The following is a 57671-nucleotide window of genomic DNA, read 5'->3' as shown; positions in this document are numbered from 1 at the left end:
TACCACCCCTGAGCTCAAGGTGCTCGGCGTGCGCAGTCGCGGTGCCGACGCATTGCTGCATGGCGAGAGTTTCCCCTTTGCTCTGGCCCATGCGTTGCATTTGGCCGAACAGACCGGATGCACGTTCGTTTCACCATTCGATGATCCTGACGTGATCGCCGGACAAGGCACGGTGGCAATGGAAATCCTGCGCCAGCATCAAGGCGCGCTGGACGCCATCTTCATTCCGGTCGGGGGCGGAGGTTTGATCGCCGGTATCGCGGCCTACGTCAAATACCTGCGCCCGGAAGTGCGGATCATCGGCGTCGAATCCGAACATTCGGCGTGCCTGCAAGCGGCTTTAAATGCGGACGAGCGGGTGGTTCTACCTAGCGTCGGCACCTTCGCCGACGGCGTAGCGGTTGCGCAGATTGGCGCGTATGGCTTTGAGGTTTGCCGCTTCTGCGTAGATGAAGTGATCACGGTCAGCAATGACGAACTCTGCGCCGCGATCAAGAATATCTACGACGATACCCGTTCGATCACTGAACCTTCGGGTGCGCTGGCTGTTGCGGGGATCAAGCAGTACGTGGCGCGCAGTGGGGTTCGCGATCAGACATTCGTCGCCATCGACTCCGGGGCCAACATCAACTTCGACAGCCTGCGCCATGTCGCCGAACGCGCCGCTGCTTGCGGCGTGCCGGCGTGATGTCGATCAGGGCAGCAGCGGGCGCAGAAACGTGCGCTCGTAACTGACGATGAATTTCTTCTCGACCAGATCGGCAACCAGTGCGGTGCTTTCCGGGTCTGTCATTGCAATATGTCGATAGCTTTCGTAATCGGCCAGCGATGGGAAACTGAACAGGCAATAAGCAATGTTGCTCGCGCCCTCCGAGGGGAGGAAGTAGCCGTGGTGGGTGCCGCCCAAGCGCTCAACGATGTCGAGCCACGCTTTGGCATAGGCTTCGAAAGCGGGTAACTGGTAAGGATCGATCACATATCTGACGTGGCAAGTAATCAAGGGCTGGGCTCCGGTTATTCCTGCAGGGCGGTGCCGACTTTGTCCGACGCCGACCAGATGCGATAGCGCACTTCGACGTCCGAAGGGGCGTACACCACGACTGGCAGCTTGCTGTTGTAGCGCAACATGAAGCCATCGCCGACGACCGGAACGAAAGCGCGCTTTTTCTGGCTGCCAGGCGGGCAGGCCATCATCGTGCTCATCGGGCCGATGACTTTTTCCAGGCGATAGAACGGATAGCTCCAGCCTTGCAGATTCTTTTCATCGAGCACACCGCCCAGACGCTGGCGATTGCAATCCACTTCGAGGGTTTTGCCGGCGAGAATTTCAACCTGGAAATTCTCTTCCTGCTCTTGCTTGGGCAGATGGATGACTTGTCGGGTAAACCCGGCTTCGGCTTTGGGGTACGGCGCGACGTCTTCGAGCTTGGCGGCGTGGGCGAGGGTGGAAAGGTTGGCGATCAACAGGCCGGTGATCGCGCAAACGCTTAAGGAATTCATGGAGGCCTCCGTGCGGGTTGAATTGCAATGGGAGACATTCTTGCCGTCATAGCCTTCGAAAGCAAATTTGCCCGGAGATTGCAGATTGCAGGGGACGGGTGGTCGATTCATGCAATTTGCAAATAGCAGGATACTGGCCACATTTCCAAGTGCTTGATTTTGAAGGGAGCAAAACGAACCGATCAAAGGCACGTTTTATGCGTTCTTTTGGTGAGGCGCACAGGATTTGGGCGCCTACACTCCAATGGGCATTTCGCAGTACCACCACTTGCCGCACCAGGGAAACAGCGGGGGCACACCCGTGAAGGCGCAGCAGAGGGTCAGCGTGAATACTTGATTGGCAATCGCACAGAAAGGAGAGGGTTCGCCATGTTTTTATCTGCCTTGGAATTACGCAATATCATTGAAAGCAGCTTCCTGCCGAAACGCTGCCAGTGCACGCTGACACCAGACTTGTCGATGTCCGTCAAAGTATTTGGCGACCATCGAACCGACCAAGCCGATCTCTACGTCAGTGGAATCGACGCCAGCCGCCTGAACAGCTGCCGTGAGATCAACAACCTGGTCGCTGGCCTGCGTTCCGACCTCGCGCAACAAACCACGACCCATCAAACCAGCGCTCGCTCTCGAGCCGTTTAACCCACCGTTTCACCCAGTTCGACCGTCACGCGCCGGGCCTGCACGAAACCTAGGCCCAGCGCGAACTCGACCAGCACCGCGAGCAAAATCCCGGGGCCGGCATGGCCATTGAGCCATTCGCCAAAACCCAACGCCGCCAAACCGAAACAGCCGACGATAAAACCATTGCTCAGCGCACTGCGTGCCACTGACGGCGGAGCATTGCGCAGCAAACAAAACATCACCGCCAACGCCGCAAACAGCACCGCGCTGCGCCTTGCGACTACGCCAGTGCCTTCCGAATAGCCAATACTCCAGATCGCCAGCAACACCTCCGGAAAAAATCCCCAGACCAGCGCCAGCAGAAAACACAGGATTGAAGTGAAGCTCGACAACGTGCGGAACGACAACTGCATGGCCAATCCTTGCGGCAGTAGGGAAGGCCCCGAGCATACCCGCCGAAACCACCGCACGCCTATGGCCAAGCGGAAAATCAGAAGCGTCTGTCAGTTCTGTTGACTGCATGCGTCAGATAATTTCCTGTAACTGATTTGTGCGGGCTTGCCGGTGTTGTCGATGTATTTCATGTCGGCGGTGATGACTTTGCATTCCGAGGTCGGCGGCTCGGTTAGCGAAAGCACCTTCGCCACGTGTAGTGGCATGCCGTATTGGTAGGGTGTTTGATTCGATGTGGCGGAGGTGACGTTGGCTTGGGCCAGTGCGGCGTATGAGCTGCAGGCGAGGGTGGCAGTGAGCAGGAAGGGACGAATGTTCATGAGAGGACTCCAGCGTTGCGGGTAGGCGCCCGGCACGAAGCCGGGCGAGCCTGCCGCACTGGGCGTCAGCGGGGGAAAGCTGAGGGTGTGCGGTGATATGGAGTCTCTGACTGTGGCGTTAAGGCTGAGTTAACCGATGTGAACATGAGCTGAGTTATTTACGGTTGCTTTTCCCTTGTCTCGGGCATTTGTCGTTTGCGATATGAATCATTAGGGTACAGGCTTTGACGTGCTCGAAAAAAATTAATGATAAGGCTGTGCTGCTAAATTTCAGTACCCTAACTTATCTGGAAAAAACGAGAGCGGTGGGTGAGTGGCCTTCCACGTTTTTGCGAGTTCTTTTGCTTTTTCTAGTTGCTCTTTTGACAGCTTTTTTTCTACTTCCGGCAATACGTCGTTAACGTTGTTTATTACGTTTCCACCACCATCAAGCTCCAGTAGATTCGACAATAGTGCGTATGACTTTACCGGGTCTGATTCGAATCCGTATTTTGGTTCAGCTTCGCCAATGTATGACGCGTAACCAAAAACTGCAGATGCGTAGCCTGAGGCTGCAGCTTTTTCATTCCATTTTCTAAATGATGACAAATCGGCTTTTTCAATCCTGGTAGCGGCAAATCCCATCATGGCTGGTGGATAACCATTCTCTGCAGCGGCTTTCATCCATTTTTCGATTTCATCTGATCTGCTAGAGGGTAGTAGGAACATGCCTCCCCCCTCTTGATACTTGGTCGCTAAACGAAATTGCGCTAATGCAAAACCTTTTTCTGCGGACTTTTCAAGCCATTCATCGTTTCCTGTTATCTCCCATAGTAGGTACATCGACTCAGCGTCACCATGAGATGCCTGATCTGTAGCAAGGGTTTTGGCTTTGTTCATCCAATCTTTAGGGGATTGCTCAGAGGAAGAACAATTGTTCATAGTTACGCACAAATCTTGATCCGCGCCGCCGAGCCGAATCATAGAGTAAATATTGCCTTTCTTTGCTGACTCCTCGTAAGCCTTTTGCGCTTCTTGAGTCATGTATCTATTGTTTTTTCTTATAGATTCTCCCAAATAGTAAAGTGCTTCATCATCACCGCCTTCGGCTGCTATTTGTAATGTTTCAATTGCGGAGATGGCTTTGTGTTGATTGTATAGTTCAATGCCCTTGATTTTTGCCTGAGATTGTTCGTTCGTAAGCGCGTTTGACTGGGCTGATACTAGGCTTAAAAATGTTAACGCAGTGGCCAGCAGTTTCATTGAAGTCTTTGCCTATTCAGTCGTTCATCAAGGGCAGTGGCGATAATTTATCTAGATGGAATTTGGGTGCGGACAACCTAAAAATATACTCAATTACTCAGCTTGTCGGGGAAGAAAGACAGCGGTGGGTGATTGGTTTTCCATTCTTCAGCGACGATTTTTGATTCTTCAATTTGTTCTGGTGTCATCTTTTCAGAAATTTTTTCGATCTTCCGGTCGACATAATCTTGCACGCCACCGGCGTCACCGAGTTCTTTTAACAAAGAGAAAATAGCGTAGCCTTTGACTAAATCCAAAGAGTAACCTACTTTATCTGGCGTATGTGAAATGTACGCACCATAGTTACTCATTGCAGCTTGTTCGCCTGTTGCGGCAGCCTTCTCGAGCCAATGTCGAATGCTCGCCATGTCTCCTTGCTTATAAAGCGTCTCTAGATATTGCATCATAGCTTTAGGGTTGCCACCTTCCGCAGAGAGTAGCAGCCATTTTTTGACCGACGCTTCACGTCCTCCAGGAGTAAAGAAGTAACCCTCTCCCTGCCTTTCGCTGATCGCCATCCAATATTGCGCGAGCGGATAGCCTGCATTAGCAGATTTTTCTAACCAATGGTGATCCAGCGTGATTTCGTACATCAAGTATAAAGATTCAGGATCGCCATCATTTGCCTTAGGTAACGTTATTTTTTTTGCCTCTACGAACCATTCTGCTTGAGTTTTTTTGACGACGGGCAATTTCCCATCGTTGCGCAAAGATCTTTTTTTGCTCGACCCAACTGAATCATTGCGTATATGTTTTTTTTCTCTGCTGCCGATTCATACCAAAATTGGGCTTCGGGAGTCATGTATCCATTTTTCTTTCGAAGAGCTTCGGCAAGATAATACTGTGATTCTATTACGCCGTCTTTTGCCTCTCGCTCTAGCTGTGGAATGGCCGCATCTATTTTCATCTGGTTGTAAAGAATGATTCCGCTTGGTCCACTTTGCTGAGGGACTGCGGATGCATTGGTAAAATTGGCGCTATACGGCGACACTGAAATCAAACCTAAGCTGAACATTAGAATAATCTGATTTAATTTGATTTTTATAAGTCTGTTCATTGGTAGCCTTTTAAATCGGGTGTCGCCCCACTCAGCGAGTAGGTTGGTGATGGGACATAATTTTGTTGACAATAATCAGCCAGATTTGCGCCAAGTAATTTTGCGTGCGATTTATAGTTTTTACGTACTTCAAAAATTGTATCGTCAAAGAGGCTTTGAACGCTTTCCGGCATGAAACTATCCAGTGACATGCGATTTTTGCAATACTCTTGTTCTCCCGCTTACTCCTTTATACCAAACGGAAATGGCCCCTGGTGAGGGTCGGTTCATCACCTTTGCCTTCGGCGAGCTTGTAGTCGCTGCGATGGCGTTCCAGCGCGCGTCGAGAGCAACTTGCCGCGCTCGCGAGTCGTGAAACGGCCGGGGTAATCGTAGTCTTCCAGGTCCGTGGCGAATTCGGATTTGACCGTCCCTAGCTAGATTTTTGCTCAATGCCATTATTTTATCCATCCGATTTTCAGGCATAACGGATCTTGAGTCGTCGGACAAACTTGTTGGGCTAGGATTTATACTTCATTTGGTCCATATAGTCAGGTGCCAAACCTTTTGTTTTATTTAGACTAGGGATGTCGAACTCTCGGATGCGGAAATATTTTGGTATTGGTGCGCCCGTGCCTATAGGAATTTGTTGAATCATGAATTGATCATTTATGTAATACTCAAGTAAGTCTTCAACATCGGGGCTGAGTCCCTTCGGTGATGTGACGAACCATTCATCCAAAAGAGCTTTAACAGAAGCACTGGGGAAGCTGACTTTTAACCTTTGCGCTTCTCGATCAATATCTTCAAGCCAACTCAGTTCGGCGCGAAGGGCTGCCTTGTTTTTTTGCGTTTGTTTAATGGCTCGCTCGCGTTTGGCTACCTCTACTTCGCTCTCGCTGCTAATTCCTAGTGCGCGTGCAATTGGACCATCCTTGTTCAACATAGGGCGTTGGAGGCGCTCTTCCTCATCATCATAAGCTTTATGCTGTCCCCGATATAGTTCCCATAAGTTGCGCAAGCGTTGGATATATAAGCGTCGATGAGCAAGGAATCCTTCAGTAGACAGTTTCTTATTTCCTGCTTTATTCATGTAGTTAGCGCTTGCACCGATGGCGCTGATACCATTTATATGGTCATTCAAAGTGAAAAGCTTGGCGACGCTAGTGTCGGTGCGTTTTATTTCGTCAAGAGTTGGGAACGGTACACCCGCACGGATTGCAGCTTCATACATCTCGTGGAGGCATGCTAAGTGCAGTTCAGTACTATGTGGCACATCTTGTTTACCCAAGCCACCCCCTACGTCATAAGATGTTCCAGGAACCAAGCGCTCCTCCCACCTAGGGGTTAGTGGTCCCGTACCGATCAATCTGGATCGGCGAGCATCTTGGCACTCATGTGCTGCAACGAGGTGTAAAGCTGACTTAACTGGGCCTGGAAGGCACTCTCCGTCGTCGACGACGTTTACGAACGGGATCAAATACTCCATAACAATGGAGTTTTCGCCACTACGGTCGACAGAGTCGAAAAGGCCAACGAAACTTACTTCGAGCTTCGCACCTTTAAAAATGGTCGTCGCTGGATCACATTCCTCGAATAATTTATGAGCGAAAGCGCGAGCTAGTGTGGCCCCATAGTCAAAGCCATAAACAGAAACCGAGATTTTTTTTACAAGCGCTCCGGATTCGCCTTTGATTTTAGTGAGCACGTCTTCCAAAACACTGAATGCGGCTTCTAGCCTCGTATCAACTCCCGTTTTGAAAAAGGTTGCCGTAATTTCGTTGTCGCGCGTGACTGAAAACACATCCAGGGTTGCTGGGGCTGCGGCTTTAGCCAAACTGGACAAAAGACTCCCGGGTTTTAGATTACTGTATGCGCTCTCCCACCATTTTTTTCCCGTAACGACGTCTTTTATCGCGTCAAGCGGGCTATTTTTTATCGTGTCTTCGGGAGTTTTGATAGCGCTGTCTTTGGCCCTGTTTAATGCTCCGTCTAGCCCAGTATTGCTAAGCTGCGCACTACCGCCCAAGGATTCATCAAAAGTTTTCCCTAAGCCGGAAATGTAAAATCTTCGATAGTGTGCCTCCGGCTGAGCTTCTAAGTTTTTAGTATCACCTGGATAAGCTAAAAACAAACGGGCGACATTTGTAAGGCGATTTTCTTTAAGATCTTCGACTAGGTTGCGTCCAAAGCCGTCAAAAAAGAACCCAATGTATAGCGTAGCTTCGCAAGGCAGAACAGATTTTCTCTCGGTTGCATTAAGACAAGTTTTTGCAGAAATTGATTGAGCACGATCAAGGTTTGTCGCGTTCATCATAAACCTCCTTGTTTTTCAATTGGCTGCTGATGGATTGGTATCAAAAGGACTGTCGAGGTTCGGGCTCCACATTATTTGAACAGAGTTATTTTCCAGAAAACGTACATGGAGATATCGATCAGTTCGACGCTGCTCCGGAAGAGTCAAAGTCGTTTCGTGAGTTTCTTGTTTCAAGCCCCTCTTTTCTTGCTCTTCTGTCGTGCTTAGTATCCAAGTTATCTTTACAGTAGGTCCCTTTATCGCTTGGCAGCATGTGATCCCGCCGCTACCCATCGCACTTAAGTTGCCGCCCCAAAAATCGTTCACCCAAAAACTGAAAATTGGTCTTTTCATATAGTTTTCAGAAGTCAACATCGCACCCGGCGTACGAAACTGGTTATAAAGATACGATCCAATGAAAGGCAGCAGTAAAACGAATACCCCGATGACAAGGTTGCGGCGACGCCAGGTTTTTTGCCGTTGAGTATTCATGCTTATGAACATTTACCTAAATTCCTTATCCAGCAATGTATCTTGAATATCCAGAAAGCTATAAGACAGAAAGTTCTGATCAGTATGTTCATCATGAAACTCACGCCGACAACTCTCGCATCACCACACCAAGCGGCAACTTCTCTCCAATTGCCCGTTCTTTCGCCTTCTCCCACATCGGCCAGTTCGACGGAAATTCGCGGTCCATCAATTGCAGGCTGGCAAATAGGGTGACGTCTTCCGGTTCGGTCAAGCCTTCATCGCGGCCAGCGTCCAGCGCTTCTTTCACTTGTTTCAAACGGGCACCGTGACAACTGCTGGTGAAGACCTCAGGCGCTTCTTTTTCCAGTTCAGTGGTGAGGCTGTAGGGTAGAGGATCGATCTCCATGTCCGTCCACAGCTTTCCGTCAAGAAAGATAGGCTCGTATCTTCCGGGCTTTTCAAGGTTGAGTCCCTTCAGACAGTGCCATTGATCTTCTTCTGCTGGCACCCACCACTCCTGCACTGGGCCAAACAGCCACGCATGCCAAGGCAGATCATCGCGTGCGTGCAGCATCGGCACGACTTCTGGCGCGTAGCTACGGATCATCAGGACTTCGCCAGCTTCATTTTTTGCCAGCAACGCATCACTCAGGTGAGCGGCGAGCTTGTCGGCTGGGCAGTCGGTACGAATCCAACTGGCCATCGCGGTGCAGCCGGTGAAGTGTTCGTGAGCGAGAAAGGCCTCGAATTCCATGTGGCTAACGTCGACCAGCCACGGGCCGTAGTTGCGCAGTTCGGCGAATTCCGGTTGCACCATCAACGGCCGTCGTGACGGGTCAACTCTGACGAACTGCAATCGAGCGGGTTCCGGCAACAGGCCGATCTCAACGATCGCGAATATCGACTGAGCGTTCTTTTGCGCTTCGCTCCAGGCTTTCGCTGCGTCACTCTTTGTCATCAATTGGCCCCCGATTGCAGGGCGAGTTTTTCACGCATGGCTTTTTTCAGGCATTCGACGCAGATGCCGGTAGGTGCTTTGAGTTTCGGCGTCACGGCGAGGGATTCCGCCTGCATCATCTGGTTAGCGCGCGTTTGCATCAGGCGTCCGGCGTTATCAATGGCTGCGAGTCCCGGAATGAATGGGGCGAGGATCTGAATGCCGGTGCCGGCTCCCGGACCACCACCCGAATTCACCTTCACCTCAGCGCCGCTAATCGTGACACCACCCGCATCAACCTTCACAAAACTCCCACCAGCCTTGGCGGTGAGTTCCATGCCACCCTCAACCACCACCTTGTCACCAGCGTGATAGTGAATCTCCGTCCCAGCCTCAACAAACTGCCCAGTCCCAACCTTCACATGCTGCGTCACACCCACTGTCAGGTGATCATCCGCGCGCATTTCGCTGATTCGGTCCAGATGGGTGATCCGGTGTTCTTCGACCTTGAACTCGCTCAACACGTTAGCTTCAACGGTGTCATGCCGTTCGTTGCCGACGCGGATTTTCTGGTCGTGTTCGATGTTTTCGTCCCAGTCGCGCTGGGCGTGGATGTAGATCTGTTCGGCGCCTTTTTTGTCTTCGATGCGGAATTCGTTGTAGCCCTTGCCGCCCGGGGAGCTGAGGGTTTTGAAGGTGCTGCGGGTCTTGTTGGCGGGCAGGTCGTAGGGGACGACGTTTTCCTTGTGATACAGGCAGCCAGTGACGAGGGGCTGGTCGGGGTCGCCTTCGAGGAAAGTGACGAGGACTTCCATGCCGATGCGCGGCACGGCAATGCCGCCGTAAGCTGCGCCGGCCCAGCCGCTGGCGACGCGCATCCAGCAGGTGGTTTTATCGTCGGACTGGCCGTCGCGGTCCCAGTGGAATTGCACTTTGATGCGGCCGTATTGGTCGCAGTGGATTTCTTCGCCGGGCGGGCCGGTGACGACGGCGGTCTGGCTGCCGAGGACTTTCGGTTTCGGGTGTTCGAGGGCAGGGCGGTAGTGCGCGTCCCACGGGGTGGCGAGGAAGCTGTTGCGGTAGCCCTGGTGGAAATCGCTCTTGTTATCGGTGATGTCGCTGGTGACGTTTTCGCCGAGCACTTGCGGCTGTTTGCCTTCGTGGAAGACTTCCAGCAGCAGCCACAGGTCGTTCCACTCGGCGCGCGGGTGTTCGGCGAGCGTGAGGAAATGGCCGCTGGTCAGCGTCGGTTCATCACCTTTGCCTTCGGCGAGTTTGTAGTCGCTGCGATGGCGTTCGAGGGCGCGGGTCGAGAGGAACTTGCCGCGCTCGCGGGTGGTGAAACGGCCGGGGTAATCGTAGTCTTCCAGGTCCGGGGCAAATTCGGATTTGACCGCGCCTTCGGGCAGCAGCTTGGGTTTTTCGAAATCGTAGTCGCGACGGCTGACGCGGGTGGTGCGGGTTTCCAGGCGCAGGTTGAAGCGCTTGATCACCGGTTTCTCGGCGGCCATGCCGGAGTCCTGCTGGTAGCTGACCGGCTTCAGTTTGCGGAATACGGTCTGGTCGTCGCCGAACACCAGTTTGTGGCCGCTGCTGCTGTGCTGGAAGTGGAAGTGAATGCCTTCTTCTTCGCACAGGCGCTGGATGAAATGCAGGTCGGACTCGTCGTATTGCACGCAATACTCACGCTCCGGGTACTCGGCGCCGAGCTGGAAGCTGTAGGCGTCAGAGAGAATGCCGCGATCTTCCAACACCTGGGCGATGATTTTCGGCACCGTCAGTTGCTGGAAGATCTGCTGATCATGGTTGTGCTGCAGATAGGCCAGTTGCGGCATCAGGCTGATGCTGTAGCGGGTCAGGGTCTTGCCGGAGTCGCCCTGCTCGATGCGATAGACCTGGCCGTGAATCTTGCCTTCTCCGGTGGCGCCGAACGTCAGGCACGCGCGCTTGTGCAGCAGCTCTTCGAGCTTCAGGTCGGGGCGGGCGCTGACCAGTTCGAGGTCGAAACGGAACGGTTCGTTGAGGGCTTCGCGACCGCTGAAGCTGAGGACTTGCAGGTCGGCGTTGGCGTCTTCGATCGAGAGGGTGATGTGGGTTGCATTGGCGTCCAGCATGCCTTGAATTCCGTCCGTTGAATAAGCAGGTGATGGATGTTGCAGGATTAGACGGCCTCATTCAAGGCGCAAATGGCTTATGTGTGGGGCCTTGATGCCATAGGGAAAACCCTTAGGAGGGCGGTTTGGGTCAGTGAAATCGGGCCTTTCATAGACTTTGATGGTGTTTGAGAGATTGCCATCGCGGGCAAGCCCGCTCCCACAGGTTTCTCGGGTGTACACAAAATCGGCGTTCACTAAGGTCTTGTGGGAGCGAGCCTGCTCGCGAAGGGCTTCTACAACCAATGCCAGAACCGGCTCCAGAACCCGCGATTGAGGTCTTCCTTGCAGCCGGCGTATTGCTGCGCATACAGATCCGAATGGTTCTGCACCTTGCGCGCGGTCGGCGGTAGCCAGGCCTTGCTCGCGTAGGTCTTGTTGCGGAAGCCGCCCCAGCCTTCGTGGTAGTTCAGGTACTGGTTATGGGCGTCGTATTTGTACACGCCGTTGATCGAGGTGGTCTTGTCCATGTACCAGCCGACGAAGTCGATGGCGTCGTCGAAGTCTTCGCGATCGGCCCAGTTGCGGCCGGTGCTTTTCTGGTAGTCGGCCCAGACTTCATCCTTGGCCTGCGCATAACCGGAAGCGGTTGAGACGCGGCCCCAAGGAATCACCCAGAGCAGGTATTTGCGCGGCGTCTTGGCGTCGTAGCGGTAGCCGGATTCCTGATACATGATCGCGAACGGCACCTGGATCGGCACGCCCCAGCGTTTCTGGGTGACTTGCGCAGCGTCGTACCAATCGCTTTTCTCGCGGAAGATTGCGCAGATGTCTTCCGGGGAGCGGGGCGGCGAGGTGCCGCAACCGCTCAGCAGGGTGGCCATGGTCAGGAGGGCGAGGATGTGCCTGTGATTCAAGAGCTGTTTTCCGTCGTGCGCAAAAAGGCCGACAGTCTACGCGCTCAGCTCAATTGATGACGATAGGGCAGATCCGGACCGGTTTTGCTGCAGGTCAGTGCGGCGGCTTGTACGGCGAACCTGAGCATGCCGTCGATTTGCTCTCGACTGAGCTGCTGCACGCCTTCTACCGAGTCCAGCGAATGTTCGGTCAGCCAGGTGATCAGCGCGGCCTGGAAGGTATCGCCAGCGCCAACGGTGTCGGCAATTTTCACCGGATTCGCCGGTACCGACCACGAGCCATGGGTGCGACTGAACACCGTTGCGCCGTCGCCACCGCGTGTCAGGAATACGATCTGGCAGCGATGCTCGAGCCAGCTTTCAATAACATGCTGCGGATCCTGCTCGGGATAGAGCAGGCTCAGATCCTCGTCGCTGACTTTGATCAGATCGGCCAGGCGCACCAGCGTGGCGATGCGCTCGCGCCATAGCTCGATGTTCGGCTCGGGATTGAGGCGCACGTTGGGGTCGAGGCTGATCAGGCGTTTGCCGCTTTCGCGTTGGACCAGTTTCAGCAACGTGTCGCCAATCGGCTGCACCACCAGCGAAAACGAGCCGATGTGCAGGCCGCGCACCTCGTCGCCAAGTGTCGGCAGATGCGCCTCGCTCAGTTGCCGGTCGGCACAGCCTTCGCCACGGAAGCTGTAGTGCGGTGAACCATTGGCGCCTACCGCGACCATCGCCAGGGTGGTCGGCGCGGCGAAATCCACCAGATAGTCCGGGCGCACGCCTTCGTCCTGCAGCACTTGCTGCAAACGCCGGCCGAGGTAGTCGGTGGACAGCCCACCGAAGAGCGCCGAGTCCACGCCCAAGCGGCGCAGTCCGACGGCGACGTTGAACGGCGAGCCGCCGGCAATTGCCTTGAAATTGACTTTCGAGGCCAGACCGATGGCGTCGTTTTCGCTGAAAAAATCAAACAGGGCTTCGCCACACACCAGGTACATAGTTGTTTGCTCGTTATAGGGTTGCGACATGCTGTTGATAGCGTTCGTAGGCCTGCTGGAACGCCGCGACATTGGCGGCGATCGGCAGGGTTTCACTGCGCGCGTCGAGTTTGACGCAGCGTTCGCACAGATCGGCCAGGGACACATCATCGCCGTTCGAGCGCGATGCGCACCACGCCGCTTGAATCGCCGCACCCAGTGCGGCGGCTTCGCTTTGTTCTGTGCAGATCACCGGGGCGTTCATGATGTCGGCGACGATCTGCCGCCACACCGCGCTCTTCGAACCGCCGCCGATCAGGCAGATGCGCAGGCTTTGTAAACCATTCTGGCGGAGCAAATCCAGCCCGTAGCGCAAACCGAAGGTGGTGCCTTCGACGGCCGCGCGGCACAGATTGGCCTGGGTCAGATTGTCCATCGTCAGCCCGTGCAGGCTGCCGGTGGCGTGGGGCAGGGCGGGCACGCGTTCGCCGTTGAGGAACGGCAACATGCTCACGCCTTCGGCGCCGATCGGCGACTGCGCGACCAGTTCGTTGAAGGTCGGCAGATCGAGCCTGAACAGTTCGCGAATTGCACCGGTGGCGTTGGTCAAATTCATGGTGCAGATCAACGGCAGCCAGCCGCCGCTGGAGGAACAGAACGTGGCAACCGAGGCATCGGCGCTGACGCTCGGCTCCTCCGAATAGGCGTAGACCGTGCCGGACGAACCGAGGCTCATGGTGATCGCGCCGGGCTGGATATTGCCGGTACCGATCGCGCCCATCATGTTGTCGCCGCCGCCGCTCGAGACCACGGCGTTGGGGTTGATGCCGAGTTGCTCGGCGATTGCCGGCAGAAGAGTGCCGACGGCGGCGTGCGCGTCGATCAGCTCCGGCAGCGCGGCTTGCAAACGGCCGCTGGCGTCGATGTCGCGCAGGATCTGCAAATCCCACTGACGCGTGCGCACGTTGAAGTAACCAGTGCCGGAGGCGTCGCCGTATTCGCTGCAGGCGCGGCCGGTGAGCCAGTAGTTGAGGTAGTCGTGGGGCAACAGAATGCGCGCGATGCGTGAGAACACGTCGGGATGCTGCTCTTTGGTCCAGAGCAGTTTCGACACCGTGTAGCCCGGCGCAATGACCACGCCGAGGCGTTCCAGCGAACCTTGCTCGCCGCCCATTTGCGCGAGCAAGCGCTCGTTTTCCGGCGTGGTTTCGGTGTCGCACCAGAGCTTGGCCGGGCGCAGCACTGCGCCTTGCTCATCGAGCAGGACCAAACCGTGTTGCTGGCCGGAGACGCCAACGCCGAGGATCGCCTGGCCGTCGACGTTCGCCGCTTGCAAGGCCTGGCGGGTGGCGCTGACGAACGCGTCGAGCCACTGTTGAACGTCTTGTTCGCGGCGGCCGTTGGCGCCGCTGATCATCGTGTGCGGCGCTGCGCCCAGACCGAGCACCTGGCCGCTGCCGGCGTCGAGGATGATCGCTTTGGTGCCTTGGGTGCCGCAGTCGATACCCAGGAAGAGCTTTGTTGTTGTCATGTATGGGCCTGTCAGATTGCGCTGAAGATCAAGAGCTACCCCCTCACCCCAGCCCTCTCCCCCATGGGGGCGAGGGGGAAAGGGAGCAGATTTTCATGCCTTTCACACTCTGTATTCGACTCGGAATTTCAGGTCGATGAATAACGGAAGAACCACGCGGTCGGTTCCCTCTCCCTCCGGGAGAGGGCTAGGGTGAGGGGCTTTTCAGCCGAGCACCCGTTCCAGAGTCCCCGAAACCCCAACCTCGCGCAGACTCTGGCAGCACCACTCGAATGCCGCAACAAACTCCGCCGACTTCGGTATCGCCGTGCCGAAAATCTCCTCTACGCCCAACAGGCGCTCGGTGATCAACTCATCGTCCGCCACCAATCCCTGGCAGAAAGCCGCTCGCGGATCCGGAATCGAATACGTATCGCCATTCTCATCCACGCCCTTCAAATACAACGCCCACGCCGCGACTACCAGTGCCGCGCGTTTGGTCTCGCGGCCATCGGCGATCAGCCGATTGATCGTCGGCACGGTGAACTTGGGAAACTTCGATGAGCCATCCGAACACACGCGCTCCAGCTGATCGGCAATCGCCTGATTGGAAAACCGCGCGACCAGTGTGTCCTTGTATTCGCTCAGATCAATGCCCGGCACCGGTGCCAGTTGCGGCGTGACATCCAGGTCCATGTAGGCGCGCATGTACCGCACGAACAGCGGATCGTTCATGGTCTCGTGGACGAAGCGATAACCCTTGAGAAAGCCCAGATACGTCAGCGCCAAGTGACTGCCGTTGAGCAGTTTGATTTTCATCTCTTCGTACGGCGACACATCGTCGGTGAACTGCACGCCGACCTTTTCCCATGCCGGGCGGCCGTTGACGAATTTGTCTTCCAGCACCCACTGCACAAACGGTTCGCAGACCACCGGCCAGGCATCGTCGACGCCGTGTTTGTCGGCCAGTTGCAGGCGATGCGCGGTGCTGGTCATCGGCGTGATGCGGTCGACCATGGCGTTGGGGAAGCTGACGTTCTGGTCGATCCAGTCGCGCAGATCCGGATCACGCAGGGCGGCGAAGGCCAGCAGTGCCTTGCGCGCGACCGCGCCGTTGTGCGGCAGGTTATCGCAGGACATCACAGTAAATGCCGGAACGCCCGCCGCGCGGCGTTTGGCCAACGCTGCGCAGAGGAAACCGAACACGGTGCCCGGTGCTTCGGGATGGGCGAGGTCGTGTTGAATCTGCGGCAGATGCGCCATGAATTCGCCGTTGCTGTCGTCGATGCAGTAGCCGCCCTCGGTGATGGTCAGCGAAACGATACGGATCTGCGGTTCGGCTAGTTTGTCGATCAGTGCTTGCGCGCCATCTTCGGCCAGCAGCATGTCGCGGATCGCGCCAATCACGCGCACTTCGGTGTCATCGCTGTCGCCCAGTTCAAACAGGGTGAACAGGTAATCCTGCTCGCGCAGATCATCGCGAGCACGGCGATCTTCCGGGCGCAGGCCGACGCCGCAGATTGCCCAGTTCAGCGCTTCGCCAGTGTTCATCAAGGCATCGGTGTAATAGGCCTGATGCGCACGATGGAAACCACCGACGCCGATGTGGGCGATGCCCTGACGCGTGTCAGCGAGGTCGTAGCCTGGCAGTTGCACCTGGGCGGCGAGGCGATTGAGGTTCTGTTGGTTGAGTTTCATCGGATAGTCTCGAAATCAGGCCGCAGCGCGTAGCGGACGGGTCAGCGCCACACCTTCGGCATCGAACAGATGGCAGTGAGTCGGGTCCAGGCGCAGGCTCAATTGCTCGCCGTAACGGCTGGCCAGATCGCCGCGCACGCGCATGGTCAGGGCTTCACCGGCGCTGGTGGTGACGTGGCAGAAGGTGTCGCTGCCGAGGCGTTCGCTGACGTCGGCAGTCACCTGCAACGTGCAGTCGCCGGGTTGCGCCAGTTCAAGATGTTCCGGGCGAATGCCCAGCGTGACAGCGCTGCCGACACTGAGGTTGGCGGCGTTGAACGGCAGGGTGATGCGCGTGCCGGCGTCCAGCGAAACTTCGCAGCTGGCGCCGTCGATGCGGGCAATCTTGCCTTTGAGGAAACCCATTTTCGGCGTACCGAGGAAGCCTGCGACAAACAGATTGGCCGGGTTGTGATAGAGGTCCAGCGGCGAGCCGACCTGTTCGATTCTGCCGCCATTGAGCACCACGACTTTGTCGGCCATGGTCATCGCTTCGACCTGATCGTGGGTCACATAAATCATCGTCGCTTGCAGGTCTTTATGCAGGCGCAGCAGTTCCAGCCGCATCTGCACGCGCAACGCCGCGTCGAGGTTGGACAGCGGCTCATCGAAGAGGAAAATCTTCGGGTTGCGCACGATGGCGCGGCCGATCGCCACGCGCTGACGCTGACCGCCGGACAGCTGTTTGGGTTTGCGCTCGAGCATCGGCCCGAGTTCAAGAATACGTGCCGCTTCGCCGACCTTGCGCTCGACCTCGGCTTTCGGCACGCCGGCCAGATCGAGGGCGAACGACATGTTCTTTTTCACGGTCATGTGCGGGTACAGCGCGTAGGTCTGGAACACCATCGCCAGATCGCGCTTGGCCGGGCTGACTTCGGTGATGTCGCGGCCATCGAGTTCGATGGTGCCGCCGCTGACCTCTTCAAGGCCGGCGATCAGGCGCAGCAGGGTGGATTTGCCGCAGCCCGACGGGCCGACGAAGACTACGAATTCCTTGTCGTTCACTTCCAAGTCAATGCCCTTGATGATGGAAAAGCCTTCGAAGCCTTTTTGCAGATTCTTGATTTTCAGGTTGGCCATGAGATGGGCCTCCGCAATTTATTATTGGGTTAAACCAGATCGGCTTTTCTGTGGGAGCGAGCCTGCTCGCGAAGGGGCCGTGTCAGTCGACATCAGGGTTGAATGACACTCCGCTTTCGCGAGCAGGCTCGCTCCCACAGGGGATAGGGTTGGATTCGGGATGTTCATTTCACGGCGCCGAACGAGAGGCCGCGCACCAGTTGCTTCTGGCTGATCCAGCCAAAGATCAGAATCGGCGCACAGGCCAGGGTCGATACGGCCGACAACTTGGCCCAGAACAGCCCTTCGGGACTTGAATACGAGGCGATCAGCGCGGTCAGCGGTGCGGCATTCGATGAGGTCAGGTTCAGCGACCAGAACGCCTCGTTCCAGCACAGGATCAGCGACAGCAGCACGGTCGAGGCGAGGCCGCCCTTGGCGATCGGCAGCAGCACGCGGACCATTTCCTGCCACAGCGTTGCACCGTCGAGGCGGGCGGCTTCGAGGATGTCTTTGGGGATGTCCTTGAAGTAGGTGTAAACCATCCAGACCACGATCGGCAGGTTGATCAGCGTATAGATCACGATCAGCGCGATGCGCGTGTCGAGCAGGCCGAAACTCTTGGCCAGCAGGTAGATCGGCATCAGCACGCCCACCGGCGGCAGCATTTTGGTCGAGAGCATCCACAGCAACGTGCCTTTGGTGCGCTGGGTTTCATAGAACGCCATCGAGTACGCCGCCGGTACCGCGATCAACAGACACAGGGCGGTGGCGCTGAAGGAGATCACCACCGAGTTCCAGGCGAAGCTGAAGTAGTCGCTGCGCTCGTTGATGTGCAGGTAGTTCTCCAGCGTTGGCGTGAAGATGAACTGCGGCGGCGTGGCGAAAGCGTCGATTTCGCTCTTGAAACTGGTCATCACCATCCAGAAGATCGGGAAGAAAATCACGATCGCGATGGCCCAGGCCAGGGTGCCGAGCAGCAGGCTTTGCAGGCGGCGGGATTGTTGGAGGGTCATGGCAGGCCTCACGCTTTGTCAGTCAGGTTTTTGCCGATCATCCGCACCAGAATGATCGCGGCGATGTTGGCGATGACCACGGCAATCAAACCGCCGGCCGAAGCCATGCCGACGTCGAACTGCACCAGCGCCTGGTTGTAGATCAGGTAGGCGAGGTTGGTCGAGGCGTAGCCGGGGCCACCGTTGGTGGTGGTGAAGATTTCGGCGAACACCGAGAGCAGGAAGATCGTTTCGATCATCACCACCACAGCAATCGGCCGCGCCAAATGCGGCAGGGTCAGGTGCCAGAAAATCGCGATCGGGCCGGCACCGTCCAGGCGCGCAGCTTCTTTCTGTTCCTGATCCAGCGACTGCATGGCGGTCATCAGAATCAGGATCGCGAAGGGCAGCCATTGCCACGAAACAATGATGATGATCGACAGCAGCGGGTAGTGCGCCAGCCAGTCCACCGGTTGCGCGCCGAACAGCTTCCAGATGTAGGCGAGGATCCCCGAGACCGGGTGGAAAATCAGGTTCTTCCAGATCAACGCGCCGACGGTGGGCATGATGAAGAACGGCGAGATCAGCATCACCCGTACCAGGCCGCGACCGAGGAACTCGCTGGCCTCCAGCAACGCGCTGATCAATACGCCGAAGACCACGCTGATCAGCAGCACGCTGCCGACCAGCAGCAACGTATTGGTCGCGCCGGGCATGAAGCCCGAGTCGGTGAGGAAATAGGTGAAGTTCTCCAGCCCGACGAATTCGTTTTCGCCGGGATAGAGCAAGTTGTAGCGGATCATCGAAAAGTACAGGGTCATGCCCAGCGGCACGATCATCCACAGCAGCAACAGCGCCACCGAAGGACTGACCAGAAACCAGCCGGGATTGCGCAGGCGCAGCTTGCGCTGCGTTGGCGACAGGTCGATGTGGGCTTTGGCAGTTGAAGTATTCATGGCATTCACAACCGAGTCATACAGACCTATGGAGATCCCCATGTGGGAGCGAGCCTGCTCGCGAAAGCGCTGGGTCAGTGTCATGTGTGTTGGCTGACACGACGCCTTCGCGAGCAGGCTCGCTCCCACAAGAGGCAGGAGCAAGGCATTCAGCGGTTACTTGGGATAACCAGCGCGCTTCATCTCGCGTTCCGTGGTCTGCTGCGCCGCCGCCAGCGCCTGATCCACCGTGGTCTGGCCGATCAGCGCCGCCGAGAACAGCTTGCCGACCTGGGTGCCGACTGCCTGGAATTCAGGAATGGTCACTAGTTGAATACCAATGTACGGCACCGGTTTCAGCGTCGGTTTGCTCGGGTCAGCGGCCTTCAGCGATTCCAGCGTCACTTTGGCAAACGGCGCGGCGCTCATGTAAGCATCGCTGTAGGTCGAAGCGCGGGTGCCCGGCGGCACGTTGGCGATGCCATCGGTCTTGGCAACCAGTTCGCCGTACTCTTTGGACGTGGCCCAGGCGCTGAAGGTTTTTGCTGCGTCCTTGGCCTTGGAGCTGGTCGGAATCGCCAGCGCCCACGAATACAGCCACGCCGAGCCTTTATCCGTGACTTGATGCGGAGCGAAGGTGAAACCGACGTGATCGGCGACCTTGCTCTGGGTCTTGTCGGTGACGAACGAACCAGCGACGCTGGCGTCGACCCAGATCGCGCATTTGCCGCTGTTGAACAGGGCGAGGTTTTCATTGAAACCGTTGCTGGATGCGCCCGGCGGGCCGGATTTCTTCATGGTGTTGACGTAGAAATTCAGCGCATTTTTCCATTCCGGGCCGCTGAATTCCGGTTTCCACTGCTCATCGAACCAGCGTGCGCCATAAGCATTGGCGACCGTGGTGACCAGCGCCATGTTCTCGCCCCAGCCGGCCTTGCCGCGCAGGCAGATGCCGTACTGCTCTTTGTCTTTGTGGGTGAGCTTTTCGGCAAACGCGGCGATCTCTTCCCAGGTCGGCCGCTCCGGCATGGTCAGCCCGGCTTCCTTGAACAGGTCGGTGCGGTAATAGGTGATCGAACTCTCAGCGTAAAACGGCAGCGCATACAGCGAACCCTTCACCGACAGGCCTTCGCGCACCGACGGAAAGACATCGTCGAGGGCGTAACTGGCCGGCAGGTCCTTCATCGGCTCCAGCCAACCCTTGCCGCCCCAGAGTGCGGCTTCGTACATGCCGATGGTCAACACGTCGAACTGGCCGCCCTGAGTGGCGATGTCGGTGGTCAGGCGCTGACGCAGGACGTTTTCTTCCAGCACCACCCAATTGAGCTTGATGTCCGGATGCTCGCTCTCGAAGGTTTTCGAGAGTTTCTGCATGCGGATCATGTCGCTGTTGTTGACGGTGGCGATGGTCAGGGTCTGGGCGCCAAGGCTGACGCTGCTGAGGGTCATGCAGGTGAGAGCGAGCAAAGCTTTTGCAGTGGGTTGCATCGTGCACTCCTTTTCTGACACCCGACGGGGCAGAAGGACAGTTATTGTTTTTGTGTCTTCCGAATGCAGGAAGAATCTGCGCTGATTACAGCCTTCCACGGCGGAGCTGACAAATCATCCCTAGCACTTTTGTTGATACTTTTTTGCACTGGGGTTTGGGCGGGGGAACGCAGGGAAGGGGTTTTGCGCGAGGGGGCGTTAGCGAATGCGTACAGATTTCGCCAGCCGGGGCACGGTTTTTTGTGGGAGCGAGCCTGCGCGCGAAGATGGTGTGTCAGCCACAGGATTTTTCAATGACAGACCGCTTTCGCGAGCAGGCTCGCTCCCACAGGTGGCGTGTCGTCAGAGATGGTTCTGTTCTGTCAGCCGTTGCACCGCCAGCCGTCGATAGTGCGACGGCGTCATGCCCTTGAGTTGCTGGAAGCGTCGATTGAAGTTGGAAATATTGTTGAAGCCCGACTCGAAGCACACCTCGGTCACCGGTTTGTCACCATCGGCCAGCAGCTCACAGGATTTGCTGATACGCAGGCGATTGACGAATTCGATGAAGTTGCGCCCGGTGGCCTGTTTGAATACCCGGCTGAAATAGGTCGGTGTCATGCCCAGGTGCTCGGCCACTTCTTCCAGTGAGATGTCCCGCGCGTAGTGGCTGAAGATGTAGTCGACCGCGCGGTTGGTGCGGTCGATGTTGTGTTCGTCGGCCAGTTGCGGCGTGGTGGCGCCGGACAACAACTGGAAGTCATCACTGGCCGCGAGCAATTCCATCAGGATGAAAAAATGCCCGAGGCGAGTGATGCCGGTGCTGTCGGCGATCCGCTGCATCAGTGTCATGGCCTGACGGATCGTGCGCTTGCAACGAAATTCGATGCCGTACTGCGCACGCTCAAGCAGTGGCGCCAGGGATTTCAGCTCAGCGAACACCTGGTGCCCGCTCTCGAACAATTCGTCGGTGAAGTTGACCAGCATGTCGCGCTTCTCCACCACTTCATCCTCGGCGACCTGGCTGATCCAGTTGTGCGGCAGGTTGGGACCGGTCAAAAACAAAGTCTCTGGATAGAAGTTGCCGATGTAATCGCCGATGAACACCTTGCCGGAGCTGGCCACGATCAGGTGCAACTCGTACTCTTTGTGGAAATGCCAGCGCACCAGCGGGCAGGGGAAGCCGTGCTGGCGGTAGATGATGGACAAACCGTTATGGTCGTCCATCAATTCGTAGGAAGGGTCGGTCACGCGAGCGGTTCGGGTCATGACGGGGCACTTTTTTATTATCGCTGCGCGATCATGCCTCGTTTTTTGCCATTTGTGCCACTTCCGACCGGCCGTCCTTGGTTACCGCTCAGTTGAGCTTGTCGCGTGCCTTTTGCAGGTTGGCCATTTGGCAGAAACGCACGATGTTGGAATTTTTGATGAAGTCGAAATTGATGATGTTGCACTTGCGCGCCCAATCGGATTTTTCCGGGTCGAACCACTCGTCAAGACTGTCGAGGATCCGCTGTGGGCCGCCGAGTGTGTAAGTGGTTGCCGACAGCGACCATGGGCGGAGCGTACTGACAGGTGTGCTCAGTACGTTGTCTATATAGCCATAAAGATCCGAGGTGCTGACCTGTGATTTGCCGATCCACTTGTGATTGATTGGTCTGTAGAAACGAAAGTCTTCGCTTTCCCAGGTCATCGGCGCGGCCACCATGATGCGTTGCAATGGATTGATGGCTTTGAGTTCGCCGATTGTCAGGTGCAGATTGTCGGTGGGAATAATCCGTTCCCCGAGGTGCTCCAGCAAAGCTGTTTTGAACTCCTCATGGTTGAATGGATCTGTAGCGTTGGAAAGTTCATGGAAGTCCAGAACGATAAACTCGTTCGGGCTTCTTTCATAAAACCCCTTAAGGTCCCTGATCAGGTCTTCAAGCGTTCGCGAAGAGTTGAATCCATTGTGATGGAAACGAAACTTCGCCAGTTGTTTCGCCTTGCTGTTGTAAACAAGGCGTACATCAAGTGCGCGAACGCCGCGATTCAACTGCGAATAAAACGAAACGTCCTGGCAGGCAAGCCAGTTTTTCCCGGGAATCAGGGCGTAAGACGCTTCCCAGTCACAACCGGCGTTATGCGCGCCGGGCAGGGTCATTTCAAATAACGAAAGATTATCGATTTGTGGTGAGTAAGCCATCCATTGATGGGTTGGTATATCGTCGAAGCTTTCCATGTTGCACATCCTGCGAAGTGGTTAGTAAGTTGCGCGCAGGATGTTTATAAGCATGTTCGTGTTATTGCGAAAGTTGGCTTTTAATGCAAGTCATGTAGTTGATGTAATCAGCGCTCTGTTGGATTCAACTGGTTTTTGGCTTCGATCCATTGAGCCATGTATTGAGTGCTTTTGAGTGTGTGATGTCGCAACATGGCGCCGGTGAAGTTGTCGTTTCTAAGTTGTGCCAAGTGTTGTCGGCAATCATCTATCCGGTTGATCAGGCGCGGGCCATGTACGCTGCGCTGATAACGCTGCTGCAAAAGTGCCGAAGCCTGAATATGCGCCTGCTGCCAGCGCGCTGGATCTTCGTACAGTTGCACGGCCTGTTCGGCGAAGGTGTTTGCGTCGAGGGCGACGGCTCCCGGCCACGGAGCGTCGCCGTGCATGGCTTCGGCGCCGATCGGTGTAGTCACGCTCGGCGTACCACAGAGCATGGCATCCACCAGTTTGCCCTTGATTCCCGCGCCAAAGCGCAATGGCGCAAGGCAGACTCGTGCTGCCGACATCACTTCAAGTGCATCTTCGGCCCAGTCCATGATGAGAAAGCCTTGGGCCGGGTTGTGCAGCGCCGTGGCTTTGGGCGGCGTATAGGCGCCATAGATATGCAGTTGCGCGCGAGGCAAGCGCGCGCGGATCAGCGGCCAGAGGGTGGTCTTCATCCAGAGCACGGCATCCCAGTTCGGCGCGTGACGGAAGTTGCCAATGCTGAGGAAATGCTCCCGCTCTTCGAAACCTGGCGGGGCGGTGTCCGGAAGATCAATCATCAACGGACACCAATGCAGGATTTGCCGAGGCAGGCCGAATTGCTCCACCAGCAGGTCGATCTCGACTTCGGAAATCATCAGGTTCAAGTCGCAGCGATACAGCGCAGCGATTTCCCGTTTGGCCAGATCGGTGCCGGCCATCAGCTGGAATTCTTCGTGCAATGCCGGTGCAAACAGCCCGGTGAAATCAGTCTGCTCGTCGTTGCTTTTCAGCCGGTCTTTCAGGCGCTGATGACGCGCATGCCGCAGGCTTTGCAGGTCGGAAGTTTCCAGGAGGCGCAGGGCGTCCGGGCAGTGTTTCTCCACCCGCCAGCCGAACTGTTCTTCCATCATGAACTGATCGAACAGCACGATATCTGGCGCCAACTCGCTGATGAACGTGTCGAAACTGCTGTTGTTGAGCTCGATCGATACTTCGCGAATGCCCAGCGCCGTCAGATCAGCCTTGTGTTCACCCGGGCCGGCCGGGCTGCTGAACGTGATGTCCCAGCCTTGATCGAGAAATGTCTCGAGGATCTGCATGACATGCCCGCTGGCCGCCGATGAGCGCGGTTCTGGCCAGACGTAGCCGATGACCAGAACTTTGGTGGTACGCGAATGGCTCACGACTGATCCTCTGACCCATGGAAGAAAAAAGGGCGCAATTAAACCACAGCGAAGTGATTGAAATGCACCCTGTCCACCGACCAGCCGTTTCAGCGTTTAAATGACCGGTTTGGCGAGGTTGAGCAGCAGCGGCCCTTGTAGAAACTTGCCTGCAGCGGTGTTGCGCACGGCATCGTCGATGGTCTTCACATTGAAGCTCAATATGGCCGGACGCGTTTGTGCTTGATCGAGCAGCGATACCGCAAGCATGTATGACTCAGCGTTGGCCAGCGCCGGATGGTCCTGGACCAGTTTCGGCAGACTGGTTTTTACCTGGTTGAACTCGACGAATCCCGGTCGGTGCGCCAGAGCGTGATGTGGATTGATCAGGTTGTCCGGATGCGCCTTGCGCGCGTCCCGAGCCAGTTCCAGCAGTCCGACCGCATCGAACTCCGCCTGATGCAACTCCGGGTAGACCTTGCCGTAGTACAGGTCGAGGGTGTCCGGGCCACCGTGGGACATTTCGTGAATCAGCACGTCGGCGACGCTGCCGTCGTCGTAGCGCGACAACTTGTAAAACTCATCGAGATTGTCCGGGTAGATCGACAGAAACCGGCCTGCGGACTCATCGATTTTTTCGCCGGTGCGCAGCGCTGTCTGCCAACGCTTATAGGCCGGTGGCGAAAGCGAGGCGATCACGCCGGGTTGATGCGGGCGGAACGTCACATTGCTGAAGCTGATCGACTCGAGATCCTTGCGCATCGCGCTGAGATGTTTCGACACGTGCTGTGCCACTTCATCGGAATCGTTACCGAACACATGCTTGAGCACCGCGCGAATGTCGTCGTTGGAAGACGGTTGCGACAGCGCGTTGATGGAGTTGTCCAGCTTGGTCCGGGCGCGGGGAATGGCTTTTTTCAGATAACCGCGGGTGTAACTGAATGGCTTGAAGCGGCCGAACAGGCGCTTCAACGGGGCGAAGTTACCCAGGTCGAGCAGTTTCAGGCGCGGGCCCCAGGCACCGCCGGTGCGGATGCTCAGCGCGTGCCAGTCCTGGTTGCGTTCCAGCACTGCGATGTCGATCGCCTCGCCAAGCGCGTCGGCGCCTCGCCAGGTCGCCTGACGCACATCGCCGGTGTGGGAGAGCCTGAGCCAGTCCCGACTCTCGACACCATGGATCAACCTTTTCAATTGCACGCTGGCGGTGTGCGCGGTGTCGAGCGCGGTTTCACCGGCAAAGACCACGCCGCGTTTGACCAGACGAAAACCTTTGCGGGCGAGGGTGGGCAATCCGTCGAGCGGGTTGATCAGCGACACGGCCGCTCGGGCCACGGCTTTGGCGACTTTCAGCAGTTTTAGGGTGGTCGACCCGGTCTTGGCGATGATGCTCGCTGCCGACGCGCCAAGACCGACCAGCAGGCCGATGACTGACAGGCCATCCAGAATGCAGCCACCAATGCCTTCGGCGACACGGTCGGTGCGTCCGGAACGAATGTCTTCAATGCACTGTTTGAACGGCACGATGACGTTGATTGCCAGGTTCTCGACGATCTCCCTGGTGTCGCGCCATTCTTCCAGGCCGTTGCGCACATCCAGTGCGGCATACAACTCTTCGCGGCGGGCGACAGGATGGTTGTCCAGTACGCATTGGGCGATCTCATCCAGTTGCGCAGAAAAGAACAGCGGAACCGCGCGCACATCAGTCTCTTGCAGTTGCAACTGCCAGAGCTTCTCCACCACTACTTTGGAAGTCATGCCCTGGCGTGGTTCGCTGCCTTCGCGGTAGGCGGCGTAATCGAGGGGCCACTCGCTGGCTTTGTTCTTGTCCTGAAAATCGTACTTGCTGCCAGTGTATGAAAGGGTCGGCCGTTGATGAATGAGACCGGTGTCTTGCAGCTTGAGCGCCAGATCCGGACGCTCGTAGCAGACGCCGCGCAGCGTGAACAGTTCGTAAGCACGCAGCCGATCACCGTTGTCGCAGCAAAGAATGATCCCGTAACGCCCATTGGCCTCATCTCGCTGGATTTGCGTTTCTTGCTGCGGATTCAGTGGATTGACTTCCTTCCTGACGGTGTAGAAGGTCATTTGGCCGCTGGTCAAGGCCTGACGATCATGCTCTGGCATCTGCGTGATCGCCATTTTGATCAGGGACGATAGACCCTCGCGCACGTTCCGGTAGTAACGGTCAAACGCCTGATCAAACAGTTGCGCCGGCGATGGCAGTTCGGCCAGGCGGGTGAAGGCATCGGCCGGGGGGTGGAAGTTGTCGCGGGTCTTGAATTTGTCCGAAAGTTGTCCGTCTTCAACCAGATCGCCGGAAAGATACAGATCGAGAATCGACAGGCGTAAGCGCAACAGGCCGTTGATCGCGTATTGGTTGTTGTCAGTGGCGCTGGCGAGGAAATTCCAGAACTCGGTAAGAATCCCCGCCGGATGCGCAGCCTTCAACCCTTCGAGCCAGCTACGTTCGCCGAAACTGTCCAGGTACTTTATTTCGAAGGCCGGCTGTTCGAGATAGGCGCCGGCGGGCATCACTTGCTCCAGCGCACGCAAAGCGATTTTGCGCCGGTCCGGTGGCGCGGTGGACAAGCCTGTTTCAGACTGGGCCAGAGCCTCCATGTAACGCGAGAAATACGCGCTGGCCTTGATCACCGTGGTCTTGTCGTAGTCTTTGTCGCTGCGGTAAGGGATGACTCCGTTGAGTACCGCCCAGTCCACCACCGCCGGGATCGCCGCCGCTTCGTACAACTTGTCGAGCTCACCGGAAACCGGGGTCAGCTCGGAAAACGCCTTGAGTTGTGCAAACGTCATTGCACGCGAGCTGCCAGGTGCGGCGTGCTCGACCACGGCAGCGCTCTGGCGTGCAGTTACCCAGCCTGGCTTGTCCAGCGTGAGCCCGGGCGGGATCTGGTCGATCAGCAACTCCGGTGCTGCACCCGCGATCAATAGATGCGCTGCCAGTGGCGCGTTGTGCGCTTCGCTCAGGCCCAGATCAACCAGATGCTGTTCGAACAGGACGCGTACTTCGGCAGCGCTGAGTGTGGAATTCGCCGGTTGATAGAAGTCATAGCCGGCGACAAGAGGCTGATCGGAGCGCAATTGCATGTCGATGATCAGCGCAGCGATGACTAACTCATTGACCTGGCGTTCGCGCACGTCCGCGTTATTGGCTTCCAGATGCCAGCCAAGGCGTGCATGCAGGGTTTCTCCCAGGGCGCGAGCGGTTTTTCGCCTCAGGAAGTTGTGCAGGAACTTGTCCGCGTTGTCGCGTATGTCCTGTGCCGGAATCAGGTTGAAGTTGGCGAACGCCAGTACCTGCAACAGGCTTGTCGCACCTTGGGTCAGCTCATGCACTGTCTGGGTTATGACTTTGCGGTCCGCTATCGATAGATGAAACGGTGACGACTCATCGGCGTGGAGCAATTCGTGGTAGTCGCCCAAGGCGGGTGGCTCGGGCAGTTCGAAGGCCAGCCATTCAATCAGTGCCCGGGTTTCGGCTATGTTCGTCGGCACGTCATAACCGTTGAACTTCAACCATTGCACTATGCCAATCACTTGGCCGGAATAAACGACGCCGCCGATGTTCTTCGCCAAATCGGCGAGCATATCGAGTTCTTCGGAAAACACCGAAACTTCAGCATTATCCAGTGCAATACTGAAACGATGGGATTCGAACTCTGAGTCATAAACAACGAGAACTCCGGCGTTGGTATCCACTGCTAGTTGAATATCAGCTGAAAAAGAATGGTTGCGTAACAGCTGCGCAAACTCCGGGGTTGCAATTAAATTTTTCAAGGCATTGCGTGCTGGTTCACAGCGTTCGTCAAAACTGCTGCCGATGACCCGGGGTATGAAGCGATCTTGCACATTGAATACAGTGGCGACCGGCAGCGAGGCGCTTGCCGAGTAACTGTCGGCCGAGACTTCAAACTCAGTTGCCTTAAGGGCTTCGGCAAGTGACTGAACAATAAGCGCGCGTTCCTGTTTGTCGGAAGCGGAGCAATCGACGGCGGCAGGCACGTCGGAAGAAATGAACTGCATGGGCTCTATCCTGAATGAGTATCGAAAGTTCCCTGGCTGATTTTCGTTATTTATTAACGCGGCCAAAGATTATTCAGGATAGAGCTGGCAGGTTAAGCAATGGCAGTGTTAGTTAGTTGCTGATTATTTTCGGATGTGACAAGTTGCATCCGCGACGGGCATTTATCAGGTTTAGTTCAGAATGCCTTTAACTTTGTCGCGCAATTGATCGATGGAGAAGGGCTTGCCGATGACATGCATGTCGCTGGGCACGTCAATATTCTCGGCATAGCCGCTGGCGAACAGGATGGGCAGAGCAGGGCGCAGTTTACGGGCTTCGCCTGCGAGTTCGCGACCATCCATGCCTGGAAGGCCAACGTCCGTCATCATCAGATCAATCTGCTGGCTCTGGTCCTGAAGAAAAGCCAAGGCTTGCTCGCTGCCATCAGCCTCCACAACCTTGTAGTCCAACTCTTCCAGTACATCGACGATAAGCATGCGCACGATGGAGTCGTCTTCAACGACCAGGATAGTGGATGGAGTGGCAGACATGGCAGGACTCTCAAAAATTGAAATCGGGGGATACCGGGCAAGCGAATTTGCCGGACTCTTGCATGAGTAAGTGGCGCATAGCCACAAGTTCCCGAGCTGATACAAAAAAGAACAGGTCAGTGCGGTGAGGCAAGGATAACCGTTGGCGTCGTCCAATGCGCAGGTGTGCGTAGGAAAATGCCATCATTTGTGTGAGAAAAATGGATCCATGGCGGGGTTTTGGGGCAAACTCTCGGGTTTTCAACAGTTCGACAAGGCTGCCCCATGTCCTCTCCGTCCTCGGTTGATGAACAACGGTTCCGCAAACTTCTGAGTCGCAACGTCAGCCTGCCGCTGGGCGTTGGCGTGCTCAGCGCCGTGTTCTTCGTCTCGCTGATCACTTATTTGCTGTCGGTCATCCAATGGGTCGAGCACACCGACCGGGTGATCAATAACGCCAATGAAGCGGTGAAGCTCACCGTTGATCTGGAAACCGGCATGCGCGGCTATCTGCTCAGCGGTGACGAGCACTTTCTCGACCCGTACGAAGTTGCCAAGCCGCGTATCGAGGTCGCTCTCAATACGTTGCTGGAGCTGACCGCCGATAATCCGGTGCAGACCGATCGCCTGCGCCGTTTGCAAGCCTTGCAGGTGGAGTGGGCCAATTACGCGCAGTCTATGATCGATCTGCAGCGCAGCAGTGGCGACTATCGCGGTGCGGTCAAGGCCGGGCGGGGCAAGCGCCTGACCGATGAAATCCGCAAGCAATTCGAGGACGTCATCGAGACCGAGCAGGTGCTGCGCGCCACGCGCAATGAGGATGTGCGCCGCACGACGATCTGGAGCATCACCCTTTACCTGATCTTCATCGTTGGCATCAGCGGTTTGCTGGCCTACATCGGCCGCCGTGATCTGCTAAACCTGTCGACCAACTACAGCGCCAACCTCGCCGCCCAACTGGCCAGCGCCGAACGCCTGGAGAAACAGGCGTGGCTGCGCAACGGCCAGACGCAACTGGCCGAGCAGGTGTTGGGTCAACTGACGCTGAACCTGCTGGGGCGCAACATTCTGCAATTCTGCGCGCAATACCTTGGCACTGCCGTCGCTGCGCTTTATGTGCGTGAAGAACATGGCGGCCTCAAGCGTGTGGCGACTTATGGTTTCTCCCGCGAGCAGGAAGAGCTGAACCAGACGATTTACAGCGGTGAAGGCATCGTCGGCCAAGTCGCAGAACAAGCACGCCTGATCCGTCTCGACGCGGTCCCTGGCGACTATTTCAAAGTCAGCTCCGGCCTCGGTGCAGGCCTGCCGCACAGTGTGCTGGTGGTGCCGACCAGCGATGACGACCGCGTCAACGGCGTAATCGAGTTGGGCTTCCTGCGTCCGCTGTCCGAGCGCGACATCGAATTGCTGGAGCTGATTGCCGGCAACATCGGCACCTCGATCGAGGCGGCGCGCTACCGTCAACGCTTGCAGGAAGTGCTCGCCGAAACCCAGCAGCTCAATGAAGAGCTGCAAGTGCAGCAGGAAGAGCTGAAGACTGCCAACGAAGAGCTGGAAGAACAGTCGCGGATTCTCAAGGAATCCCAGGCGCATCTGGAAACCCAGCAAGTGGAGCTGGAGCAGACCAACGAGCAGTTGGCCGAACAGCGCGATGCGATGGACAAGAAAAACACCGAGCTGAATCAGGCGCAGATTCAACTCGAAGAGCGTGCCGAAGAGCTGCAACGCTCGAGCAAGTACAAGTCCGAATTCCTCGCCAACATGTCCCACGAACTGCGCACGCCGCTCAACAGTTCGCTGATTCTGGCCAAGCTGCTGGCGGAAAACCCGCAGCAGAATCTGTCGGCGGAACAGGTCAAGTTTGCCGAATCGATCTATTCGGCCGGCAACGATCTGCTCAACCTGATCAACGACATCCTCGACATTTCCAAGGTCGAGGCCGGCAAGCTTGAAGTGATTGCCGAAAACACCCGCGTCGATCGTCTGGTCGATGGCTTGCGCTCGATGTTCGAACCGCTTGCTGCCGACAAGCACCTTGCTTTCACTGTCGAGGTCCAGCCGGACGCTCCCGGCTTACTGTTCACCGACCGGCAGCGTCTGGAGCAGGTGATCAAAAATCTTCTGTCCAACGCGATCAAGTTCACCGAGCACGGCGCCGTCAGCCTGAGCATCACCGCGCAGCCGAATGATCACATCGCTTTCAGCGTCAAGGATTCCGGGATTGGTATCGCAGCCGATCAGCAGGAAAGTATTTTCGAAGCGTTCCGTCAGGCGGATGGCACCACCAACCGCAAGTACGGCGGTACCGGCCTGGGCCTTTCAATCTCGCGGGATCTGGCAACGTTGCTGGGCGGCTCGATCAGCGTCGACAGCGTACCGGGGCAGGGCAGCACGTTCACGCTGCTGTTGCCGCGTCAGTATCACGAATTCGGTGATACGCCGGCCGCGCCGCTGACCTTTCATGCAGCGCCTGCTGTGGCTACACCAACGGCCGTTGCGGCACCGGTGGCGTCAGCGATTCCGGCTGTCATCCCGCGCTTCGCCGACGATCGCGACAAGGCGCCGTTCGCCACCCGCTGCATTCTGGTGGTGGAGGACGAGCCGAACTTCGCGCACATCCTGTATGACCTGGCACATGAGTTGGGTTATCAGTGTCTGGTCGCCCACGGTGCCGATGAAGGTTACGACCTGGCCCGCGAATTCGTGCCGGATGCGATCCTGCTCGACATGCGCCTGCCGGATCATTCCGGTCTGACCGTGCTGCAACGCCTGAAAGAACGCGCCGAAACCCGGCACATTCCGGTGCACGTGATTTCCGTGGAAGACCGCGTCGAAGCCGCTATGCACATGGGCGCCATCGGCTACGCCGTGAAGCCGACCACCCGCGAAGAGCTCAAGGACGTCTTCGCTCGTCTGGAAGCCAAGCTGACGCAGAAGGTCAAGCGCGTGCTGCTGGTCGAAGACGACGATCTGCAACGCGAAAGCATCGCGCGGCTGATCGGCGACGAAGACATTGAAATCACTGCAGTCGGCCTGGCCCAGGACGCGCTGGAACTGCTGCGCACGACCATCTACGACTGCATGGTCATCGACCTCAAGCTGCCGGACATGCTCGGCAACGATTTGCTCAAGCGCATGTCCACCGAGGACATCTGCTCGTTCCCGCCGGTCATTGTCTACACCGGCCGCAATCTGACTCGCGATGAAGAGGCCGAGCTGCGCAAGTATTCACGCTCGATCATCATCAAGGGCGCGCGCTCCCCGGAGCGGTTGCTCGACGAGGTCACACTCTTTCTGCACAAAGTCGAATCGCAGCTGTCGCATGAACGGCAGAAGATGCTCAAGACCGCGCGCAGCCGCGACAAGGTCTTTGAAGGTCGCAAAGTGCTGCTGGTGGACGACGATGTGCGCAACATCTTCGCCCTGACCAGTGCACTGGAACACAAAGGCGCAGTCGTGGTGATCGGCCGTAATGGCCGCGAAGCGATTGAGAAACTTCATGAAGTCGAGGACATCGACCTGGTGCTGATGGACGTGATGATGCCGGAAATGGATGGCTTCGAAGCCACCATGGAAATCCGCAAGGATCCGCGCTGGCGCAAGCTGCCGATCATCGCGGTAACGGCCAAGGCCATGAAGGACGATCAGGAGCGCTGCCTGCAAGCGGGCGCCAACGATTACCTGGCCAAGCCCATCGACCTTGATCGTCTGTTCTCGCTGATACGTGTGTGGTTACCGAAAATGGAACGCATCTAGTGGAACGCAGCAGTTCAGCCGAGCGCAACAGCGAAATCGAATTACGCTTGTTGATCGAGGCGATTTACCTGAAGTACAGCTATGACTTTCGCGACTACTCCGGCGCTTCGATCAAGCGCCGGGTGCAGCACGCGCTGAGTCAGTTCGAGTGCGCGACCATCTCGGCCCTGCAAGAAAAAGTCCTGCACGACCCGACGGCGTTCATGCAGCTGCTGCAACTGCTGACGATCCCGGTCAGCGAGATGTTCCGTGATCCTTCGCACTTCCTGGCGATCCGCAACGAAGTGGTGCCGCTGCTGCGCACCTATCCGTCGCTGAAAATCTGGATTGCCGGCTGCAGCACGGGCGAGGAGGTCTATTCGATGGCGATTCTGCTGCGCGAAGAAGGCCTGCTCGACCGCACGATCATCTACGCCACCGACATCAACCCGCGCTCGCTGGAGAAGGCCAAGCAAGGGATTTTCTCCATGGAAAACGTCCGCGCCTACACTGCCAACTATCAGCAGGCCGGCGGTCAGCGTTCGTTTGCCGATTACTACACCGCAGCCTACGGCTACGCGATTTTCGACAAGAGCCTGTGCGAGAACGTGACGTTCGCCGACCACAGCCTGGCCACCGATAGCGTGTTCTCCGAAACCCAGTTGATTTCCTGCCGCAATGTGCTGATCTACTTCAACAAGAAGCTGCAGGACCGGGCATTCGGGCTGTTCCATGAATCACTGTCGCATCGCGGCTTTCTGGTGTTGGGCAGCAAGGAAACCCTGGATTTTTCCAACTATTCGAATCAGTTCGAGGCGTTGGTCAAACAAGAACGGATCTACCGCAAATCATGAACGACACCCCGAGCCTGCCTCGCATCGAGGCTGTCGTGATCGGCGCCTCCGCAGGCGGTGTCGAGGCGTTGCTGACCCTGCTCGGGCCGTTGCGCAAAGGCTATGTGCTGCCGATCATCATCGTTCTGCATCTGCCGGAAGAACGCCGCAGTCATCTGGCCGAAGTGTTCTCCCGGCGCCTGGCGATGCCGGTCAAGGAAGCTGAAGACAAGCAGGACATTGAAGCCGGCACGGTGTATTTCGCCACGCCCGGTTATCACTTGTCGGTCGAAGCGGATCGCAGCTTGTCACTGAGCCTGGAGGACCGCGTACATCATTCGCGGCCGTCTATTGATTACCTGTTTGAATCCGCCGCTGACGTTTACGGCGAGACACTCGCCGCTGTCCTGCTGACCGGCGCCAATCACGATGGCGCGCGCGGGCTCGCTTACGTCAAGCGTGGCGCCGGCCTGACCATTGTTCAAGACCCCGAGGATGCACAAGTCGCCACCATGCCCCAGGCTGCACTGAACGTTCTGCAGCCGGATCATGTCCTACCCATTCACGGCATCGGCCGTCTGCTAGTCGAGCTGGAACGAATCGCATGCTGAGTAATATCCAAGCCAAACTGTTGATCGTTGACGATCTGCCAGAAAACCTGCTGGCGCTGGAAGCGCTGATCAAGCGCGAGGATCGCACGGTCTACAAGGCTCTGTCGGCGGACGAAGCACTGTCGCTGTTGCTGCAGCACGAATTCGCCATGGCCATTCTCGACGTGCAGATGCCCGGCATGAACGGCTTCGAACTCGCCGAGCTGATGCGCGGTACAGAGAAGACCAAGAACATCCCGATCATCTTTGTCAGCGCTGCCGGCCGAGAACTCAACTACGCGTTCAAAGGCTATGAAAGCGGTGCGGTGGACTTCCTGCACAAGCCGCTGGATATCCATGCGGTGAAGAGCAAGGTCAACGTTTTCGTCGATCTGTATCGCCAGAGCAAGGCGATGAAGCAGCAGGTCGAGGCGTTGGAGCAGGCCCGGCGTGAGCAGGAAGCGCTGCTGCAACAGCTGCAAAGCACCCAGCTGGAGCTGGAACAAGCGGTGCGCATGCGTGATGACTTCATGTCCATCGTCGCCCACGAGGTGCGTACGCCGCTCAATGGCCTGATCCTCGAAACCCAGCTGCGCAAGATGCACTTGGCCCGGGACAACGCCTCAGCGTTCACCCTCGACAAGATGCAGGCGATGGTCGACCGCGATGAGCGGCAGATCAAAAGCCTGATTCGCCTGATCGAAGACATGCTCGATGTCTCGCGAATCCGCACCGGCAAACTATCGATCCGACCGAGTCGTTTCGATCTGGTGCAACTGGTCAGCAATCTCCTGCAGAATTTTGCCTCGCAAATGGAAGCGGCAGAAACCAGCGTTTCCTTCGAGGCATCGGCGCCGGTAGAAGGTTGCTGGGACGAGTTCCGCATCGAGCAAGTGGTGTCCAATCTGCTGACCAATGCCTTGCGTTACGGTGGTCGCAGCCCGATTCAGGTGCGCGTCTATCGCGAAGATGACGAGGCCCGGGTCGAGGTACAAGACCACGGCATCGGCATCAGCGCCGAGAACCAGAAGCGTATTTTTCAGCAGTTCGAACGGGTGTCCGCCAAGACGGTGGTGGCCGGGCTCGGGCTGGGTCTGTTCATTTCCGAGCAGATCGTCGCCGCCCATGGCGGCTCCATCGTCGTCGAGAGTGAAATCAACGAGGGCGCCCTGTTTCGCGTTTGTCTGCCAATCCAGGAAAACGGCATATCCGACGCAACCTCTGAGTGACCACACGGTCGTATCAGCAGCTATTGACCGAACAAAGGCTTCCCATGAGCGTAGATGCGCAAGATGTAGTACTCGTCGTCGAAGACGAACCGGTTATCTTGATGGTCCTGACAGATTACCTGTCAGGGCAGGGCTATCGCGTGTTGCAAGCGGAAAATGGCGAGCAGGCTTTCGAGATCCTCGCCAGCAAACCTCATCTCGACATACTGATTACCGATTTCCGCCTGCCGGGCGGTATCTCCGGCGTGCAGATTGCCGAGCCAGCGGTGAAATTGCGACCGGACCTCAAAGTGATTTTCATCAGCGGCTACCCGCAGGAAATCCGTGAGACCGGCAGCCCGATTACTAACAGGGCACCGATCCTGGAAAAACCGTTCGATCTGGATGTGTTGCAGGAAAAGATTCAGGAGTTGCTGGCCTGATTGTCATGCAGGAGCTGCCGAGCCTTCGGCAGCTCCTGCATGAGAATCAGCTATTGATCATCTCGCGCACCTTGGCGGTGAGCAGATCAAAGGTGAAGGGCTTGGTGATCATCTGCATTCCCGAGTCGAGGAAGCCACCGCGCACCGCCGCGTGCTCGGCATAACCGGTGATGAACAACACTTTCAGACCTGGGCGATATTGCCGACCAACCTCCGCCAGTTGACGACCGTTCATCCCCGGCAGACCAACGTCGCTGATCAGCAAATCGATGCGTTGCGTCGAATTTAGAATCGGCATGGCGCCGTCGGCATCACCGGCCTCGACGAACGCGTAACCCAACTCACTGAGCACGGCGCTGACCAATACGCGCACCGCAGGGTCGTCTTCAACGATGAGTACGGTTTCGCCATCCATCGCATACGGAGCCTGCTGCGAATCCGAGACGGGAATTTCCACTTCTTCACCACGGAAACGCGGCAGATAGAGTTTTACCGTGGTGCCTTCATCGATTTCACTGTCGATCGACACATGCCCGCGCGACTGCTTGCTGAAACCATAGATCATCGACAGTCCGAGGCCGGTGCCCTGGCCGATCGGCTTGGTGGTGAAAAACGGATCGAACGCACGGCTGACCACGCTCTGGGGCATGCCGCTGCCATTGTCAGTGACGCTGAGCATCACGTAATCGCCTGGCTCCAGATTGCTGTACGCAGCCGTGAATTCGCGATGCAGCACCTGATTGCTGGTTTCCACCACCAGCTTGCCACCCTCGGGCATCGCATCACGGGCATTGATCACCAGGTTGAGCAGGGCGCTTTCCAGTTGATTGGGATCGGCCTCGGCAACCCAGAGATTGTCGTCCAGGCGCATTTCCAGATGAATGCTTTCATTGAGGCTGCGTTGCAGCAGCTCGCCCATCGACAGCACCAGCGTGTTCATTTGCACGGCTTTCGGGTCGAGTGACTGACGGCGCGAGAACGCCAGCAGACGGTGAGTCAGGCCGGCGGCGCGGTTCGCTGACGTCACACCTAGATCGATCAGGCTGTCGAGGTCTTCCGTGCGGCCTCGGGCCAGACGTCGACGCAGCAATTCAAGACTGCCGATGATGCCAGTGAGCATGTTGTTGAAGTCGTGAGCGATGCCGCCAGTGAGTTGGCCGACCGCTTCCATTTTCTGCGATTGGCGCAGGGCTTCTTCGTTGTGGCGAAGTTGTGCGGTGCGTTCTTCGACTTGCTGTTCGAGGGTTTCCAGAGTCGATTGCAGGCGTCGTTCGCTTTCACTCAGGTCGATCAGCCGATCGCGCGCTTCATATTGTCGTCGTCGCCCACGCAGGGCGGCGGAGACCAGGCTGACCAGCGTCGCGGGATGGAAGGGGCGCTCGAGAAACGTCACGTTGCCCAGCAGGGTGCTGAGGCGCGACGGCGGCCCTTGTTCATCGCCGCCATGATGAGTCAGCAGGACAATTGGCATGTCCGACCACGCGGGCTGCTGGTCAAGGTAGGCGATTAGCCCTTCCAGTTCAGGTCCGCGCAGCGCTTCAGCAGCAATCAGCAGCAGTCCGGCACCGACCTCCAGCTCGGTGCATAAAGCGCCGAGATTCGGCGCCACCATGCCGCCGTAGCCGGCTTCGTTGAGGATCATCAACGCGATCTGGCTGTCGCGACCCATAGGCGCCAGCACCAGCACCCGCTCGGCCAACGGCGTGTTGACCGTCACAAGCTTTCATCCTCAAGCAATGGATTGCTCGCTCCCATGTAAGTCGGCACGCCACGCAGCACGCCCTGGAAGGATTCCAGCGGTTGGCCGATGGTCATGCCATGCGAGGAGATCCGGTATTCACGGATGGTCGACTCGTGGTTGCCGGTACGTTTCTTGATAATCGAGATCGCCCGGCGGACTTTGCCGAGGGCTTCGAAGTAGCGCAACAGAATCACCGTGTCGGCCAGGTAAGTGATATCGACCGGCGCCTGCATATCGCCCACCAGACCGTGCTGGGCGACCGTCATGAAAGTCGCCGCGCCTTTGCGGTTCAGGTACAGCAACAGCTCGTGCATGTGCAGCACCAGCGCGTTTTCTTCCGGCATCGCCGCTTGATAGCCGTTGATGCTGTCGATTACCACGGTTTTGATACCCAGCTCATCGACGCAACGGCGCACGCGATGGGACAACTCACCGGGAGACAATTCGGCGGCGTCTACTTGTTCGATCAGCAGATTACCGGTGGCCTGCAAGGCTTTGAGGTCGATACCGAGATGACGCATGCGTTCGAACAGCAGGCCCAGCTCTTCATCGAAAATGAACAGCGCGGCTTTTTCGCCTCGAGCCACCGCTGCGGCGGCGAAGATCATTGAGATCAGCGATTTACCGGTACCGGCCGGGCCGAGAATCAGCGTGCTTGAGCCGGTCTCGATGCCGCCGCCGAGCAGGGCGTCCATTTGCGGGATGCCGCTGGACAGCTGCAGACGTGGGTAGTCGCCGCGATGTTCCGCCGCTACCAAGCGTGGAAAAACATGGACGCCGTCGCCCATGATGGTGAAGTCGTGGAAACCGCCACGGTATTTCTGCCCGCGATACTTGACCACTCGAACGCGCCGACGCTCAGCGCCGTAGCTCGGTGTCAGCTCTTCAAGACGAATCACGCCGTGGGCGACACTGTGCACGGTCTTGTCGAGGGACTCGGTGGTCAGGTCGTCGAGCAGCAGGACGGTGGCGTCGTAGCGCACGAAGTAATGCTTGATCGCCAGAATCTGCCGACGATAGCGCAACGAGCTCTGCGCCAACAGACGGATCTCCGAAAGACTGTCGAGCACTACGCGGGTCGGTTTGAAGCGTTCGACCACTTCGAAAATCTGCCTGGTCGCCTCACCCAGTTCAAGGTCCGAGGAATACAGCAGACTTTGCTGGTGTTCGGCATTGAGCAGGCTTTCCGGCGGTGTCAGCTCGAAGATCTTGATGTTTTCGTTCAGCTCCCAGCCGTGGGAGAGCGCACCTTGACGCAGTTCTTTCTCGGTTTCCGAGAGAGTGATGTACAGGCAGCGTTCCCCGGCCAGCGCACCGGCGCGCAGGAAATGCAACGCCACGGTGGTTTTGCCGGTCCCGGGTTCCCCCTCGAGCAAAAACACATGGCCGCGAGACAAGCCACCGGCAAGGATGTCATCCAGACCCACAATGCCGACGGCGGCCTTTGCACTGATCAACTCGTTTGATGTAGTCAAAAAACGCCCTCTTATGACTAGGGTAATCCGGCGGCTGGCTAGAGTGAGCCGCCTGAGTAACTTGACCTCACGGCGTGTTCACGGTTCCGCTTTTTCTTGGACGGGCGGCCAATTGAGTCCGCCCTGACTGGATTAAAGACCTTGTTGCAGGGCCGGGTCGTCCGGATTCAGCTGCTCCAGTTGCGCCAACAGGATCTGCACATTCTGCAGTTGGCCGCTTTCCTTCCAGTAGTTGATCAGCAACACCCGCGCCTTGCGGTCGGCGGGGTGGCGCTGGACGATTTCCTGCAGCTGTTTTTGCGCCGCTTCCAGTTCTTCCGCGCTGTGCAGAGTGGTGGCGAGGTCGTAGCGATAATCCTTGTTGTCCGGCTCCAGTTCTACCGCTTTGGACAGGCCGAGCAGGGCGTATTCGCGCTGGCCGTGGTGCAGCAGCCACAGGCCGAGGGCATGTTGCAGATAGGCGGAAGCAGGCTGCGCCTTGAGTTGACGTGCGAGCAACTGGCGAGCGGCATCGCTCTGGCCCTGGCGGTCGAGCACATCGATCTGCATGACCAGCGCTGGCAGGTTGCCCGGTTCCAGACGCAAGGTATTGTCCAACGCCTGTTGGGCCTGTTTGTATTCGGCGTTGTGGATATAGAGACGGGCCAGTTGCGCGTAGTTGGCGGCGCTTTCCGGCTGGCTTTCCAAGGTCTGTTGCCAGCCGTCGATGGCCTGCTGTAGCGGTGCGAAATACAGACCGAGCTCGTCCGGGGCCAGGCCGAGCAGGGCGTTGATCGCGGCAAAACGGACAGTTTGTTCTTCATCATCGAGCAACGGTCCGAGCAGCAGACTGCGTTGCCCGCCGGGCACCAGACCGACGATGCTTTTGATCGCTGCGACGCGCACTTGCGGTGCTTCGTGATGCAGGTCGATGTCAGCCAGTTTCAAGGCCTGCGGGCTGGGGTAGTTGGGCAGCTCGCCGTGCAGCCAGACCCGGCGTTTGACCGAGATGTCCGGGCGGCCCAATTGCTGGTACAACTGGCGCGCCGCTCCGGGTTCACCAGTGCGCGCGGCGTTCAGCGCTTCGCTGTAGCCATGTTTGATAGCATCGGGGATGGTCGGTGTGCTGCTGCGCCATGACAGCCAGACGACGCCGAGGATCAGTACGAGGCCTAGGCCGATCAGCAGGTTGCGGCGGGACTGAGTCATGCGGGGTTTCCGAAAGCTTCGAACTTGAGCAGAGCGGCAAGCTTCGTTCAGCTTGGCGCGTGAGTCAAACCGTTGCCAGCGAATCGTCCTACAACACGTGTCGACTGTGAAATCCGTCAGGCTTTTGCTGGAATGTCTACGCTTGCAGAAGTCGTTTTAAAGAGTGTGCCCATGCCAGCGCTGTTCGCTTATTTCAAGGCTTTGATCCATCCCGGTCAGGCTGTTCTGCTGTTTGCCCTGCGGACCATCGCCGCCGGGCTGTTGACCCTATATCTGGCGTTCATTTTCGATCTCGAACAACCGAAGTGGTCGATCATGGCTGTGGTGATTGTCAGTCAGCCATTGGCAGGGATGGCACTGGCGCGCAGTTTCGGCCAGGTGATCGGCACCACCGTGGGTGCCGCGGTGGCGGTGCTGATCATGGCGATTTTTCCTCAGGCGCCGCTGCCGTTCATCACGACATTGGCGTTGTGGCTGGCGCTGTGCACAGCGGGCGGCACCTTGTTGCGCTACACCAGTTCCCAGGCGTTCGTGCTCAGTGGCTACACCGCAGTGGTGGTGGCCTTGCTGGCGATCCCGGATCAGGAAGGCACGTTTTTGCTAGCGGTCACCCGCGTCACCGAAACCCTGCTGGCCGTTGCCTGCGTGTGCGTGGTGAGCCTGCTCACAGCCCGGCCTGAAGCAGTGGCCAAAGGTTATTTCGCCAAAATCGATCAGGTGATCAAACTGGCCGCCAGCCACGCCGCCGAAGTGCTTCGCACGGAAGAAAGCGAAGCCGATTTTCAGCGTCGGCAGATGCAATTGCTCGGCGAGATCAGCGCATTGGAGGGGTTGCGGCGCCATTTGTATTTCGATGCCCCACGTTTGCGCGATGCCGACAATCTGGTGTTGCTGCTGGGCAATCAACTGATGCTGCTGACCTCGCGACTGACCGCGCTACGGCATCAGCGCGAATTGCTCATCGAACGCTGGGAGGGCGATCTGCCGCTGGAGGTGCAGCAACTGCGGGCCGAGGAACTGGCGTTGCTTGAGCAACTGGCGCAACAGGGTCGTGCGCTGTCTGGCGCGGACCGGCAACGTTTCGTCACCTTGCAGCAACAGTTCGAAGCGTTGGCGTACAAGGCCGAGCAGCAGACCGAGAACATGAGTGCGGCCCTGCGTTCACTGGCCTGGGCGCTGCGTTGGGAGCAGGCGCGCCTGCTGCAGCAACTGGAGCAGATTCTCGAACTGAGCGACGCCATTCAGGAAGGGCGCCCGGCCAGTTGCCTATATCGCGGCCAGAGCAGTCCGTTGCATCTGGATTTCACCCTGGCCTCGATGAACGCCATTCGCGCCTTTACCGCGCTGTTGGTCAGCGGATTGATCTGGATCGAAACGGCGTGGGATGGTGCGCGCGGCGGAATGATTCTGGTGGGAATTCTCTGCTCGCTGATGGCGACTTTTCCGCGTCCGCTGATGGCTGCGCAAAGCTATGCGCGAGGCTTGGGTCTGGCGCTGGTAGTGTCGGCGTTCTATCAATTCATGCTGGTGCCCGCGATCAGTGATTTCGAGCTGCTGGCCTTGCTGCTGGCGCCGCTGCTGTATGCCATTGCCGTGGGCATTTCCAGTCCGGCCACCGCCGGTATCGGCATGGGCCTGGGGCTGTCGAGTTTTCTAATGCTCGGACCGCAAAACACCGGCACTGGGCAGAATACGGCGATCCAATGGTTCGAATTCGCCGGCGCCTACGTCAGTGCAGCGATGCTGGCCCTGATCGTTTATGCGCTGATCTTCCCGTTCCGCCCGGGCTTGCGCATCCGGCGCCTGTACGGCGAAGCGCGGGAGCAGGTGTACCAACTGAGCAAAATGCCGGCCACCGATGAACAACAATTCGCCTTCGAGAGTCGGATGACCGATCGCCTGACCAGCATGCTCGGCCTGCTGCCAGCGGCAAACGATCGCGCCATGCAACGCTTGTATGAAATCAGCCTGGCTTGCGTAGCCCTGGGCGTGGCCATGCATCAGCTGAGGCAGCAGGCGCAGAACAACGCGTTACTCACCGATGCGTTCAGCCAGCGCCTGGCATCGACGTTACGCAAGACCGGTCGCCTGGTTGCCGGACGCGCTGATGTGCAGCTCCCGGCGCTGCTGGCGACGTTGCACCAACTCGGAGATGAGCTGGACGAGCTGCACGCCGCCAGCCATGAACATTTATGGTCGGTTTTTCGCATGCGTGTGGCGCTGCTGATTGTGGTGTCGTTCCTCGAGCGCCACGGCGAACATTTGCAACCTCAAGGTCTGGAAGGAGAACCGCAACTTGCCCATTGATTTCGAAATTGGCGGGGTTTATCTGCCGCCGATTGCCCAGGCTCTGTTACTGGCGATCCCGATTTTCATGTTGCTGGACTGGTGCTTGCGCCGCCTGGGCGTACTGCGCCTGGTCTGGCATGAAGCGCTGTTCGAAGGCGCGCTGTACGCCTGTGTCTGCGCCACGCTGATTCTGTTGATGGGAGCCTGATGTCTTGAAAGCACTAGTTGCACGAATGATGACCGTGGCAGTGGTGATCCTGGCGATCGTCCTCGGCTGGTTTGCCTGGGAGTATTACACCCGCGCGCCGTGGACACGGGATGCTCGGGTGAGGGCGGATGTGGTGACGCTGTCGGCGGATGTTTCGGGGCGTATCGTCAAACTGGCGGTGCAGGACAACCAGCATGTCGACAAAGGTCAATTGTTGCTGGAGATCGATCCGGCGCGCTATCAACTGGCGGTCGAGCATGCCCGACGCTCGGTTGAAGTGTCCAAGGCTTCGCTGGGGCAATCGCAAGCGGCAATCGTCGCCAGTGAAGCGTTGCTCAAGCAACGCCAGAGCGAGGAGCGCCGGCGCCGCACGCTGAAGCAGGGCTTCGCCATTTCCGGTGAGGAATGGGAGAAGGCCAGTACCGACGTGGCGGTTGCCCAAGCGGATCTGCTGCGCAATCAGGCCAACCTCGGCTTGGCCGAAGCCAATGTGCAACTGGCAATTGCCGCGCTGACCCAGGCTGAACTGGATTTGCAGCGCACCCGCGTCGAATCGCCGGTCAGCGGTTATGTCACCAACCTGCTTACCCGCCAAGGTGATTACGCACAGGCGGGCGGGGCACTGCTGGCGTTGGTCGACAGCGATTCGTTCTACGTCAGCGGCTATTTCGAAGAAACCAAGCTGCCGCGAATCGCGGAGGGTGATCGGGTACGCATTCAATTGATGAGTGGTGAGCGCTTCGGCGGCACAGTGGAAAGCATCGCCTTCGCCATCGCCGACCGCGAAAACGCGCCGGGCAGTCGTCTGCTGGCGAACATCAACCCGAGTTACACCTGGGTGAAACTGGCGCAACGGGTGCCGGTGCGTATCGGCATCGATGGCGACTTTACCGGCAAGCATCGCCTGCGCGCCGGTACAACCGCCACTGTCACCGTCCTGGAGGATCACCGCTGATCCATTGTGGGAGCGAGCCTGCTCGCGAAGGCAGAGTATCAGCCACCGCTGATATGTCTGACCTGACGCTTTCGCGAGCAGGCTCGCTCCCACAAAAAATCCCAGTGCTGCAAACAGGCATAAAAAAACCCCGCGACCGAATGATACGCGGGGCAAAAAATTTGGTTGGTTGCGGCCAACCAAAGGAGCTCTTTAACAACCTTTACTTGCTGGCGACCGTCTCCGGTTGCCAGCCACCGCCGAGGGCCTTGTATATCGCGACGATACCGCGATACAGCTCGACTTCGGCCTGTGCCTGACTGTCTTCGGCGTTCAGGCGCTCACGTTGGGCGTCGAGCAGGACGAGGAAATCGGTGGTGCCTTCGCGGTAGCGGATTTCCGCCAGATCAGCGGCCTTGCGACTCGATTCGCTCTGACGGATCAGCGAGATCAAACGTTGCTGACGCTTGCCGTAATCGCTGAAGGCATTTTCCGATTCTTCCAGCGCCAGCAGCACCTGTTGCTCGTAGTTGGCCAGCGCGCCTTCGGCGTCAGCATCGGCACCGCGCAAACGGGCGCGGACGCTGCCGAGGTCAAACGCAGCCCAGGTGATGCTCGGGCCGAGTGCCCAGGCGTTGGCTGCCGAGGAACCGATCTGCGAGCCACGTCCGGCGGTCCAGCCGAGGAAGCCGCTGAGGCTGACCCGCGGGAACAGGTCGGCCTTGGCCACGCCGATGCGCGCAGTGGCCGAAGCCAATTGCCGTTCGGCGCTGAGAATGTCCGGACGACGTTGCAGCAGTTCACCCGGATCACCGATCGGCAGCGCCTTGGCGATGGCCGGCAGATCTTTCGGGCTCAGATCAACGGTCAGTTTGTCCGGGCGCTCACCGAGCAGGGTAGCGATACGGTTTTTCTGCCGAACCTGTTCCGCCTGCAGCTGCGGCACCGTGGCTTCGACGTTGGCCAGACGCGCATCGGCGCGTTCGACATCGAGCTGATCACCGACACCGGCGTCACGCAGGCTGATGGTGATCTTGCGCGACTCCTGCTGGTTGTTGAGGTTGGCCACGGCGATTTTTTCCCGCAGCTGAGCGCCGCGCAGTTGACCGTAGGCGTCGACCAGTTCGGCAATCATGGTGACTTGCAACTGGTACAGATCGGCTTCGGCGGCCTGCTGGTCGGCGTCACTGGCTTCCAGATTGCGCTGGATGCGGCCGAACAGGTCGAGCTCCCAGGCCATGTCCAGACCGAGGTCATAGCGCTCGCTATTGACCCGGTTGGTGGTCTGGCCGGGAATCTGGCCCTTGCCCAGGTCGCTGCTGGCGCGGCTGGTGATGGTCGGCATCGCGTCATTGCTGGCGTCGTCGCGGATCGCCCGAGCGGCTTTCCAGCGGGCGAACGCCACGCGCAGTTCACGGTTGCCTTGCAGCGATTGCGTCACCAACTGGTTGAGTGTCGGATCATCGAATTGCTGCCACCAGATGCCTTCGAATTTCGAACGGTCGAAGTTCTTTTGCCCGGCGGCGCCGTCGGTGGCGGTCGTGATGTTGGCCGCCTCCGTGGCTGGGGTCTTGTAGTCGGGGCCGACGGCGCAGGCGCTGAGGGCCAGCACCAGCAGACTCGGCAGGAAGACTTTCAGACTCATTGTTGCGCCTCCAGTGGCTTTTGAAGAGTGTGCGCCTTGGCTGCTTTGCGCTGCTCGCCGCGTTCGACAAAGTTACGGATCAGTACATAGAACACTGGCGTCAGCAGCAGACCGAAGAAGGTCACCCCGAGCATCCCGGAGAACACCGCGACACCCATGGCGTGACGCATTTCGGCACCGGCGCCGCTGGAGAACACCAGTGGCACCACACCCATGATGAACGCGAAGGAGGTCATCAGGATCGGCCGCAGACGCAGGCGGCAGGCTTCCAGCACCGCAGCGAGCGGATCGAGGCCTTCTTCCTGTTTATCCTTGGCGAACTCGACGATCAGAATCGCGTTTTTACAGGCAAGTCCCACCAGTACGATCAAGCCGATCTGGGTGAAGATGTTGTTGTCACCGCCGGAAATGATCACACCGGTGATGGCCGACAGCAGCGTCATCGGTACGATCAGGATCACCGCCAGTGGCAGGCTCCAGCTTTCGTATTGGGCGGCGAGCACCAGGAACGCCAGCAGTACGCAGAGCGGGAACACGAACAGCGCGGTGTTGCCGGACAGAATCTGCTGGTAGGTCAGGTCGGTCCACTCATAGGTCATGCCGTTCGGAAGTTCTTCCTTGAGTAGTTTCTCGATGGCTTTTTCCGCCTGGCCAGAGCTGTAGCCCGGGGCTGCGGCACCGTTGATTTCAGCGGTGATGAAGCCGTTGTAGTGCATCACGCGATCCGGCCCCGAGGTGTCGCTGACCTTGATGAAGGTCGCCAGCGGGATCATTTCGCCTTTGTTGTTGCGTACTTTCAGCTGACCAATCTGATCGGATTCAAGACGGAACTGCTGTTCAGCCTGAACGTTGACCTGATAGGTGCGCCCGAAGCGGTTGAAGTCGTTGGCATACAGCGAACCCAGGTAGATCTGCAGGGTGTCGAAGATGTCGCTGACGGCCACGCCGTGGGTCTTGGCTTTTTCACGGTCGATGGCGGCATCGACCTGCGGCACGTTCACCGTGTAGCTGGTGAACAGGCCGGCCAGTTCCGGCACGTTGTGGCTTTTGTTGATGATGTTCATGGTTTCTTTGTACAGCTCGTCGTAGCCCAGGTTGCCCCGGTCTTCGATTTGCAGGCGGAAACCACCAATGGTGCCCAGACCTTGTACCGGCGGTGGCGGGAAGATCGCCATGTACGCTTCCTGAATGTTCGCGTACTGGCCGTTCAAGGCGCCGGCAATCGCGCCGGCGGACATGCTCGGGTCTTTACGCTCGTCGAACGGTTTCAGCGTCACGAAGACGATGCCGGCGTTCGGGCTGTTGGTGAAGCCGTTGATCGACAGGCCCGGGAACGCTACGGCGCTTTCCACGCCCGGCTGTTTCAGCGCGAGGTCAGACATGCGCTTGATCACGTCTTCGGTGCGATCCAGGCTCGCGGCATCCGGCAATTGCGCGAACGCCACCAGGTATTGTTTGTCCTGGCCAGGTACGAAACCGGTCGGCGTGCTGGAGAAACCGAAGAAGGTCAGTACCATCAGGCCTGCATATACGAGCAGGGCGATGCCGCTGCTACGGATGACCCGGCGCACGGTGCCGACGTAGCCATGGCTGGCGCGATCGAAGAAGCGGTTGAACGGACGGAACAGCCAGCCACCGAAGATTCTGTCGAGCACTTTCGAGAAACGGTCTTTCGGCGCGTCGTGACTTTTCAGCAACACAGCGGCCAATGCTGGCGACAAGGTCAGCGAGTTGAACGCCGAGATCACTGTCGAGATAGCGATGGTCAGTGCGAACTGTTTGTAGAACTGCCCGGTGAGGCCGGAAATGAACGCCGCTGGAATGAACACCGCACACAGCACCAGTGCGGTGGCCACGATCGGCCCGGTCACTTCCCGCATGGCGCGCTTGGTCGCTTCGACCGGCGTCAGGCCGAGTTCGATGTTCCGTTCGACGTTTTCCACCACGACGATGGCGTCATCCACCACGATACCGATGGCCAGTACCAGGCCAAACAACGACAGGGCGTTGAGCGAGAAACCGAACAGGTGCATGACCGCAAACGTACCGATCAACGATACCGGCACTGCCACCAACGGGATGATCGAGGCGCGCCAGGTCTGCAGGAACAGAATCACCACCAGCACCACAAGGATCAGCGCTTCGAACAGGGTGTGAACCACCGCCTCGATCGAGCCACGAACGAAGATCGTCGGGTCATACACGATGCTGTAGTCCATGCCCTGCGGGAAGCCTTTCTTCAGCTCTTCCATCTTGCCGCGCACTTCGTTGGAAATGTCGATGGCGTTGGAACCGGGACGCTGGAAGATCGGAATCGCTACAGCCGGCTGATTGTTCAGCAGCGAGCGCAAGGCGTATTGGCTGGAACCCAGTTCAATGCGTGCGATGTCCTTCAGGCGAGTGATCTCACCGTCGTCGCCTGCGCGAATGACGATATTCTCGAACTCTTCTTCGGAAACCAGACGGCCTTGAGTGTTGACCGACAGCTGGAAACTTTGTGCGGTCGGGGCAGGGGGCGCGCCCAGTTGACCGGCGGCGACCTGACGGTTCTGCTCGCGAATCGCGGTCACCACATCGGTGGCGGTCAGATTGCGCGAAGCGGTCTTGTTCGGGTCAAGCCAGACGCGTAGCGAGTAGTCGCCCATACCGAACAACTGCACGTCACCGACACCACCCAGGCGAGCAAGCTCATCCTTGATGTTGAGGATTGCGTAGTTGGACAGGTAGAGCATGTCGTAGCGCTTGTCCGGTGAGGTCAAGTGCACAACCATGGTCAGGTCGGGCGAAGCCTTGTCGACGGTGATACCGATGCGCGTCACTTCCTCGGGAAGCTTCGGCTCGGTCCGGGTCACCCGGTTCTGCACCTGCACCTGCGCGTTGTCCAGGTCAGTGCCCAGGGCGAAGGTGATGGTCAGGGTGATCTTGCCGTCGGCGGTCGACTGCGAGGACATGTACAGCATGTTCTCGACGCCGGTGATGGCCTGCTCCAGCGGAGCGGCCACGGTTTCACCGATGACTTTGGGGTTGGCGCCCGGGAAGTTGGCGCGCACGACCACGGTCGGCGGCACGACTTCCGGGTATTCGCTGATCGGCAACTGGAACAGCGAGATCGCGCCGGCGATCAGGATCAACAGCGACAGCACCGCTGCGAAGATCGGCCGGGAAATGAAGAATTGGGAAAAATTCATCGGAGTTGTCGTCCCTTAACCGCGTGGGGTCGTAGCAGCCAGCTTCGCAGCCGAACCCGATGCGCCCTTGGCAGGGGCAACTTTGGGCAGGTTGCTGGCTTCCAGCGCTTGACGTTGTTGAGCGAGGGCGGCGAGGGTCTGCTCGCTGGCCATCGGAATCACCTCGGGGGTGACCGGTGAGCCAGGACGAACTCGTTGCAAGCCCTTGACGATGATGGTGTCGTCCTTGTTCAGACCGTTGCGGACGATGCGCAGGCCTTCGATCTTCGGACCGAGTTCGACGGCGCGGTAGGCGGTCTTGTTGTCGCCATCCATTACCAGCACAAACTTTTTGCCCAGGTCAGTGCCCACGGCTTCGTCATTGATCAGCATGGCGTTGTAGGTGCCGCTGCCGACCAGTTTCAGCCGTGCGTACAAGCCCGGGGTGTAGGTGCCGTCAGCGTTGTCGAAGACTGCGCGACCACGGATGGTGCCGGTTTTCGGATTGACCTGGTTGTCGACGAAGTTCATCTGGCCGAGGTGCGGGTTGCCGTCTTCGTTGGACAGGCCCATGTATACCGGCGTAGTGGCGCCACGCTGGCCGTTGCGGGCCAGTTGGGTGTATTTGAGGAACACGCGTTCGTCGGCGTCGAAATAGGCGTAGACCTTGTCGGTGGAGACGACGCTGGTCAGTGCGGTGGTATCGGCGGTCACCAGGTTGCCGGCAGTGATTTCGGCGCGGCTGACGCGGCCGCTGATCGGTGCGGTCACGCGGGTGAAGCTCAGATTCAGTTTGGCCAGGTCCAATTGTGCCTGCAGAGCACCGACGGCGGCGCGGGCCTCTTGGGCAGCGCTGGTGCGCGAGTCGGCCAGTTCAGCGGAAATGGCGTTGCTGGTACGCAGACGTTCACCGCGAGCGGCTTCGTTTTCGCTGCGAGTGGCGGTGGCGCGGGCTTGAGCAACCAGAGCTTCGAGGCGGCGTACCTCGGCCTGGAACGGACGCGGATCGATCTGGAACAGCAGGTCGCCTTTCTTGACCAGCGCGCCTTCGGTGAACGCGACCTGATCGATCTGGCCCGAAACCCGTGGGCGGATTTCAACGGTTTCCGGCGCTTCGAGGCGCCCGGTAAATTCGTCCCACTCGTTGACCGGTTGTTCCAGCACCTTGGCTACGCTGACTTTGGCAGCGGGCGGGGCGCCGGCAGTCTCCGGAGTTTTGCCGCAAGCGCTCATCACCAGTACGGCCAGCATGGCCAACGGGAAGCGCAAATGTTTGAGTGATTGTTCCATGGATGCAATCCGCCGAAGTATTGAAGATGGGCGGATGATGCTCGGCGCGGGTGTGATGGCACGAATCGAATGAAGCAAAGGTAACTATCATTCGGAATGATATAAGCGCCGAGGCAGCCCTCTAGCATGCACCTTTCGTTAGGGGGCTAACAATCGGCCTGAAGGCAATTCTGTGTTGCTTGATCTGCAATGATTGCGACCGACGCTGCGCGCGGAGGATTATCCGGCGATTAAATACCTCGCTGTTACCAGCACCTCGCCCACTTGCCGGAGCAATACGCCAATATCGCGGAACGGGCAACCAAGGGAGTTTCGCTCTAACATGAGCGCAACCTCATGCTCTGACATTTATCGTCCCCGGATCATTTTTATGCGCGACCTGCCCCCGACCGCGACCCTGCGGGCTTTCGAAGTGGCCACCCGGCACCCGACGTTCACCGCTGCCGCTCAAGAGTTGCACGTGACCCAGAGCGCCGTCAGTCATCAGCTCCGGCACCTTGAAGAACTTTGGGGCTTGCAATTGTTCGAGCGCGGCAAGGCGTTACGCCTTACAACAGCGGGGGCGACGCTGGCGCCGATCGTGCGCGAGTTTTTCATCAGCCTTGAAGCAACGCTGGAGGATCTGCGCGAGCAAAAGGACAGGGTTCGCCTGACTGTCAGCACCACCTATTCGTTCGCGTTGAAGTGGCTGCTGCCACGCTTGCCGAATCTGTCGCGCCTGCACCCGGAACTGTTGGTGTCGCTGGATACCACGGACACGATCATCCATTTCGCCAGCGGCGAAGCCGATGTCGCCATTCGCTTGGGCAAAGGCAATTATCCCGGTCTGTATTCGGAGTTCCTGTTCGGTGAGCAGGTGTTTCCCGTGGCCAGTCCCGAACTGCTGCAGCGCGTCGGCAGGCCGGGCAGTCCCGCCGAGTTGCTGCAGATGCCGTTACTCATTCGCGACGGCGCCGAGTTGGCGCCGAAATGGGAGGTGTGGTTTCAGTCCGTCGGGCTGGAGTTTTTACCGCTGCGCGAAGGCGTCAGGTTTGGCGACACCAACATGACGGTGGAAGCTGCGTTGCTCGGCCAGGGAGTGGCGTTGGTGCGCAGCGGCCATGTCGAAAATGAAATTGCCGACGGCCGTCTGGTGAGGCTGTTCGATGTGCCGTTCACTTCGCCGCTTGCTTATTATTTCGTCTGTCCCAAAGGCATCGAAGCCCAGCCGCACATCCTCAGATTTCGTCAATGGTTGCTCAGTGAAGCGTTGAAGGTGCAGAGCGCACAGCGCTGAAGTATGAGTAATTGCTCACGGTGTAATGAGGAGACTTCACTGTAAGGCCAATGCCAGGGATGCCTAGAATGCTGCATGCCAATCCATCTCGTACTCCTCGTTCTGTTCGCCGCGCTCCTGCACGCCAGCTGGAACGCGCTGCTGCGCGGTGGCGCCGATCGGCTCTGGTCGATGACGATGATGTGCGTGGCCATCGCCATCGTCTGCGCCATCGCCGCCTTTTTCATGGCCGCGCCTGCACCTGAGAGCTGGGGTTACGCGCTGCTCTCGGCACTGCTGCATGTCGGCTACAACCTGTTTCTGGTGCGCAGCTATCGGGTCGGCGATCTAGGGCAGATCTATCCGATTTCCCGTGGGTCGTCGCCGGCGCTGATCACCCTCGGCGCCGCGCTGTTTGCCGGCGAAACCATAACCCCCGGCGAACTGCTCGGCATTGGTCTGGTGTCCGGGGGGATCATCTCGTTGGCGTTCCGAGGGCGCAGCCTGTCCGTGCCGAGCCTGCCGTATGCGCTGGGCACCGGTTGTTTCATCGCCGCCTACAGCGTCGTCGATGGCATTGGCGCCAGGCTGTCCGGTGCGCCGCTCGCGTACACGGTGTGGATGAGCGCCCTGTGGGGTGTGTTGATGCCATTGGTGTATATCGGCCTGCGCGACGCCCGCAGTCTGTTTTCCGTACGGCCCGACATGCTCGCCGCTGTGGGCGGCGGACTGGTTTCCTTACTGGCTTACGCAATCGTTATCTACGCGATGAACGAAGCGCCACTGGGCGCGGTGTCGGCCCTGCGTGAAACCAGCGTGCTGTTCGCGGCATTGCTCGGCTATTTGTTCCTCGGTGAAAAGCTCACCGTCCGCAGGATGCTGGCATGCGTGGTCATCGCCAGCGGCGCCATCATCATCGGCTGACATAGGCCAACTGCTCAGGAGAACGTCGCATGGATAAAGTCTCGCAAGCACCGCTGATTCTGATCACCGGCGGCAGTCGCGGAGTCGGCGCCGCCACCGCCCGGCTCGCCGCCGCGCAAGGCTATGACGTTGCCATCAGCTACGTTGCCAACGAGTCTGCCGCGATGGCGGTGGTGGCGGATATCGAAGCGTTGGGGCGAAAGGCGCTGGCGGTGCGTGCTGACAGCGCTGACCCTGAGCAGGTCGCTGAGCTGTTCTCGGCCATTGATCGTACATTCGGGCGTATCGACGTTCTGGTCAATAACGCTGGCGTGCTGGCGAAGCAGTCACGCATGGAGGACCTGAGATTCGAACGCATGCAGCGCATCTTCGCAGTCAATGCGCTTGGGCCGATCCTGTGCGCGCAGCAGGCGGTGAAGCGCATGGCTTACCGGCACGGCGGCACAGGTGGCGCAGTGATCAACGTTTCTTCTGCCTCGGCGCGCCTGGGTAGCCCGAATGAATACGTCGACTACGCAGCATCGAAAGGCGCGCTGGAAACTTTCACCATCGGCTTTGCCAAGGAAGTTGCGCGCGAGGGAATTCGGGTCAACTGCATTCGCCCGGGGCACATCTATACCGATATGCACGCCAGCGGCGGCGAACCGGGGCGGGTGGATCGCGTGAAGGAGTCGATCCCGATGGGCCGGGGCGGTCAGCCGGAAGAGGTGGCGCGGGCCATCTTGTGGCTGGCCAGCGCGGATGCTTCGTTTGTCACCGGGACTTTTCTGGATGTGACGGGTGGCAAGTAGGTCCGGCTACAGACTATCCGGATCGCCAAAAAACATCTGAATCCGCGACCTCAACCACCGCTCTCCCGGGTCGTTATCCTGCGACCCACGCCATGCCATGTGCAATTCAAAGGTCCGCGTCGGCAGCGGCGGATCTTCAGCACGAAGCCCTCCAGCCGCCGTCAGTGCCTCAGCCGTGTAATCCGGCACGGTCGCGACGATATCGGTGCCCGCCAGCAGCGTGCCCAGTCCGTTGAACTGTGGCACCGCCAGCACCACGTGCCGTTTGCGTCCGAGTTTTTCCAGTTCTTCATCGACAAAACCACTGAGGTCACCAGCAAACGACACCAGTGCATGCGGTCGGGCGCAGTAGTCGTCCAGGCTCAGCGGCCCCGGCACGGTGTCGGCGCGCAGCAGCTTCGGTGCGCTGCGGCGCAGGACCTTGCGCTTGGCGTTGGCCGGCAGGTCGGTGGTGTAGCTGACGCCGATCGAAATCTCGCCGGAGGCCAGCAGGCCCGGCATCAGGATGTAATTGACCCGCCGTACCACGAGGACAATGCCCGGTGCTTCGGCGCGCAGACGTTTGAGCAGCATGGGCAGCAGCGCGAATTCGACGTCGTCGGACAAACCGATGCGAAACACCGAGGTGCTGGTCGCCGGATCAAAATCGGCGGCACGACTGACGGCGGTCGAGATCGAATCAAGGGCAGGCGAGAGCAGGGCGAAGATTTCCACCGCGCGCGCGGAAGGTTCCATGCTGCGACCGGTGCGGACAAACAAGGGATCGTCAAACAGGCTGCGCAGGCGCGACAGCGCCGCACTGATAGCCGGTTGGCCGAGGAACAATTTTTCCGCGGCCCGAGTCACACTGCGTTCGTGCATCAATGTTTCGAACACGATCAGCAGGTTCAGGTCGACACGACGCAGGTCATTACGATTCATCTGGAGTCCTGGCAGAGTCATCAAACTTGACGAGGGCGGCCATATGAGAACAATGGCCGGCATGAATCTTACGGGGAAAGGCTGGTACTCTGCACCGGAAAATTCAGCTTTACTGCGACGGTGGCAGGCCTTTTTTCATGGATTTTGCCAATGCCGCCCTTGATGCGGAATCAATGACAGGCATGTCGACTATTAATAGCCACTGATGGTCTTGGGTCCAAAGCCCAGATAGAGTTCATGGCATTAGAGGTTACTTTGACGAGGTTTGCGATGTCCCGCACGATCCGTTTTCACAAGTTTGGTCCGGCCGAGGTGCTCAAATGCGAAGAGCATGCGGCTGCTCAGCCAGGTCCTGGCGAAGTGCAGGTGCGTGTCGAGGCAATCGGCATCAGTTGGTACGACACCCTGTGGCGCCAGAATCTGGCGTCGTCCCAGGCACGTCTGCCTTCGGGCCTCGGTCATGAAATGGCTGGCGTGGTCACTGCGGTGGGCGCTGATGTCGAAGACCTGTCCGTCGGCGACAAAGTGGCCAGTTTTCCGGCGGAAAGCCCGAACGACTATCCGGTGTACGGCGAGTCGATCGTCCTGCCGCGCACCGCGCTGACCCGTTATCCAGATGTGCTCAGCCCGATCGAAGCGAGCGTGCATTACACGCCGCTGCTGATCGCCTACTTCGCTTATGCCGATCTGGCACGGGTCAAACCGGGTCAATTTGCGCTGGTGACTGACGCCAGCCACTGCGCCGGCCCGTCTTTTGTTCAATTGGGCAAGGCGCTGGGTGTGCGAGTGATCGCGGCGACCAAATCGGCGGAGGAGCGGGAGTACCTGCTGTCCCTCGGTGCGGAGAAGGTCATCGTCACAGAAGAGGAAGATCTGTTGATGCGCATCAACAAGATCACCGACAACCGCGGCGTCGATGTGGTGTTCGATGGTCTTGGCGGTCCGCAGATGTCGTTGCTCGGCGATGTGCTGGCGCCACGCGGCAGTCTGGTGCTGTACGGGCTGCAAGGTGGTAACCAGACCCCGTTCCCGGCGTGTGCAGCGTTCCAGAAGAACATTCAGTTCTTTGTGCACTGCATCGGCAACTTCACCGGCAAGCCGGAGCTGGGCATTGTCCAGGACCACGTCGCTCTGCAGCGTGCTTTGCGTGACATCAATCAGTTGACCGCTGACCGCGTGCTTTTGCCGCTCAAGACGCGTGTATTCCCGTTCAACGAGTTCGTCGAAGCGCATCGCTACATGGACGAATGCCCATGCCGCGAGCGAGTGGCCCTGCAAGTGGAAACCGCGTAAATCCACCCATCAGAGTCCGTGGCCCCCACGGACTCTTTTCTGTTTATACCCTCCGCTGTCAGTAAACCCTCCCCGATATCGAAGCATTGGCCTTTTCAGCAACTGAACTGGTTTTTGCCGTTCATCTGTATCTTCTAATCACACTATAAGCACTGATAATTGAATGATTACTTTCATCTCAAGGAATGAGCTATGGCTGTGCATTCAATTTGTCCGAGGCAATATCAAATGGCTGGCTCAGCTGGCTTCGTCAATTTCTGTTTAATTGCTGTAGGGCGATTCGGAAGTTGCTTCTCTTTTTCTTGTAATGATTTGGCGTGGGACGTTGTGGGAAGTTTCCTCAGAACATTGTTGAGTGGCGAAAGGCCAATGAATACGGGTGGTTGAGCGTCCAGTCTGGCATCTGGAAGGCTTTGTTCAGGTGAAGTGTTTCAAATAACTACAACTTTGTAAGTGTTAGCATTTCAGCGTCTATTACTTATTGATCCAATTGCCGCGCGCCTACTGTCATGTCTGTGCGGCATGAAACTTTTTATACCGGGTAAATACCGATGAGCACGATCCATGATCAGGCAATGAACTATGTCTATCAGCAAGTATTGCAGCGTTTGCTGAGTTTCTTTTCCCGAGCCGAGCGCACGGCATTGCAATTGCTGATACAGCGCCTGGTGGTGGCCGCTGGCGGCATGGAAAACATCGGGCAGTTCAAGGTGCTGGTGCCTCAGTCCGGCCTGCGGGACGGCTGCTATACCCTGGCCTTGCTCCGGGCCGCTCAGTTGACCATTGCCGGCCGTGCTCCGGCGACCTTTCAGCTGCGCGTGGCTTCCCTGCGCTGGAATGGCGACAGCCCGCTCGCCCTGCAAAACCTGCATCGCAGCTACAGCGCGCTATTCCTTTATGACGATCCGCGGGTCGAGGTGCTGATGGTGGATAACCGCGAGGTCCTGCCGTTCGACCATCGCACGCCTGTCAGCAATGAAGGGCGCGAGGCCAGCCGGGTCAGTCTGCTGCTGGTGGGGCACTGTCGCACCTGGCTGGAAACACCTGAATTATGGGATGACGCCTACCTGGCGACGGCCGAGTACTACAGCCAGATCGCGCGCTGGAACAACGGCGTCGATGCCATGATCAGCACCGAAACCAAAGGCAGTCAGCAGCATTTCCTCGAAGGCTTGAACCGCGCGATGCAGCGAGTGGCAATACCGGCTCCAGGCCTGGTCAATGCCGGATTCGAAACGCTTTTTCCTCTGCTCGACGAGCTCGGTGATGACTTTTACCGGGAACTGCGTGCCGATGATGACCGGACCGTGTGGCGGCCGGAAGGTGAATTCGAAGCCTGCCGGCGCACCAGTTTTATCGACATCAACGACATGATGGTCGGCAAGCTCGAGGACCGCTGGCCGCTGTTGGGCGAGTTTCTCGGTTATGAACCTGATGATCTGGCGCTGTACCAAGGCGAAGCGGTGTTTGCTGATCCTCTGATCTCGGCACACGTGCGAGGGTTGTATGCACGGTTCATCGAAGGGCGCGCCTATGAGGCGGGCATCGACGATTACGTCCGGCACACGCTGGCCGACATGCGGCGAAAGCAGGTTGCCGAAACCGTCTGCGAGCACTTGCTGGCCAGCTACGACAACGCCGGCGGGCCAGAACAACTGCGGATGCTTGCCGAGGATTACCTCAGCAATGGTTTCGGATTGACCGAAACGCAGTTGGCGTGCCTGCTGTTTGCGCCGTTCATCGACAACGGCAAAGGTCTCGAACGCTTCCTGCGCAATTGTCATCCCGGCATGCTGGTCGCCATGCCGGACCTGCACCGCGCCATGCAGGGTCTGCACGCACCTGAGCAGGTGATGAAGTGGCTGACGGAAGTCAGCGGCTTGCCAGTCAGGCTGTTGAACCGCCTGTATGCAATGGGCCCTGTGCAGATTGATGCACCTGCGCAATTCTCCTCGGAGAGTTCGGGTTCGGACGAGGCGCGTTCGGCTGCGCCGTTCGAGCGGTCGACGGAACGCTGACGGTGAGCCAGAGCCTGGATTGTGAACCAATATCTACGGAAATGAGGGTGTGAAGGGCGCGCGGGACAACGACTTTGTTTATCAGGCAGTTTATCGATATCTGACAACGTTGATTGATGCTGCCGGGGGTGGTGCGGCGGTACGCATGCCTTCCTTGCGACAACTGGCGGACCGGCTGAATGTCTCCATCTCAACGGTGCAATACGCCTATTCGCTTCTGGAAAAGGAAGGCCGGGTCTATTCGATCGCCAAGTCAGGGTATTACGCGCAAGCGCAGTTCAGCATGGATGCACCCGGCAACGGCAATGACCTGCTGGAGACCGTGTACGTCAACGCCAGGCGTCCCGGGATGTGTGTGTTGAGTGCTGACGAACCGGCCTCGCTGCAACCGTTGGACAGTCCGTTGCTGACCTCGGAACGTGAGCTTTTGCGTCAATACCCGCGTCAGTTGCAGACATTCGTGCAGCCTTGCGGTGAACTGGAACTGCGGGTTGCGCTGGCGGCGCGGTATACCAGCTCGACAGAGCACTTCTGGCATGCCGATGACATTTATATCGGCGCTGATCTGCGTGGCGTCCTGGAGATTCTGATTTCGGTGCTTGGATTGCGTCAGGCCACCGTGATTGTCGAATCACCGTGCGACTGGGTCATCCTGCGCCTGCTCGAGTCGTGCGGAGTACGCGTGATCGAGTGGCCATTGCTTGCCCGAGGCGTGCTCGATCTGTCGGCACTCGAATCACTGCTGAAGAACGAGCCGGTTCGTTTGATCCTGCTGTCTTCCGTACTGAGCACGCCCCAAGGCAACGGTTTCACTCGCGAGTGTCAGCAGGCCACGGCGCAGTTGCTCAATCATCATGGCGTCTGGGTACTGGAAAACGACTGCTACAGCGAGCTTGACGAGCGCAATGATTCGCAGCGTTTGCGCAGTTGGCTCGATCCTGATCGTCTGCTGGTGTTTTCCACT

Annotated in this window: 47 protein-coding genes and 2 pseudogenes (2 of these 49 running past the window's edge); 16 read left to right on the top strand and 33 right to left on the bottom strand. The window is 58.1% G+C overall.

The window, feature by feature from the left end:
• Window positions 1-664, top strand: a pseudogene (ilvA, locus tag NF676_RS14780) (threonine ammonia-lyase, biosynthetic) (its annotated part extends 326 nt beyond the left edge of the window); the annotation flags it as partial.
• A 30-nt stretch (window positions 665-694) separates the two neighbouring features.
• On the opposite strand, the gene NF676_RS14775 reads toward ilvA, so the two are convergent.
• Together NF676_RS14775 and eco are read right to left on the bottom strand one after the other, a co-directional pair.
• A complete protein-coding gene (locus NF676_RS14775) occupies window positions 695-1000 on the bottom strand; it encodes an NIPSNAP family protein (protein WP_056789713.1) in 306 nt (101 codons plus the stop codon).
• Between the two features lie 14 nt (window positions 1001-1014).
• The gene (gene eco, locus NF676_RS14770; RefSeq protein ID WP_252886291.1) at window positions 1015-1500 is read right to left on the bottom strand and encodes a serine protease inhibitor ecotin; all 486 of its coding nucleotides are present in this window, start codon (window positions 1498-1500) and stop codon (window positions 1015-1017) included.
• 369 nt (window positions 1501-1869) lie between these two features.
• On the opposite strand from eco, the gene NF676_RS14765 reads away from it, so the two are divergent.
• Entirely contained in the window at window positions 1870-2139 is a 270-nt protein-coding gene (locus NF676_RS14765; protein WP_041480220.1) for a DUF1652 domain-containing protein, read from the top strand.
• Here the strand turns inward: NF676_RS14765 and NF676_RS14760 are convergent.
• From NF676_RS14760 to NF676_RS14650, 24 genes and pseudogenes are all read right to left on the bottom strand, one after another.
• Complete coding sequence (locus NF676_RS14760) at window positions 2136-2534, bottom strand: hypothetical protein (RefSeq protein WP_076562707.1); 399 nt, start codon at window positions 2532-2534, stop codon at window positions 2136-2138. The two genes, NF676_RS14765 and NF676_RS14760, sit on opposite strands and share 4 nt — an antisense overlap.
• 90 nt (window positions 2535-2624) lie before the next feature.
• Window positions 2625-2894 (bottom strand): DUF2790 domain-containing protein, encoded by a 270-nt coding sequence (locus NF676_RS14755; protein ID WP_095180120.1) that lies wholly within the window; start codon window positions 2892-2894, stop codon window positions 2625-2627.
• Between the two features lie 270 nt (window positions 2895-3164).
• Window positions 3165-4136 carry a tetratricopeptide repeat protein gene (locus NF676_RS14750; RefSeq protein WP_252886290.1) on the bottom strand — a complete coding sequence of 324 codons (972 nt, stop codon included), beginning with the start codon at window positions 4134-4136 and terminating at the stop codon, window positions 3165-3167.
• 89 nt (window positions 4137-4225) lie between these two features.
• Window positions 4226-4867, bottom strand: coding sequence for a tetratricopeptide repeat protein (locus NF676_RS14745; protein WP_252886289.1), 642 nt, complete (start codon window positions 4865-4867; stop codon window positions 4226-4228).
• Entirely contained in the window at window positions 4828-5190 is a 363-nt protein-coding gene (locus NF676_RS14740; protein ID WP_252886288.1) for an SEL1-like repeat protein, read from the bottom strand. The genes NF676_RS14745 and NF676_RS14740 overlap by 40 nt, the downstream gene beginning before the upstream one ends.
• Window positions 5191-5228: 38 nt before the next feature.
• Window positions 5229-5405 (bottom strand): hypothetical protein, encoded by a 177-nt coding sequence (locus tag NF676_RS14735; protein ID WP_252867685.1) that lies wholly within the window; start codon window positions 5403-5405, stop codon window positions 5229-5231.
• Window positions 5406-5473: 68 nt separating this feature from the next.
• Window positions 5474-5618, bottom strand: a pseudogene (locus tag NF676_RS27750) (type VI secretion system tip protein TssI/VgrG); the annotation flags it as partial.
• Window positions 5619-5731: 113 nt separating this feature from the next.
• On the bottom strand, window positions 5732-7525 hold the full coding sequence (locus NF676_RS14730; RefSeq protein ID WP_236169064.1) for a T6SS phospholipase effector Tle1-like catalytic domain-containing protein: 1794 nt from the start codon (window positions 7523-7525) through the stop codon (window positions 5732-5734).
• An 18-nt stretch (window positions 7526-7543) separates the two neighbouring features.
• Entirely contained in the window at window positions 7544-8011 is a 468-nt protein-coding gene (locus NF676_RS14725; protein ID WP_236169063.1) for a DUF3304 domain-containing protein, read from the bottom strand.
• Window positions 8012-8099: 88 nt separating this feature from the next.
• A complete protein-coding gene (locus tag NF676_RS14720) occupies window positions 8100-8939 on the bottom strand; it encodes a DUF4123 domain-containing protein (RefSeq protein ID WP_236169062.1) in 840 nt (279 codons plus the stop codon).
• Window positions 8939-11032 carry a type VI secretion system Vgr family protein gene (locus tag NF676_RS14715; RefSeq protein ID WP_252886287.1) on the bottom strand — a complete coding sequence of 698 codons (2094 nt, stop codon included), beginning with the start codon at window positions 11030-11032 and terminating at the stop codon, window positions 8939-8941. Before NF676_RS14715 ends, NF676_RS14720 begins: the two co-directional genes overlap by 1 nt.
• Window positions 11033-11307: 275 nt before the next feature.
• Window positions 11308-11895, bottom strand: a complete 588-nt coding sequence (locus NF676_RS14710) for a transglycosylase SLT domain-containing protein (protein ID WP_252887969.1) — start codon at window positions 11893-11895, stop codon at window positions 11308-11310.
• A 77-nt stretch (window positions 11896-11972) separates the two neighbouring features.
• On the bottom strand, window positions 11973-12911 hold the full coding sequence (locus NF676_RS14705; protein ID WP_252886286.1) for a carbohydrate kinase family protein: 939 nt from the start codon (window positions 12909-12911) through the stop codon (window positions 11973-11975).
• A gap of 13 nt (window positions 12912-12924) precedes the next feature.
• A complete protein-coding gene (gene xylB, locus NF676_RS14700) occupies window positions 12925-14421 on the bottom strand; it encodes a xylulokinase (RefSeq protein WP_252886285.1) in 1497 nt (498 codons plus the stop codon).
• A gap of 204 nt (window positions 14422-14625) precedes the next feature.
• Window positions 14626-16098: a mannitol dehydrogenase family protein gene (locus NF676_RS14695; RefSeq protein ID WP_252886284.1), complete on the bottom strand. Its 1473-nt coding sequence runs from the start codon at window positions 16096-16098 to the stop codon at window positions 14626-14628.
• A 15-nt stretch (window positions 16099-16113) separates the two neighbouring features.
• Entirely contained in the window at window positions 16114-17217 is a 1104-nt protein-coding gene (locus NF676_RS14690; protein WP_073476158.1) for an ABC transporter ATP-binding protein, read from the bottom strand.
• 164 nt (window positions 17218-17381) lie between these two features.
• Window positions 17382-18212 (bottom strand): carbohydrate ABC transporter permease, encoded by an 831-nt coding sequence (locus tag NF676_RS14685; protein WP_016774872.1) that lies wholly within the window; start codon window positions 18210-18212, stop codon window positions 17382-17384.
• An 8-nt stretch (window positions 18213-18220) separates the two neighbouring features.
• Complete coding sequence (locus tag NF676_RS14680; protein WP_252886283.1) at window positions 18221-19147, bottom strand: carbohydrate ABC transporter permease; 927 nt, start codon at window positions 19145-19147, stop codon at window positions 18221-18223.
• A 156-nt stretch (window positions 19148-19303) separates the two neighbouring features.
• On the bottom strand, window positions 19304-20614 hold the full coding sequence (locus NF676_RS14675) for an ABC transporter substrate-binding protein (protein ID WP_252886282.1): 1311 nt from the start codon (window positions 20612-20614) through the stop codon (window positions 19304-19306).
• Between the two features lie 342 nt (window positions 20615-20956).
• On the bottom strand, window positions 20957-21862 hold the full coding sequence (locus NF676_RS14670) for an AraC family transcriptional regulator (protein WP_056789758.1): 906 nt from the start codon (window positions 21860-21862) through the stop codon (window positions 20957-20959).
• Between the two features lie 88 nt (window positions 21863-21950).
• Window positions 21951-22814, bottom strand: coding sequence for a PI-PLC domain-containing protein (locus NF676_RS14665; RefSeq protein ID WP_252886281.1), 864 nt, complete (start codon window positions 22812-22814; stop codon window positions 21951-21953).
• A gap of 107 nt (window positions 22815-22921) precedes the next feature.
• Window positions 22922-24226, bottom strand: a complete 1305-nt coding sequence (locus NF676_RS14660) for a glycosyltransferase (RefSeq protein ID WP_252886280.1) — start codon at window positions 24224-24226, stop codon at window positions 22922-22924.
• Between the two features lie 96 nt (window positions 24227-24322).
• A complete protein-coding gene (locus NF676_RS14655; RefSeq protein WP_252886279.1) occupies window positions 24323-28246 on the bottom strand; it encodes a M35 family metalloendopeptidase in 3924 nt (1307 codons plus the stop codon).
• A gap of 171 nt (window positions 28247-28417) precedes the next feature.
• Window positions 28418-28777 (bottom strand): response regulator, encoded by a 360-nt coding sequence (locus tag NF676_RS14650; protein ID WP_252886278.1) that lies wholly within the window; start codon window positions 28775-28777, stop codon window positions 28418-28420.
• Window positions 28778-29041: 264 nt separating this feature from the next.
• On the opposite strand from NF676_RS14650, the gene NF676_RS14645 reads away from it, so the two are divergent.
• Genes NF676_RS14645 through NF676_RS14625 form a run of 5 tightly spaced genes read left to right on the top strand, consistent with a single transcriptional unit; the run spans window position 29042 to window position 35568 of the window.
• Window positions 29042-32515, top strand: a complete 3474-nt coding sequence (locus NF676_RS14645; protein ID WP_252886277.1) for a response regulator — start codon at window positions 29042-29044, stop codon at window positions 32513-32515.
• Window positions 32515-33348, top strand: coding sequence for a CheR family methyltransferase (locus NF676_RS14640; RefSeq protein WP_016774863.1), 834 nt, complete (start codon window positions 32515-32517; stop codon window positions 33346-33348). The genes NF676_RS14645 and NF676_RS14640 overlap by 1 nt, the downstream gene beginning before the upstream one ends.
• A complete protein-coding gene (locus NF676_RS14635) occupies window positions 33345-33938 on the top strand; it encodes a chemotaxis protein CheB (protein WP_252886276.1) in 594 nt (197 codons plus the stop codon). Before NF676_RS14640 ends, NF676_RS14635 begins: the two co-directional genes overlap by 4 nt.
• Window positions 33932-35146 carry a hybrid sensor histidine kinase/response regulator gene (locus NF676_RS14630; protein ID WP_041480260.1) on the top strand — a complete coding sequence of 405 codons (1215 nt, stop codon included), beginning with the start codon at window positions 33932-33934 and terminating at the stop codon, window positions 35144-35146. The genes NF676_RS14635 and NF676_RS14630 overlap by 7 nt, the downstream gene beginning before the upstream one ends.
• Window positions 35147-35190: 44 nt before the next feature.
• Window positions 35191-35568 carry a response regulator gene (locus NF676_RS14625; protein ID WP_041480262.1) on the top strand — a complete coding sequence of 126 codons (378 nt, stop codon included), beginning with the start codon at window positions 35191-35193 and terminating at the stop codon, window positions 35566-35568.
• A 46-nt stretch (window positions 35569-35614) separates the two neighbouring features.
• On the opposite strand, the gene NF676_RS14620 is transcribed toward NF676_RS14625, so the two are convergent.
• The 3 genes from NF676_RS14620 to NF676_RS14610 all read right to left on the bottom strand — a co-directional run bounded on the left by NF676_RS14620 (window position 35615) and on the right by NF676_RS14610 (window position 39972).
• A complete protein-coding gene (locus NF676_RS14620) occupies window positions 35615-37285 on the bottom strand; it encodes an ATP-binding protein (protein WP_150740916.1) in 1671 nt (556 codons plus the stop codon).
• A complete protein-coding gene (locus NF676_RS14615; RefSeq protein WP_056789781.1) occupies window positions 37282-38784 on the bottom strand; it encodes an ATPase domain-containing protein in 1503 nt (500 codons plus the stop codon). The genes NF676_RS14620 and NF676_RS14615 overlap by 4 nt, the downstream gene beginning before the upstream one ends.
• Window positions 38785-38916: 132 nt before the next feature.
• Window positions 38917-39972: a tetratricopeptide repeat protein gene (locus tag NF676_RS14610; RefSeq protein ID WP_252886275.1), complete on the bottom strand. Its 1056-nt coding sequence runs from the start codon at window positions 39970-39972 to the stop codon at window positions 38917-38919.
• A gap of 171 nt (window positions 39973-40143) precedes the next feature.
• Here NF676_RS14610 and NF676_RS14605 point away from each other — a divergent pair, with 171 nt between their 5' ends.
• Genes NF676_RS14605 through NF676_RS14595 form a run of 3 tightly spaced genes read left to right on the top strand, consistent with a single transcriptional unit; the run spans window position 40144 to window position 43424 of the window.
• Window positions 40144-42279, top strand: a complete 2136-nt coding sequence (locus tag NF676_RS14605; protein WP_252886274.1) for an FUSC family protein — start codon at window positions 40144-40146, stop codon at window positions 42277-42279.
• The gene (locus NF676_RS14600) at window positions 42269-42469 is read left to right on the top strand and encodes a DUF1656 domain-containing protein (RefSeq protein WP_016774855.1); all 201 of its coding nucleotides are present in this window, start codon (window positions 42269-42271) and stop codon (window positions 42467-42469) included. The genes NF676_RS14605 and NF676_RS14600 overlap by 11 nt, the downstream gene beginning before the upstream one ends.
• 25 nt (window positions 42470-42494) lie before the next feature.
• Complete coding sequence (locus tag NF676_RS14595) at window positions 42495-43424, top strand: HlyD family secretion protein (protein ID WP_435406606.1); 930 nt, start codon at window positions 42495-42497, stop codon at window positions 43422-43424.
• A gap of 202 nt (window positions 43425-43626) precedes the next feature.
• Here the strand turns inward: NF676_RS14595 and NF676_RS14590 are convergent, their stop codons facing one another.
• Genes NF676_RS14590 through mexE form a run of 3 tightly spaced genes read right to left on the bottom strand, consistent with a single transcriptional unit; the run spans window position 43627 to window position 49505 of the window.
• Entirely contained in the window at window positions 43627-45048 is a 1422-nt protein-coding gene (locus NF676_RS14590; RefSeq protein ID WP_252886272.1) for an efflux transporter outer membrane subunit, read from the bottom strand.
• The gene (locus NF676_RS14585; protein WP_024013078.1) at window positions 45045-48236 is read right to left on the bottom strand and encodes an efflux RND transporter permease subunit; all 3192 of its coding nucleotides are present in this window, start codon (window positions 48234-48236) and stop codon (window positions 45045-45047) included. The genes NF676_RS14590 and NF676_RS14585 overlap by 4 nt, the downstream gene beginning before the upstream one ends.
• A gap of 15 nt (window positions 48237-48251) precedes the next feature.
• Window positions 48252-49505, bottom strand: a complete 1254-nt coding sequence (mexE, locus tag NF676_RS14580; protein WP_039761553.1) for a multidrug efflux RND transporter periplasmic adaptor subunit MexE — start codon at window positions 49503-49505, stop codon at window positions 48252-48254.
• Between the two features lie 370 nt (window positions 49506-49875).
• Here mexE and gcvA point away from each other — a divergent pair, with 370 nt between their 5' ends.
• The 3 genes from gcvA to NF676_RS14565 all read left to right on the top strand — a co-directional run bounded on the left by gcvA (window position 49876) and on the right by NF676_RS14565 (window position 52475).
• The gene (gene gcvA / locus NF676_RS14575; protein ID WP_252886271.1) at window positions 49876-50781 is read left to right on the top strand and encodes a transcriptional regulator GcvA; all 906 of its coding nucleotides are present in this window, start codon (window positions 49876-49878) and stop codon (window positions 50779-50781) included.
• A 75-nt stretch (window positions 50782-50856) separates the two neighbouring features.
• Window positions 50857-51684, top strand: coding sequence for an EamA family transporter (locus NF676_RS14570; protein WP_252886270.1), 828 nt, complete (start codon window positions 50857-50859; stop codon window positions 51682-51684).
• 29 nt (window positions 51685-51713) lie between these two features.
• Window positions 51714-52475 carry an SDR family oxidoreductase gene (locus NF676_RS14565; RefSeq protein ID WP_252867677.1) on the top strand — a complete coding sequence of 254 codons (762 nt, stop codon included), beginning with the start codon at window positions 51714-51716 and terminating at the stop codon, window positions 52473-52475.
• Window positions 52476-52481: 6 nt separating this feature from the next.
• Here NF676_RS14565 and NF676_RS14560 read toward each other — a convergent pair whose 3' ends face one another.
• Window positions 52482-53396 (bottom strand): LysR family transcriptional regulator, encoded by a 915-nt coding sequence (locus tag NF676_RS14560; RefSeq protein ID WP_016774850.1) that lies wholly within the window; start codon window positions 53394-53396, stop codon window positions 52482-52484.
• Between the two features lie 270 nt (window positions 53397-53666).
• Here NF676_RS14560 and NF676_RS14555 point away from each other — a divergent pair, with 270 nt between their 5' ends.
• From NF676_RS14555 to NF676_RS14545, 3 genes are all read left to right on the top strand, one after another.
• A complete protein-coding gene (locus NF676_RS14555; protein WP_095180096.1) occupies window positions 53667-54689 on the top strand; it encodes a zinc-dependent alcohol dehydrogenase family protein in 1023 nt (340 codons plus the stop codon).
• Window positions 54690-55240: 551 nt separating this feature from the next.
• Window positions 55241-56707, top strand: coding sequence for a hypothetical protein (locus tag NF676_RS14550; protein ID WP_236169046.1), 1467 nt, complete (start codon window positions 55241-55243; stop codon window positions 56705-56707).
• A gap of 49 nt (window positions 56708-56756) precedes the next feature.
• On the top strand, window positions 56757-57671 hold the 5' portion of the coding sequence (locus tag NF676_RS14545) for an aminotransferase-like domain-containing protein (RefSeq protein ID WP_252886269.1). 486 nt of this gene lie beyond the right edge of the window; 915 of the gene's 1401 nt are visible here — the first part of the coding sequence; it begins with the start codon at window positions 56757-56759; the stop codon falls past the right edge of the window.

The sequence above is a fragment of the Pseudomonas siliginis genome (assembly GCF_024072275.1).
Taxonomy (GTDB): Bacteria; Pseudomonadota; Gammaproteobacteria; order Pseudomonadales; family Pseudomonadaceae; genus Aquipseudomonas; species Aquipseudomonas siliginis.
The sequence above is the reverse complement of the archived record's forward strand: the minus strand, read 5'-3'. Positions and strand labels throughout refer to the sequence as shown.

Bases quoted from the DNA above. Each gene is read 5' to 3' on its own strand.
- eco (WP_252886291.1), bottom strand. From the start codon at position 1,500: ATGAATTCCTTAAGCGTTTGCGCGATCACCGGCCTGTTGATCGCCAAC.
- NF676_RS14765 (WP_041480220.1), top strand. From the start codon at position 1,870: ATGTTTTTATCTGCCTTGGAATTACGCAATATCATTGAAAGCAGCTTC.
- NF676_RS14760 (WP_076562707.1), bottom strand. From the start codon at position 2,534: ATGCAGTTGTCGTTCCGCACGTTGTCGAGCTTCACTTCAATCCTGTGT.
- NF676_RS14755 (WP_095180120.1), bottom strand. From the start codon at position 2,894: ATGAACATTCGTCCCTTCCTGCTCACTGCCACCCTCGCCTGCAGCTCA.
- NF676_RS14750 (WP_252886290.1), bottom strand. From the start codon at position 4,136: ATGAAACTGCTGGCCACTGCGTTAACATTTTTAAGCCTAGTATCAGCC.
- NF676_RS14740 (WP_252886288.1), bottom strand. From the start codon at position 5,190: ATGTTCAGCTTAGGTTTGATTTCAGTGTCGCCGTATAGCGCCAATTTT.
- NF676_RS14735 (WP_252867685.1), bottom strand. From the start codon at position 5,405: ATGCCGGAAAGCGTTCAAAGCCTCTTTGACGATACAATTTTTGAAGTA.
- NF676_RS14730 (WP_236169064.1), bottom strand. From the start codon at position 7,525: ATGAACGCGACAAACCTTGATCGTGCTCAATCAATTTCTGCAAAAACT.
- NF676_RS14725 (WP_236169063.1), bottom strand. From the start codon at position 8,011: ATGTTCATAAGCATGAATACTCAACGGCAAAAAACCTGGCGTCGCCGC.
- NF676_RS14720 (WP_236169062.1), bottom strand. From the start codon at position 8,939: ATGACAAAGAGTGACGCAGCGAAAGCCTGGAGCGAAGCGCAAAAGAAC.
- NF676_RS14715 (WP_252886287.1), bottom strand. From the start codon at position 11,032: ATGCTGGACGCCAATGCAACCCACATCACCCTCTCGATCGAAGACGCC.
- NF676_RS14710 (WP_252887969.1), bottom strand. From the start codon at position 11,895: ATGGCCACCCTGCTGAGCGGTTGCGGCACCTCGCCGCCCCGCTCCCCG.
- NF676_RS14705 (WP_252886286.1), bottom strand. From the start codon at position 12,911: ATGTACCTGGTGTGTGGCGAAGCCCTGTTTGATTTTTTCAGCGAAAAC.
- xylB (WP_252886285.1), bottom strand. From the start codon at position 14,421: ATGACAACAACAAAGCTCTTCCTGGGTATCGACTGCGGCACCCAAGGC.
- NF676_RS14695 (WP_252886284.1), bottom strand. From the start codon at position 16,098: ATGAAACTCAACCAACAGAACCTCAATCGCCTCGCCGCCCAGGTGCAA.
- NF676_RS14690 (WP_073476158.1), bottom strand. From the start codon at position 17,217: ATGGCCAACCTGAAAATCAAGAATCTGCAAAAAGGCTTCGAAGGCTTT.
- NF676_RS14685 (WP_016774872.1), bottom strand. From the start codon at position 18,212: ATGACCCTCCAACAATCCCGCCGCCTGCAAAGCCTGCTGCTCGGCACC.
- NF676_RS14680 (WP_252886283.1), bottom strand. From the start codon at position 19,147: ATGAATACTTCAACTGCCAAAGCCCACATCGACCTGTCGCCAACGCAG.
- NF676_RS14675 (WP_252886282.1), bottom strand. From the start codon at position 20,614: ATGCAACCCACTGCAAAAGCTTTGCTCGCTCTCACCTGCATGACCCTC.
- NF676_RS14670 (WP_056789758.1), bottom strand. From the start codon at position 21,862: ATGACCCGAACCGCTCGCGTGACCGACCCTTCCTACGAATTGATGGAC.
- NF676_RS14665 (WP_252886281.1), bottom strand. From the start codon at position 22,814: ATGGAAAGCTTCGACGATATACCAACCCATCAATGGATGGCTTACTCA.
- NF676_RS14655 (WP_252886279.1), bottom strand. From the start codon at position 28,246: ATGCAGTTCATTTCTTCCGACGTGCCTGCCGCCGTCGATTGCTCCGCT.
- NF676_RS14650 (WP_252886278.1), bottom strand. From the start codon at position 28,777: ATGTCTGCCACTCCATCCACTATCCTGGTCGTTGAAGACGACTCCATC.
- NF676_RS14645 (WP_252886277.1), top strand. From the start codon at position 29,042: ATGTCCTCTCCGTCCTCGGTTGATGAACAACGGTTCCGCAAACTTCTG.
- NF676_RS14635 (WP_252886276.1), top strand. From the start codon at position 33,345: ATGAACGACACCCCGAGCCTGCCTCGCATCGAGGCTGTCGTGATCGGC.
- NF676_RS14630 (WP_041480260.1), top strand. From the start codon at position 33,932: ATGCTGAGTAATATCCAAGCCAAACTGTTGATCGTTGACGATCTGCCA.
- NF676_RS14625 (WP_041480262.1), top strand. From the start codon at position 35,191: ATGAGCGTAGATGCGCAAGATGTAGTACTCGTCGTCGAAGACGAACCG.
- NF676_RS14610 (WP_252886275.1), bottom strand. From the start codon at position 39,972: ATGACTCAGTCCCGCCGCAACCTGCTGATCGGCCTAGGCCTCGTACTG.
- NF676_RS14605 (WP_252886274.1), top strand. From the start codon at position 40,144: ATGCCAGCGCTGTTCGCTTATTTCAAGGCTTTGATCCATCCCGGTCAG.
- NF676_RS14595 (WP_435406606.1), top strand. From the start codon at position 42,495: ATGATGACCGTGGCAGTGGTGATCCTGGCGATCGTCCTCGGCTGGTTT.
- NF676_RS14590 (WP_252886272.1), bottom strand. From the start codon at position 45,048: ATGAGTCTGAAAGTCTTCCTGCCGAGTCTGCTGGTGCTGGCCCTCAGC.
- NF676_RS14585 (WP_024013078.1), bottom strand. From the start codon at position 48,236: ATGAATTTTTCCCAATTCTTCATTTCCCGGCCGATCTTCGCAGCGGTG.
- mexE (WP_039761553.1), bottom strand. From the start codon at position 49,505: ATGGAACAATCACTCAAACATTTGCGCTTCCCGTTGGCCATGCTGGCC.
- gcvA (WP_252886271.1), top strand. From the start codon at position 49,876: ATGCGCGACCTGCCCCCGACCGCGACCCTGCGGGCTTTCGAAGTGGCC.
- NF676_RS14570 (WP_252886270.1), top strand. From the start codon at position 50,857: ATGCCAATCCATCTCGTACTCCTCGTTCTGTTCGCCGCGCTCCTGCAC.
- NF676_RS14565 (WP_252867677.1), top strand. From the start codon at position 51,714: ATGGATAAAGTCTCGCAAGCACCGCTGATTCTGATCACCGGCGGCAGT.
- NF676_RS14560 (WP_016774850.1), bottom strand. From the start codon at position 53,396: ATGAATCGTAATGACCTGCGTCGTGTCGACCTGAACCTGCTGATCGTG.
- NF676_RS14555 (WP_095180096.1), top strand. From the start codon at position 53,667: ATGTCCCGCACGATCCGTTTTCACAAGTTTGGTCCGGCCGAGGTGCTC.
- NF676_RS14550 (WP_236169046.1), top strand. From the start codon at position 55,241: ATGAGCACGATCCATGATCAGGCAATGAACTATGTCTATCAGCAAGTA.